At 58.9% G+C, this 56,297-nt stretch carries 57 protein-coding genes and 2 pseudogenes (2 of these 59 cut by a window edge); 23 read left to right on the forward strand and 36 right to left on the reverse strand.

From position 1 onward, the window contains the following. From BN77_RS26165 to BN77_RS26180, 4 genes are all read right to left on the reverse strand, one after another. Positions 1-949 carry the 5' portion of an alpha-mannosidase gene (locus tag BN77_RS26165; protein WP_007537831.1) on the reverse strand. 2,075 nt of this gene lie to the left of the window's left edge, so only the first 949 of its 3,024 coding nucleotides appear in the window; the start codon lies at positions 947-949; its stop codon lies off the left edge, out of view. 29 nt (positions 950-978) lie between these two features. Next, positions 979-1,821 (reverse strand): carbohydrate ABC transporter permease, encoded by an 843-nt coding sequence (locus BN77_RS26170; RefSeq protein ID WP_007537833.1) that lies wholly within the window; start codon positions 1,819-1,821, stop codon positions 979-981. Next, the gene (locus BN77_RS26175) at positions 1,818-2,696 is read right to left on the reverse strand and encodes a carbohydrate ABC transporter permease (RefSeq protein WP_007537836.1); all 879 of its coding nucleotides are present in this window, start codon (positions 2,694-2,696) and stop codon (positions 1,818-1,820) included. The genes BN77_RS26170 and BN77_RS26175 overlap by 4 nt, the downstream gene beginning before the upstream one ends. A gap of 125 nt (positions 2,697-2,821) precedes the next feature. After that, on the reverse strand, positions 2,822-4,123 hold the full coding sequence (locus BN77_RS26180; RefSeq protein ID WP_007537838.1) for an extracellular solute-binding protein: 1,302 nt from the start codon (positions 4,121-4,123) through the stop codon (positions 2,822-2,824). A gap of 347 nt (positions 4,124-4,470) precedes the next feature. On the opposite strand from BN77_RS26180, the gene BN77_RS26185 reads away from it, so the two are divergent. Continuing rightward, complete coding sequence (locus BN77_RS26185; protein WP_157224517.1) at positions 4,471-4,896, forward strand: GNAT family N-acetyltransferase; 426 nt, start codon at positions 4,471-4,473, stop codon at positions 4,894-4,896. Between the two features lie 44 nt (positions 4,897-4,940). On the opposite strand, the gene BN77_RS26190 is transcribed toward BN77_RS26185, so the two are convergent. The 6 genes from BN77_RS26190 to BN77_RS26215 form a co-directional block, all read right to left on the reverse strand. After that, positions 4,941-5,192 carry a hypothetical protein gene (locus tag BN77_RS26190; protein WP_007537843.1) on the reverse strand — a complete coding sequence of 84 codons (252 nt, stop codon included), beginning with the start codon at positions 5,190-5,192 and terminating at the stop codon, positions 4,941-4,943. A gap of 121 nt (positions 5,193-5,313) precedes the next feature. Then, complete coding sequence (locus tag BN77_RS26195) at positions 5,314-6,000, reverse strand: TfuA-like protein (RefSeq protein ID WP_007537845.1); 687 nt, start codon at positions 5,998-6,000, stop codon at positions 5,314-5,316. After that, entirely contained in the window at positions 5,997-7,145 is a 1,149-nt protein-coding gene (locus BN77_RS26200) for a YcaO-like family protein (protein WP_051177259.1), read from the reverse strand. The genes BN77_RS26195 and BN77_RS26200 overlap by 4 nt, the downstream gene beginning before the upstream one ends. Positions 7,146-7,180: 35 nt before the next feature. After that, positions 7,181-7,399, reverse strand: a complete 219-nt coding sequence (locus tag BN77_RS26205) for a hypothetical protein (RefSeq protein ID WP_007537849.1) — start codon at positions 7,397-7,399, stop codon at positions 7,181-7,183. A 20-nt stretch (positions 7,400-7,419) separates the two neighbouring features. Continuing rightward, positions 7,420-9,255, reverse strand: coding sequence for a hypothetical protein (locus tag BN77_RS26210; protein ID WP_007537851.1), 1,836 nt, complete (start codon positions 9,253-9,255; stop codon positions 7,420-7,422). 3 nt (positions 9,256-9,258) lie between these two features. Continuing rightward, positions 9,259-9,702: a helix-turn-helix domain-containing protein gene (locus BN77_RS26215; protein WP_007537853.1), complete on the reverse strand. Its 444-nt coding sequence runs from the start codon at positions 9,700-9,702 to the stop codon at positions 9,259-9,261. A gap of 479 nt (positions 9,703-10,181) precedes the next feature. On the opposite strand from BN77_RS26215, the gene BN77_RS26220 reads away from it, so the two are divergent. Continuing rightward, positions 10,182-10,379, forward strand: coding sequence for a hypothetical protein (locus BN77_RS26220; protein WP_007537856.1), 198 nt, complete (start codon positions 10,182-10,184; stop codon positions 10,377-10,379). Between the two features lie 14 nt (positions 10,380-10,393). Here the strand turns inward: BN77_RS26220 and BN77_RS26225 are convergent, their stop codons facing one another. From BN77_RS26225 to BN77_RS26240, 4 genes are all read right to left on the reverse strand, one after another. Continuing rightward, entirely contained in the window at positions 10,394-11,155 is a 762-nt protein-coding gene (locus BN77_RS26225; RefSeq protein ID WP_007537858.1) for a bestrophin-like domain, read from the reverse strand. Between the two features lie 228 nt (positions 11,156-11,383). Further along, positions 11,384-11,671 carry a hypothetical protein gene (locus tag BN77_RS26230; RefSeq protein WP_007537861.1) on the reverse strand — a complete coding sequence of 96 codons (288 nt, stop codon included), beginning with the start codon at positions 11,669-11,671 and terminating at the stop codon, positions 11,384-11,386. 130 nt (positions 11,672-11,801) lie between these two features. After that, positions 11,802-12,989 (reverse strand): mannonate dehydratase, encoded by a 1,188-nt coding sequence (uxuA, locus tag BN77_RS26235; RefSeq protein WP_007537863.1) that lies wholly within the window; start codon positions 12,987-12,989, stop codon positions 11,802-11,804. A 42-nt stretch (positions 12,990-13,031) separates the two neighbouring features. Beyond that, positions 13,032-13,754, reverse strand: a complete 723-nt coding sequence (locus BN77_RS26240; RefSeq protein ID WP_040678491.1) for a GntR family transcriptional regulator — start codon at positions 13,752-13,754, stop codon at positions 13,032-13,034. Positions 13,755-13,961: 207 nt separating this feature from the next. On the opposite strand from BN77_RS26240, the gene BN77_RS26245 reads away from it, so the two are divergent. The 4 genes from BN77_RS26245 to BN77_RS26260 are packed head-to-tail and all read left to right on the forward strand — an operon-like array spanning position 13,962 to position 18,015. After that, positions 13,962-15,137, forward strand: a complete 1,176-nt coding sequence (locus BN77_RS26245; protein ID WP_007537867.1) for an extracellular solute-binding protein — start codon at positions 13,962-13,964, stop codon at positions 15,135-15,137. A gap of 57 nt (positions 15,138-15,194) precedes the next feature. Beyond that, entirely contained in the window at positions 15,195-16,295 is a 1,101-nt protein-coding gene (locus BN77_RS26250; RefSeq protein WP_007537869.1) for an ABC transporter ATP-binding protein, read from the forward strand. Continuing rightward, complete coding sequence (locus BN77_RS26255; RefSeq protein WP_007537871.1) at positions 16,292-17,170, forward strand: ABC transporter permease; 879 nt, start codon at positions 16,292-16,294, stop codon at positions 17,168-17,170. Before BN77_RS26250 ends, BN77_RS26255 begins: the two co-directional genes overlap by 4 nt. A 2-nt stretch (positions 17,171-17,172) precedes the next feature. Then, the gene (locus BN77_RS26260) at positions 17,173-18,015 is read left to right on the forward strand and encodes an ABC transporter permease (protein ID WP_007537873.1); all 843 of its coding nucleotides are present in this window, start codon (positions 17,173-17,175) and stop codon (positions 18,013-18,015) included. A gap of 50 nt (positions 18,016-18,065) precedes the next feature. Here the strand turns inward: BN77_RS26260 and BN77_RS26265 are convergent, their stop codons facing one another. After that, positions 18,066-18,317 carry a YMGG-like glycine zipper-containing protein gene (locus tag BN77_RS26265; protein WP_007537875.1) on the reverse strand — a complete coding sequence of 84 codons (252 nt, stop codon included), beginning with the start codon at positions 18,315-18,317 and terminating at the stop codon, positions 18,066-18,068. A gap of 237 nt (positions 18,318-18,554) precedes the next feature. Here BN77_RS26265 and pepT point away from each other — a divergent pair, with 237 nt between their 5' ends. Further along, positions 18,555-19,787, forward strand: a complete 1,233-nt coding sequence (gene pepT / locus BN77_RS26270) for a peptidase T (RefSeq protein ID WP_007537877.1) — start codon at positions 18,555-18,557, stop codon at positions 19,785-19,787. Between the two features lie 64 nt (positions 19,788-19,851). Here pepT and BN77_RS26275 read toward each other — a convergent pair whose 3' ends face one another. Both BN77_RS26275 and BN77_RS26280 read right to left on the reverse strand, forming a co-directional pair. After that, positions 19,852-20,304, reverse strand: coding sequence for a helix-turn-helix domain-containing protein (locus tag BN77_RS26275; protein ID WP_040678816.1), 453 nt, complete (start codon positions 20,302-20,304; stop codon positions 19,852-19,854). Positions 20,305-20,453: 149 nt separating this feature from the next. Beyond that, positions 20,454-20,726 carry a hypothetical protein gene (locus tag BN77_RS26280; RefSeq protein ID WP_007537881.1) on the reverse strand — a complete coding sequence of 91 codons (273 nt, stop codon included), beginning with the start codon at positions 20,724-20,726 and terminating at the stop codon, positions 20,454-20,456. Positions 20,727-20,849: 123 nt separating this feature from the next. Here BN77_RS26280 and BN77_RS35730 point away from each other — a divergent pair. Further along, positions 20,850-21,236 (forward strand): annotated as a pseudogene (locus tag BN77_RS35730) (PIN domain-containing protein). A gap of 309 nt (positions 21,237-21,545) precedes the next feature. Here the strand turns inward: BN77_RS35730 and BN77_RS26290 are convergent. Both BN77_RS26290 and BN77_RS26295 read right to left on the reverse strand, forming a co-directional pair. Beyond that, a complete protein-coding gene (locus BN77_RS26290) occupies positions 21,546-22,706 on the reverse strand; it encodes a fumarylacetoacetate hydrolase family protein (protein WP_007537885.1) in 1,161 nt (386 codons plus the stop codon). A 242-nt stretch (positions 22,707-22,948) separates the two neighbouring features. Further along, positions 22,949-24,784, reverse strand: coding sequence for an IlvD/Edd family dehydratase (locus BN77_RS26295; protein WP_007537887.1), 1,836 nt, complete (start codon positions 24,782-24,784; stop codon positions 22,949-22,951). 117 nt (positions 24,785-24,901) lie between these two features. On the opposite strand from BN77_RS26295, the gene BN77_RS26300 reads away from it, so the two are divergent. Then, positions 24,902-25,810 carry a LysR family transcriptional regulator gene (locus BN77_RS26300; RefSeq protein ID WP_007537889.1) on the forward strand — a complete coding sequence of 303 codons (909 nt, stop codon included), beginning with the start codon at positions 24,902-24,904 and terminating at the stop codon, positions 25,808-25,810. An 18-nt stretch (positions 25,811-25,828) separates the two neighbouring features. Here BN77_RS26300 and BN77_RS26305 read toward each other — a convergent pair whose 3' ends face one another. Further along, positions 25,829-26,737, reverse strand: a complete 909-nt coding sequence (locus BN77_RS26305) for a helix-turn-helix domain-containing protein (RefSeq protein ID WP_040678494.1) — start codon at positions 26,735-26,737, stop codon at positions 25,829-25,831. 86 nt (positions 26,738-26,823) lie between these two features. Here BN77_RS26305 and BN77_RS26310 point away from each other — a divergent pair, with 86 nt between their 5' ends. The 6 genes from BN77_RS26310 (at position 26,824) to BN77_RS26335 (ending at position 33,525) form a co-directional block, all read left to right on the forward strand. Beyond that, positions 26,824-28,101, forward strand: coding sequence for an ABC transporter substrate-binding protein (locus tag BN77_RS26310; RefSeq protein ID WP_007537894.1), 1,278 nt, complete (start codon positions 26,824-26,826; stop codon positions 28,099-28,101). A 76-nt stretch (positions 28,102-28,177) separates the two neighbouring features. Continuing rightward, entirely contained in the window at positions 28,178-29,038 is an 861-nt protein-coding gene (locus BN77_RS26315; RefSeq protein ID WP_007537896.1) for a carbohydrate ABC transporter permease, read from the forward strand. Then, positions 29,035-29,871 carry a carbohydrate ABC transporter permease gene (locus tag BN77_RS26320; RefSeq protein ID WP_007537898.1) on the forward strand — a complete coding sequence of 279 codons (837 nt, stop codon included), beginning with the start codon at positions 29,035-29,037 and terminating at the stop codon, positions 29,869-29,871. Before BN77_RS26315 ends, BN77_RS26320 begins: the two co-directional genes overlap by 4 nt. Before the next feature lie 14 nt (positions 29,872-29,885). After that, the gene (locus BN77_RS26325; RefSeq protein ID WP_007537900.1) at positions 29,886-30,971 is read left to right on the forward strand and encodes an ABC transporter ATP-binding protein; all 1,086 of its coding nucleotides are present in this window, start codon (positions 29,886-29,888) and stop codon (positions 30,969-30,971) included. A gap of 47 nt (positions 30,972-31,018) precedes the next feature. Further along, positions 31,019-33,022: an aldo/keto reductase gene (locus tag BN77_RS26330; protein ID WP_007537903.1), complete on the forward strand. Its 2,004-nt coding sequence runs from the start codon at positions 31,019-31,021 to the stop codon at positions 33,020-33,022. A gap of 164 nt (positions 33,023-33,186) precedes the next feature. Next, entirely contained in the window at positions 33,187-33,525 is a 339-nt protein-coding gene (locus BN77_RS26335) for a DUF2147 domain-containing protein (RefSeq protein WP_007537905.1), read from the forward strand. Positions 33,526-33,558: 33 nt separating this feature from the next. Here BN77_RS26335 and BN77_RS26340 read toward each other — a convergent pair whose 3' ends face one another. The 5 genes from BN77_RS26340 to BN77_RS26360 all read right to left on the reverse strand — a co-directional run bounded on the left by BN77_RS26340 (position 33,559) and on the right by BN77_RS26360 (position 37,771). Then, entirely contained in the window at positions 33,559-33,870 is a 312-nt protein-coding gene (locus BN77_RS26340) for a hypothetical protein (RefSeq protein WP_007537908.1), read from the reverse strand. 994 nt (positions 33,871-34,864) lie between these two features. Next, complete coding sequence (locus BN77_RS26345) at positions 34,865-35,056, reverse strand: helix-turn-helix domain-containing protein (RefSeq protein ID WP_007537914.1); 192 nt, start codon at positions 35,054-35,056, stop codon at positions 34,865-34,867. 82 nt (positions 35,057-35,138) lie between these two features. Next, positions 35,139-36,344, reverse strand: coding sequence for a 3-oxoadipyl-CoA thiolase (pcaF, locus tag BN77_RS26350; protein ID WP_007537915.1), 1,206 nt, complete (start codon positions 36,342-36,344; stop codon positions 35,139-35,141). Between the two features lie 9 nt (positions 36,345-36,353). Then, positions 36,354-37,043, reverse strand: coding sequence for a CoA transferase subunit B (locus BN77_RS26355; RefSeq protein ID WP_007537918.1), 690 nt, complete (start codon positions 37,041-37,043; stop codon positions 36,354-36,356). Further along, positions 37,040-37,771 carry a 3-oxoacid CoA-transferase subunit A gene (locus BN77_RS26360; RefSeq protein ID WP_040678496.1) on the reverse strand — a complete coding sequence of 244 codons (732 nt, stop codon included), beginning with the start codon at positions 37,769-37,771 and terminating at the stop codon, positions 37,040-37,042. The genes BN77_RS26355 and BN77_RS26360 overlap by 4 nt, the downstream gene beginning before the upstream one ends. Positions 37,772-37,899: 128 nt before the next feature. Here BN77_RS26360 and BN77_RS26365 point away from each other — a divergent pair, with 128 nt between their 5' ends. From BN77_RS26365 to BN77_RS26380, 4 genes are all read left to right on the forward strand, one after another. Then, positions 37,900-38,661, forward strand: coding sequence for an IclR family transcriptional regulator domain-containing protein (locus BN77_RS26365; RefSeq protein ID WP_007537921.1), 762 nt, complete (start codon positions 37,900-37,902; stop codon positions 38,659-38,661). A gap of 429 nt (positions 38,662-39,090) precedes the next feature. After that, on the forward strand, positions 39,091-40,101 hold the full coding sequence (locus BN77_RS26370; RefSeq protein ID WP_007537923.1) for a Gfo/Idh/MocA family protein: 1,011 nt from the start codon (positions 39,091-39,093) through the stop codon (positions 40,099-40,101). A 10-nt stretch (positions 40,102-40,111) separates the two neighbouring features. Then, on the forward strand, positions 40,112-41,200 hold the full coding sequence (locus BN77_RS26375) for a Gfo/Idh/MocA family protein (protein WP_007537925.1): 1,089 nt from the start codon (positions 40,112-40,114) through the stop codon (positions 41,198-41,200). A gap of 171 nt (positions 41,201-41,371) precedes the next feature. Next, entirely contained in the window at positions 41,372-41,899 is a 528-nt protein-coding gene (locus BN77_RS26380; RefSeq protein ID WP_007537927.1) for a carboxymuconolactone decarboxylase family protein, read from the forward strand. Positions 41,900-41,969: 70 nt separating this feature from the next. Here BN77_RS26380 and BN77_RS26385 read toward each other — a convergent pair whose 3' ends face one another. Continuing rightward, positions 41,970-43,346, reverse strand: a complete 1,377-nt coding sequence (locus tag BN77_RS26385) for an FAD/NAD(P)-binding protein (RefSeq protein WP_425280259.1) — start codon at positions 43,344-43,346, stop codon at positions 41,970-41,972. A 333-nt stretch (positions 43,347-43,679) separates the two neighbouring features. On the opposite strand from BN77_RS26385, the gene BN77_RS26390 reads away from it, so the two are divergent. The 3 genes from BN77_RS26390 (at position 43,680) to BN77_RS26400 (ending at position 46,323) form a co-directional block, all read left to right on the forward strand. Further along, entirely contained in the window at positions 43,680-44,510 is an 831-nt protein-coding gene (locus tag BN77_RS26390; RefSeq protein WP_007537931.1) for a MetQ/NlpA family ABC transporter substrate-binding protein, read from the forward strand. Between the two features lie 93 nt (positions 44,511-44,603). After that, the gene (locus BN77_RS26395; RefSeq protein WP_007537934.1) at positions 44,604-45,689 is read left to right on the forward strand and encodes a methionine ABC transporter ATP-binding protein; all 1,086 of its coding nucleotides are present in this window, start codon (positions 44,604-44,606) and stop codon (positions 45,687-45,689) included. After that, a complete protein-coding gene (locus BN77_RS26400) occupies positions 45,670-46,323 on the forward strand; it encodes a methionine ABC transporter permease (protein ID WP_028745140.1) in 654 nt (217 codons plus the stop codon). The genes BN77_RS26395 and BN77_RS26400 overlap by 20 nt, the downstream gene beginning before the upstream one ends. 27 nt (positions 46,324-46,350) lie before the next feature. Here the strand turns inward: BN77_RS26400 and BN77_RS36140 are convergent. The 6 genes and pseudogenes from BN77_RS36140 to BN77_RS26425 form a co-directional block, all read right to left on the reverse strand. Continuing rightward, a pseudogene (locus BN77_RS36140) lies at positions 46,351-46,888 on the reverse strand (LLM class oxidoreductase); the annotation flags it as partial. Next, positions 46,813-47,052 carry a hypothetical protein gene (locus BN77_RS35975; RefSeq protein WP_007537941.1) on the reverse strand — a complete coding sequence of 80 codons (240 nt, stop codon included), beginning with the start codon at positions 47,050-47,052 and terminating at the stop codon, positions 46,813-46,815. The gene BN77_RS35975 and the pseudogene BN77_RS36140, both read right to left, overlap by 76 nt. 71 nt (positions 47,053-47,123) lie before the next feature. Then, the gene (locus BN77_RS26410; protein WP_244426264.1) at positions 47,124-47,909 is read right to left on the reverse strand and encodes an ABC transporter permease subunit; all 786 of its coding nucleotides are present in this window, start codon (positions 47,907-47,909) and stop codon (positions 47,124-47,126) included. 65 nt (positions 47,910-47,974) lie between these two features. Continuing rightward, positions 47,975-48,766, reverse strand: coding sequence for a taurine ABC transporter ATP-binding protein (locus tag BN77_RS26415; RefSeq protein WP_007537945.1), 792 nt, complete (start codon positions 48,764-48,766; stop codon positions 47,975-47,977). A 72-nt stretch (positions 48,767-48,838) separates the two neighbouring features. After that, positions 48,839-49,852: a taurine ABC transporter substrate-binding protein gene (tauA, locus tag BN77_RS26420; protein ID WP_007537947.1), complete on the reverse strand. Its 1,014-nt coding sequence runs from the start codon at positions 49,850-49,852 to the stop codon at positions 48,839-48,841. A gap of 215 nt (positions 49,853-50,067) precedes the next feature. Further along, the gene (locus tag BN77_RS26425) at positions 50,068-50,649 is read right to left on the reverse strand and encodes a HutD/Ves family protein (RefSeq protein ID WP_007537949.1); all 582 of its coding nucleotides are present in this window, start codon (positions 50,647-50,649) and stop codon (positions 50,068-50,070) included. A 158-nt stretch (positions 50,650-50,807) separates the two neighbouring features. On the opposite strand from BN77_RS26425, the gene BN77_RS35735 reads away from it, so the two are divergent. After that, on the forward strand, positions 50,808-50,963 hold the full coding sequence (locus tag BN77_RS35735) for a hypothetical protein (RefSeq protein ID WP_341872168.1): 156 nt from the start codon (positions 50,808-50,810) through the stop codon (positions 50,961-50,963). A 376-nt stretch (positions 50,964-51,339) separates the two neighbouring features. Here the strand turns inward: BN77_RS35735 and hutU are convergent, their stop codons facing one another. The 4 genes in view from hutU to hutI are tightly spaced (at most 25 nt apart) and all read right to left on the reverse strand, a layout consistent with a single transcriptional unit that may run on beyond the window. Continuing rightward, positions 51,340-53,028, reverse strand: a complete 1,689-nt coding sequence (gene hutU / locus BN77_RS26440; RefSeq protein WP_007537958.1) for a urocanate hydratase — start codon at positions 53,026-53,028, stop codon at positions 51,340-51,342. Positions 53,029-53,053: 25 nt separating this feature from the next. Further along, entirely contained in the window at positions 53,054-53,854 is an 801-nt protein-coding gene (gene hutG / locus BN77_RS26445) for an N-formylglutamate deformylase (RefSeq protein ID WP_007537960.1), read from the reverse strand. 1 nt (position 53,855) lies between these two features. Then, on the reverse strand, positions 53,856-55,391 hold the full coding sequence (hutH, locus tag BN77_RS26450; protein WP_007537962.1) for a histidine ammonia-lyase: 1,536 nt from the start codon (positions 55,389-55,391) through the stop codon (positions 53,856-53,858). Beyond that, a protein-coding gene (hutI, locus tag BN77_RS26455; RefSeq protein WP_007537963.1) for an imidazolonepropionase crosses the window boundary here: on the reverse strand, positions 55,388-56,297 show its 3' portion. Its footprint extends 353 nt past the window's final position; 910 of the gene's 1,263 nt are visible here — the last part of the coding sequence; the start codon falls outside the window, past its right edge — the gene reads right to left on this strand; it ends in the stop codon at positions 55,388-55,390. Before hutI ends, hutH begins: the two co-directional genes overlap by 4 nt.

Raw genomic sequence — 56,297 nt, forward strand, 5'->3', positions numbered from 1 at the left:
CGCGGGCGCGCTCGACGATCCGCTCGAGAAGCGGCGGGTCGTCCTCGGCGATTTGCGCATAGTAGTGAGCAGTCGACTGGTTGAAGCGAAAATCGGACGACTGTTCCATGAGGGACAGCGCCGTGTGGAACGTCCGGCGCATCTTCCGCCTCGTTTCGCCATAGGGCCAGAGCCAGGCCAGATCGATATGCGCATGACCGGTCAGGGCGATCTCGCCCTGCGGCGGGAAACGTTCCCTCAATGTCTTAAGTCGCGTAAGCAGCGTCTCGTAAGCGGAAACGACGCTCGCCCGCTCGGCCTGATTGAGCCCTTCCGGCGAGGCTTCCAGCGGCGGGAGGCGCCAGATTTTTTGCTGCATCGGCGATGAGGCTGTGCGCGCCACATAGGCTGCGCTTGCAGACGGCCACTCCAACCCGCGCATGGAATCCTCAGCGAGATCGAGGAGGTGCGCAACAACCTCATGCTGCTCAAGAATATCGACCGCCTCACAGATCTGACGCAGAAGTAGCCAAAGATCGTTGACTGCCGTATCCAGCCAGATCAGCGCTGCGCATTCCAGCTTCGGGCCGCGGACCGGCTCCCCGAACGGCAAGCGTGCCACCGTTTCCGATGCGATCTTGACCTTCCGCGAAGGCAGGAGGAATTCGCGGTGATAAGGATCGAGGCCAAGCCTCCTTTCGTTTCCCGCTTCGTCGGTGACGGTGATCAGACTTTCCCCGCCGAGATCGAGAAGAAGACGCGCATCCTCCAACGGCCAGCGATCGGGCACTTTAGCGGTCGCTGCAAAATGAACGGTTCCGTCGCTGCGCGACCAAGGCGCACCAATGGCAATCGGCTCGCCGTCGAACGTCCAGCTGTCGATTTGAACGGTTTCACGCGAGCGCCAGTATTCGAGTTCCGCGCTGCGGACACGGATGCGTTCAAGGCGTTGAGGCAGCGTAAGCGTCATTATGATATCCTGCGATTTTGAACCAAAACTCAGCCCTTGACGGCACCTGCCGTCATCGCGCCGAGGATGAACCGTTGAAGGCAAAGGAATGCCACGATCGCCGGTACGACCGATACGAGGCAGGCAGCGGCGAGGAGTTGAATAGAAGAATCGTTCTGTGTCCCCGCGTATTGAAAGATGCCGACACCGATCGGCATCAGAGATTCCTTGCTGATAAGCAAAAAGGGAATGAGGAACTGCGACCAACCCGCAATCACGGTAATGATGAAGGCAGACGCAATACCCGGTGTCGACAACGGCAGGATGATCCGCCAGAAGACCGCGAAATGGCTGCATCCGTCGATAAGTGCTGCCTCATCGAGGCTGCGCGGAATGCCATCGACGAAGCCCTTAAGGATCCAGGTCACCATCGGGGCGGCAAGCGCGATATAGACCATGGCGGCGCCGAAGCGGCTGTCGGTTAGTCCGATGGCCGCCATGTAGCGATAGAGCGGCACCATGATGACGAGCGGTGAGATCATCTGGAAGGCGAGGAGGACCATCATCCATGGACCTTTCCCACGAAACGGAAAACGCGAAAACGCGTAGGCTGCTGGCAGTGCCACTGCCAAGCAGCCGATCGCGCTTGAAGCGGACAGGACCAACGCATTCCAGAGGTACCCGGAAAACTTGTCGGAGGATAGGATTGCCATGAAGTTATCGAGCGTCGGTGCCTTTGGGATGAACCGGCTGACACCGAGAAACACTTCCTTGCGTGTCCTTAGCGCCAATGAAAGAAGCCAGAGCAATGGCCAAGCAAAGAACAGGAACGTGGCAGCCAGAAACATATAACTGAAGACGTCGCCTAGCCGATCTTCCCTTGACGTTCTCATGCCGGCTCCCCTCGCGGAAGGAAGCGCGCATATACTAGCGCTAGGCTGAGGCTGATGACGAGCATCAGGATTGATAACACAGCGCCGGCCGCAAGATCGTAGTTTCGGAACACCACGTTGAAGGTGTAGAGCGAAAGCACTTCCGTTGCCCGTCCAGGCCCGCCACCGGTCAGCGAGATGATGGCATCGAAGGTATTCAGCGTCTGGATCGTGATCAGGATCATGTTGACAAGGATCGCAGTGCGCAGTTGCGGCAGGGTGATGTAGAACATTCGTTGCCGCGCATTCGCGCCGTCCATCTCGGCCGCCTCGTAGAGTTCGGGATCGATCACCTTGATGGCGGCATACATGACGACCATCGAGAACGCGGTCCCGCGCCAGACGTTGGAGATCACAACCGACCACATCACCATGCCGGGATCGGAAAGCCACTGTACAGGCGCAGCCCCCACCATTCGCAACAGGCTGTTCAGGCCACCGAAAGGCGCCTCGTTAAACAACATCTTCCAGATAATGCCACCGGCAATGCCGGGAACGACCCAAGCGACGAGCGCTGTGGTGCGCACGATTGTTGATCCAAAAAGGCCACGGTTCTCGCTGCGCACGATGACCTGGGCGATGAAGAAGCCGAGAACCTGTTGCGCGACGACGCTGGACGCGGTGAACACGAAAGTGACCCAGACAATCTGGCCAAGCTCAGGTCTTGACAGTGTACGGACGATTGTTTGCAGCGTGTATTGCTCGTGCGTGCCGACGAGCGAAATATCGGTGAACGCAAAGCGAAACACCTCGATTAACGGATAGAGATAGAAGACGCCCAGCACCAGGATGAGGGGGACGAGCCAGGGCAGGGGCGATGGATTGCGCCGGTGCATGGTACTTATGCCAAGGCTTTGGAGATGCTCAGCCGCAATACTAGCATTCATCTTCGGTCAGTCCTGGTCCATTGTCCTTAGGGCCGGCAGCGCGGAGGAGGGACTGCGCGCCGCCGATCGATCGCTCAGCTCCGCTTGAAGGCGCTGAGCGACGCACTGAAGGCTTCGTCTACGGCTGCCTCGGTCGCCTGTGTGCCGGTCAAGACTTTGCCCATCATGATCTGAATCTGGTTGGAGATCTCGGGATAGACCGGCGCCCACGGCCTTGCCTGACCAACCTTGAGCGCGGCAGCGAATGTCTTGTTCGCATCGCTCGAAAACACCTCGTACTTATCATAGAGGTCAGCACGTGTGGGAAGCTGCTCCTGCAGCGCATTGGCCGGTCCCATGTAAACCTCGCGTGCGAGATCGGCGCAGACCTTGACCTTAGCGGCATCCTTGCTGAAGGCGGCAACGGTCCAGCCACCAGTGCCGGTAGAGCGCTGATCAGCCGTTGGTCCTGGGAGCGGCGAGAAGCTCCACTTCGCGAATTCGTCCGGATCAAGCGCCGTCCTCAGCTGGGCATACTGCCAGTTGCCGCCAACAAAGAGCGCTGTTGTGCCGGCTGCCGCAGCCGCATTGAAGTCATCGTAATTGCCGATTGTTGCCACACGCTTCGGTGCTGCCCCGGACTCCACAAGGTCGCGGTAGTAATTGACAGCCTTGATGAACTTCTCGCGGTTTTCGCCCTCGCCGAAGATTGGCTTACCTTCATCATCGACCAATTTCCCGCCCTGCGCCCAGAAATTCGCGAGCCAGTCGAAGGTCGTTCCCTCATAGCGGCTGCCGTTGAACAGGACACCTTCCATACCTTGTTCGACAGACGACAATGCCGCCTTCTTCAGGTCGTCCCATGTCTTGGGAGCGTCCGGAACGATATCCTTGTTGCGATAGAGGACACGCAGATCCGTCGACCACCACCACGCGTAAATGTTGCCATCGGCACCGGTTATTCCGTCGCGGATGAATGGAAAGAGTTGGGCGATCTCGTCCTTGCTGAAGTAGGGTGAGAAGGACTGCAGTACACCGGCTTTCTTAAACAGTGGCAGCACGAAGGAATCGACGGCTGCGCAATCGGGAGCCGAACCCGATTTCGCCTGCTCGAGCATGCGCGCCTGCTCCTGCCCGATGTCACCCGACATCATCTGCAGTTCGATTTGCCAATTGGGACGCTTGGCAATGAAGTCGTTGAATAACTTGGAATAGCCCTGGGCATAAGCCGGTTCGTTGTTGCGCGGGCCATCCGTGGTCATGCGGAAAACCATCTTGTTGGGCGCGTCCGGCCGACCGACGATATCTCCGGTGATGGTGTCTTGAGCGTTGCTGAGCTGCGGCAGCGTGAAAATCGTGCTGGCAGCAAGCGCAAGAGTAATTGCCTTCTTCCTCACCCTGTTTCCTCCCTGATCGGGATCGAAATCTCTCTGCCTCCAACATTGAGCATCTCGGATCCGACAATTAGATTAAGTCACTTTTCTTTGGTGTCAAGGTAGCGTGCAGTATCGCGGCGGGAATGGCACTATGATTTCAACCAACGAGCGTATGCGACATTATCAAAAACGAAAATGCTCGCAATTTCAGTGTCCACCTTCGCGCGTTGCGCGTGTCACGATGAAGTCACGACACGGCCCCTCAAGCCTGTGCTTTAACGTTGCGGGGTAGAGTGAACAGGAAGGCACCACGAAGCGTCTCATGCCTAGTTGTGGTGACAGTGATGTGAATGATCATTTATAGACGCATGACCCGCGACGAGGCGCTTCAGAGCGCTGACATCATCGTTCAGGCCTACGCCAAACCACCCTGGTACGAAGAGTGGTCCATCCAAAACGCCATCTCCCGCATAGACGAACTGACAACAACCCCTATGTGCCTTGCGGTGGCAGCGTTCGACAGAGAAAGGCCCATCGGCTTCGCCTTTGGCTTGCCGCACACGTCTGTGATGGGTCGCGGAATTCACGTAGCGGAGATAGCGATACGTCCACAGCACCAGCGCTCGCGAATTGGTTCTTGCCTATTGAATCGATTGGAGGAGGAGGCGCGCATTATGGGCTACGTGCACGTTTGGCTTGTCTCCCGCAGCGCCGGCGGCGTTGCTGAATACTATAAGAGCAACGACTATCAGCAGTCCGAAAAGCTCTGCGTCTATTCAAAGAAATTGAAATAGGCCGACGCATTGCGCCGGCCTATCCTCGCAGTCCCCTCAGTATATCAATTCAGGCAAGTCGCCCCTTTTGAGGCGAGTACGTCCGTCAAACCCTCATGCGGACCGTCCCCGATCTCACGCAGAACTTCATTCAGCGCCATCCCGAGGTAGTGCATCGCCCCTACGAGGTCGACGTCTTCGGCCGCGTATTTTGCGTAAGCGATCATGCGCGCCAGTGCGACGAGTTCGTCCAAATCGTCAGAAGATCGCTCACTGCTGCCCAAGCCGATCGGTCTGTTTTCCGATGCTGTACTCATTTCCGTTCTCCCTCGAACGGCCGAAAGAATATTCACATACGCGCAAAAGGCCCGTGAAAAACGCGTGACACACGTTATTGTTGCATTTGATATGGGCGCAGACGAAATACAGCTTGACCGATCAAATAAATAGCTTGTTGAAGTGCCATGTACCTTCAGCATGGCGAGAATGATCATTCGCCTTCCGAATGGCCTCGATAAGGGCGAGAGCGTCTGCCCGCTTCTGGTCGACCTCGTTCGATCGAAGCAGGGCGAGCAATTGCGGCTTATCTGCTGCGGGAACATCGACATTTGACACGATTGAGCGCCATGTCCGGGCCTTGAAGAACAAGCTTGCCGCGGCGGTCTCGATCGCAATCCGTAGCCTCCGGGCCAAGGCCTGACGAGCCTCAAGCTCGTCAAGTGTGGCCCTCACATTGACCAGCGGTACAGTCAGCGCCTTGTATCCAAGCTCTCCCGGTCCATGCAGTAATGCCACATCGGAATCGTCGATTGTCGCGCCCGACTCGTACTCGCTGTAGATACGACCAATTCCGACCATGCCGAAAGCCCTGCACTCAACCGCTCGCAACGCGCCCATGCTTGCGGCGCCAAATACGCGGACGCCCTGCGAAAGCGCGTAAAGGATTTCCTTGTGCCATACCGGTACGGTGTATTCGAAACCGCCATCGACGATGCCGATGGCAAGCGCCCCCCTCTCTACGGCAGCTCGAACGTCGCCTTGAATGGCAGGCGGGCAAATCGTCACCTCCTCCCGAAACAAGAGGCCAGCTTCAGGCAGGCTTGGACCAACAAACACGACCTTCATGAAAACAGCGCCTTTGCGATCGCACGTGCGCCAAAGCGCCGTGCGCGCGCGCCCTCGGGATTTTCGAGACTAGGAACGAAGACTTTGACAACATGAAAGGGCAGGTGCGGATCGCTCAGTCTTAAGGCGATCACGGGCGCAATCTCCGCGTCACGCAACGCATTGAGGACGGCCTCGATATGCGCCCTGACGCCGTGCCACTGTGAGGGTACGTTCCTTATTGGAGCGGTCGGTATGGCATCCAGAGCGCGCAGGGTCTCGAAAGGCGCAGGCTTCTGAAACGCCTCCAATGAGAGGTCGTCGCGTGCACCGCTGATATAGGTGATCCTGGATTGGACGGCCTCGGTGATCGCCCGAATGGCAGCCCGTACAGGTGAAAGATGCGCGCCGTTGCCCCCTGTCACTTCGACAAAGCGAATGCTCTCTTTAGGCTTCGCAGGCCCGAGGATTGCGGTAAAGCAGGGGACAGCGATGTCACTCGTCATATCGAACAGGCGCATCACCAGCCCCGCCGCCTCGATCTTTCGAACAAGGTCCTCCACGACCGGGTCGTCGAAGCCTAGCGGATCGAAGCACCGCGCGAACCGATCCTCTTCGCTGCCGATCTGCCAGAGACAATGGGCATCGCGTTCGATACGCTCAAGCACCCCATGCAGGATGGCCTCCTCCTCCGTATTGCCGGAGGCAAGACCATCCGAAGACATCCAGTAGCGGTTGTGTCGCGTCCTGTCCAAGAGCGCCGCCTCGTACGGGACATATATATCCTGGCCCGTCAGGAGTTCCTTGCCGCGCGCCCAGTCAAGCTGCTCGTCCGGCCGGATGTCCTCCTCCCGGTCGCCGATCAGGCAGGAAAGCGTATCGAAAGAAAAGCCTCCGTTCTGCAGAGCCTGAGCCGACGCGCGCAGGATCGGGACGACCGGATTGTTTGCAACGACCCGTTCCAATGCTTCCATGACGGCCGACGCCTTGGCGTCGTCGTCGGTTATCCCCTTGCCCTGGGCGATCGCGACCGATCGCCCATTTGGCACGTAAGCACACCACACCGGTATGCCGATGTTGTCCAAACCCGTATGGCGGGCCACGCGCGTTATGCCGAAATCCGCCAGCAAGGGCGCGGTTCGGGCAAGTGTTTCAGAGGGTGGGATCGTCCGATCGGAATAGGAAGCAAGCTTAACGGTAGTCAGGGGTGCGGCTCGAAGTGACCGGAGAACGCCGCCTTCGCCGTAGAAACCGCAACCGCGAAATCCACCTTCTTAACGACGGTGGCACCCGCTCTGCGCAGGTCCGCGATCTTTGCCAATTCACCGGCTGGCGGAAGTTCCTTGATCGTCCCCGTATCGAGGTCCGCAATCCAAAGCTTGGCGTCCCCTGCAATGCCAATTATAACTGCCCTTGACATGACGTTTCCTTTCGTTGGTGTCAAAATCCAGCTTTCAAAAGCCCCTCTCTGTAGAGATCCTTCTGCCATTGCTCCTTCATGGGAACGACGGCGAGCCATTTTTCCACATCGAAGACTGGGTTCAGCGCCTCCGCACGCTGTCGATAGAACTGGGCCCGCTTGCGGTCGCCGATCATTGCACAACTCGCAGCCGCAATGCGGTAAGCCGGCGCCTTGTCCTTCATGGCTTCCACATAGGCAATGGCGTCGTCGTACTGTTCGAGGAAGTAGCTTGCGCCTGCGGCACACCACAGATAGCTATCCGGTGATAAGGGATTAAGCGAGATCGCCTTCTGGATCTTTTCTAAAGCCTCCTTGGGCCGGGAGGCGTGCACCAATGTGTCGGCATGGCTATAAATCACGTCGGCGAAATGCGGGCTCAATTGCTCTGCATGGCTAAGAGCCGCCACGCTAACATCAACGTCGCCGAGATAGAGTTTTGTCACGCCGAGCTCCCTGTAGCCGCTGGCGAAAGCCTCATCCCGCTCAATTGCCTTCAATGAATTCTGCTCCGCAAGCCCCAACAGTTCCGCATTGCCTTGGGCCGTCAGCAGCCACTCGCTGGTATAGGTCCGTGCCAGGCCGGTAAATGCCGGGGAAAAGTCCTGATTGTATTTCAACGCCTCCTTGAACGCCGCTCTTGCCCTGCGAATGTGCGGCAGCGTCAGTTTGCTCAGCAGGCTCGCACCCACAAGGTAAGAATGATAGGCCTGTGGGTTCGCCTCCAGGCTCAGCCGGGCTTGCTCCTTCCTGGCAAGCTCATCCACGACCGATGACGAGAGGTTTAGAGCAATGAGCCGCCGCTGGGTCGGCAGTGTTGCCGCGGTCATGGGAAAACGCGTCGCCCAGATAATTTCATCGGTTGGAAAGTAGATCAGCTGAGCGTAGAGCCCCTCGACGGAGAGCCTCGTATCGAGCAGATAGGAGATCGAATGACGGGCAATCATCGCGGCTTTGTCGGAATCTCGGCGAATTTGCTCGGCAGTATGGGGTGCGACGATGGAAATATTCCTGAGAGCACATAGCTCGATCGTGACATCCTCAATCAGCGCACCGGCAAGCGAGAGTCCCACGACGTTGCCCTGGGATGTCGGAGGAAGCAAAACCAATCGGGGCAGGTTCGAAGCAAGTCGTTGTTCCGGCTCGCGCAGGTTTGCATTACGCGCCTCGGCCGGTGGGGCATGGCCCCTTGTCTGGCTCTCACCCGGAGACGGCAGATCCGGGTTGGCAATTCCGGGCAGCCCACGCAGGATCGCTCGGACCTGCTCATCGTTCGGATCCTGTTCAAGAAGCTGCAGGGCAGCCCCAGACACCGTTCGGTGATTATCGGCGGACTGGCCAGATGAGGCCGCCGCCAAGAGCAACTGACGCAACTTAGCCCGATGGCTGCGCTGCTCCCTTGCGATCCAGTTGTCAATCGCTTTGCTTGCTGAACGAAGATTGCCGACGAAATCACGCTGAAGCAGCTCGCTGCTCGCTTTCAGCCTTTCCATCGGTGAACCTTCTCGATCGAATGTCTGCACATCGATCGTCAGGACGTGCGCACGCAGCCCCACCGACGCGGACGTGATCCGAAGCGGCGCGCCGTCGCTGTCGTCGATCTGGCGAATGCGGGAGATCAATTTTCTGAGATTGAGGCCAGCCTGATCGGGCTCGGCATCGGACCACAAAAACGTTGCCACCTCTTGGCGAGTAAGGACATGGCCTTTACATGTGAAGAGATAGGCCATGGCCAATAGCGCCTTGGCGGGATACCCAACGGCGTTGCCCGCCTCATCGGTCAGACGCAGTTCGCCAAATGTCTGCAGATGGAGCACCGCCTATCCCCGCGTTTCGTTCGGCCGGTCCCAGCCATCGTGCTCATCCGTGACCGATTGTGTGGAGCCCAGGCTCCTCGCGAGTGCAAGTAGCTTTCGACGAATGTTCGGATCTTCGATCGCAATGAAGGCTCGCGTCAATGCCAAACCTTCCTTCGAGGCTATGAAATTTGCCACCTCGTCGGTGTCAGCACTCAAGCGCAAGCCGGCGGTCTGCGGTTTCTCGTCGTCGAAAAAGAAGCCAATCGGCACCCCGAGTACCTCTGCTATCCGCTGCAGCCGGCCCGCCCCGATGCGATTGACACCCTTTTCGTATTTCTGGAGTTGTTGGAACGTAATCCCCAAGGATTCCGAAAGGCTAACCTGGCTCAGGCCAAGCAGCTTTCGCCGCAACCTGACACGCTCGCCCACATAGGCATCAACAGCATTTGGAGTTTTGGCCTTCATGGCATTCCCCGTTTTTCTCGTGCCAGACTAGCATTGTGCTGATATTGGTAAAAAATACAACCGAGAGTAAATTATTTCAAGGAGCTAATTGCTGTCTCGTACAGATTTTGCCGCCGCTCGTGAATTTGACCGCATCCGGCAATACAGCCAAGGCCGATGGGTTGAGGCGGCAATATTGCCCCATGCTGTACTGCCGACCCTGAGCAGTATATATCGTGACCGCTCCATTTATGGTAGTGTCACGTCGATTTCACAAGCCGACCCGATTTTTTATGATTATGTTCGAGGCACGGTTAAGTTGAAGCTTTGGCCGCCAATAGCTCATTTAAAGACTAACGGCGGCAGGACCTTTTCGCTGGACTGAGCGATAAGCGGGGCTGTCATTCGACAGCGTCTCAGTTGTCCCGAATAGGTACGCTGCTTAACCAACATCAGCATTCAACGCACATCAAGTGTGCCAAATCGACCGGAGAAGGGCCATGGAATTACGTCCTATAATCATCAGCCACGCCGACAGGCTTTCCGCCTGCCGCGAAAAGATAGAAGAAGCCGTATATCTGATCATCCAGGGAGAAAAGCTCGTCGGCTTCTCGTCGACCGAAATCGCCATGGCGATTGCGGACGTTGCTGACGACTACATTCTCGCGGCCTCGAGGAAGCGCGTGGCAACACACTGAGCCATGCGCTGTGATCAAGCGCGCCCCATCTGTGATAGCGCAATCCGCAAAGGTTCGTCCGAGACGTAGATCAGGCCCCCGTATGGGTGCGCCATGTCGTTAATGATGAAGACCGCACCTCCGACAGACAGCGCGCAGACGATGATGATCGACAAGACAGTGCCATTGTGAGGTGACAAAAGGCCAAACGTGAGAAAGATCACGATCAGCCAGAATGTCAGCACAACCAGGAAGGCGCTCGGAAGTCCTTCGTTTCCAGTCTCGAGGACCAGCCAATGCGCCTCAGCGATGCCGCTGCTGACTTCCAACGCGCGCTCCTTGAGGAGGCGCTGTACATCGTCCCTGGGCGCTAGCGCCCTCAAAAGCTTCTGCACAGGTTCGATGCCGAGATCACCTGCCATCCTCGTGCCAATGGGCTCGCCAGACATGCCTCCCCAGGTCAAGTCGATCCGGGACTTCACAAGATTGGCAAGCTTGGCGCGCGCGTCCGTCGTTTCGGGGCCATACTGCGCCATGACACGGTCTAGGAGAATGAGCCGGGCAGCTGACGTTCTCAGTTCAGTTTCCGCATCATCGAAAGTCGTCTTGGCCGACGCAACGAGAAAGCCGAGCGCAAGGGCAGAAAGTGTACCGACGACAGCGGTGGCAAGCTTGATGGCCTCCTTAGAGTCTGCGGACAGGTGATGATCGGGCAGGCGTCGGCTAATCCGCGTGCCAAGCAGCGCCGAGCATGCCAAGAGCAGTGCGATGATGCATCCAGTTTCCAGAGCCGCCATGATGAAGTTGCCCCTCCGGCGCCATCGAACTGAAAGGATTTGATCTCGTCAAGCGCGTTTGTTGCTCCTGGCTCGCGCTATCCGCGATTGCGAGCTTCACCGCTCTCTCGTGTCGCAGCCTATTACGCGTGGCATGCTTTTTTTGTGGAAGTCCGAGGGGGGCGCCATCGAACAGGTAGAGATAGGGGCCTCTCCCTCGGAGAGGCGAGGCCCCTCTTCGCAATATACTTACTGCTGTGTCGTACCGCCAGTCGATGGATTGGCCGGGGCAGTCTTTGCGGGCGCCGTAGGTGGCGCGACGGGCTTCGTCGGCTGAGATCCAGTCGTCGAAGCGGTCGGGTTCAGGTCGGTGCTCGGTCGGTTGAACCACTCCGTAATCGCAAACGCCGCCACGAGGATGACGGCGATCGCGGCAACCCATCCGATCCAGGTTCTCGAGCTGCGGTGCACTGGCGTCGTGCGCAGGTCCGGCTCTGTGCTGGAATTTCGGATGGGGTCATTGGGGTCGTACGTCATGTCGTTTCTCCTCTCTGCAGAAAGAGAAATGTATTGTTCCGACGTTTGTTCCCGATCCGTCCCACTGCGTCTCAAGGCGGTCCAATTCGCCCCAGCTGTGATGAGAAAACCTTTCCGGCCCGCCGTCGGCTTACGTCGGCTGCGCGCCTAACGCGTAGAGGATGCCGCGAAGCTCTGCCAAACCGCGCAGCCGACCGATCGCCGGATAACCAGGCGTCACGTTCTTGTTGAGATCATCCAGCATCCGATGACCATGGTCGGAGCGGAAAACGATGGTCTCGTTCGACCGGCGTCGGCTGTCTTCAGCGACAAGCTCCCTCAGCACCGCAACCATGTCGACGTCGCCCTCAAGGTGCGCGCTTTCGTGGAAGGTGCGGCCATCGCCCTCGCGCTTGGTTGCGCGCAGATGGGCAAAATGGATACGCGATGCGAAGCGACGGGCGATTGCGGGCAAGTCATTGTCGGCGCGTACGCCGAGGCTACCGGTGCAGTAGCACATGCCGTTTGCCTCGGAGGGTACCGCTTCGAAAAGTGCCGCATAGTCGTTGGCCGTCGAAGCGATCCGCGGCAGACCAAAGAGCGAACGCGGTGGATCATCCGGGTGCAACGTCAGTTTGACACCGCGGGCTTCGGCGGCCGGGGTTACGGCCTTTAGAAATTCGATCAGATGCTGGCGCAACTTGCCTGCATCGATGCCGGCATAGGCAGCAAGCCTTTCACGAAACTGCGGGATCGTCAGCGGTTCTGTCGTTGAACCCGGCAGGGCCGACGTTATGATCCGCGTGATCTCGGCAATATCGGTTTCGCTCATTGCATCAAATACTTGGCGAGCACGCGTCAAGTCTTCACGGGAATATTGCTGCTCTGCGCCGACCCGGCGGAGCACAAAAAGATCAAAGGCGGCGAACTTCTCGTGATCGAAGCGCATTGCGGTGGCGCCCGTATCGATCACATGGTCAAGTTCCGTGCGCGTCCAGTCGACGACGGGCATAAAGTTGTAGCACACGATCGCAATCCCGCAGGCAGCAACAGCCTCAAGGCTGGCGATCCACGCCTCGATTTCTGCCTTCGCGCGTCCGCCATTGCGCTTGACCGCGTCGGGGATCGGGATGCTTTCGACGACCGACCAGGTGAGGCGCGAGCGCCCGGGCGGCGTCGTTTCGATCATCGCCTGACGTTCACGCACTTCAGCTTCAGTCCAGGCGCGACCAATCGGGACCTGGTGCAACGACGAAACAATATTCGTGGCACCGGTCTGGCGTACCTCGTCAAGCGTCACTGGCGCCTCTGGCCCAAACCATCTCCAACCTTGACGCATGTATTCCTCCTTGGCCTTCTTTGGCGTTGTCCGCTGTTCAACTCAGCAGAAATAATCGGGATATCGGGTGCGAAGTTCTGCCACATCGGGGATGACGGCACCGAGGTGGTGCATCATAGCCGCGCGCGCCGCCTCGACGTGATGACCCGCTATCGCGTCGCGAATGAGCTCATGTTCGTGCACAACATTGTCCATGCGGCCAAGAGCGGGCAGCGTCAGACGCCGGGCCCTGTCGATCTGCACCTTGACCGTCTTTAGAATTGTCCAGATGCCGGGATAGCCTGCAATGCCAGCGATGGCCTCGTGGAAGGCCTCGTCCTCCTCGTGAAATGCGAATGTGTCGCCAAGGGCGGCAAGCGATCTCTGTCGCGCAATGATGGATTCGAGGCGGGCAATATCGGCTGGCGTCGCGATCTCGGCAGCACGCTCCACCGTTGTGCCTTCCAGCGACTTGCGAACGACGACGGCCTCTGGGATTGCGGAGACCGGAACACGCGACACGACCGTGCCGGATTGTGGGTAGATGTCAACGAGACCGCCCTCGGACAGGCGAAGCAACGCTTCGCGAACCGGCGTGCGGCTGACGTTGAACTCTTCTGCGATCCGCTTTTCCTGCAGCTGCATTCCTGGTGGCATCCGAAGAGCGAGAATATCCGCGTAGAGCCGATCAAAGATCGCGTCGGCTGTTGTCACCCGGCGAAGCTTCGCCGGTCTCTCGGCTCCCAAAGCCGCGGCCGCCGGAACGGGAACAACTGCTGCCTGCATAAGATGCCCTGACATTGACTTGGTCCTGCATACTAGTATATCAATTTATTCCGACTGCCAAGGCACCCCCGAGGAGAAGCGGTGTTTTCGGCAATTATTTCAGGAGGTTTCAGTCATTTAGAGACAGGTTCCGGTCTCCGTAGCGACCGGCCGAGGACGCCTAGCACCGCAATTCCAGCGGCGGATAACAAGAGGAGGAGAAATAGTATGAAAGTTACCCGTAGAACATTTGTCGGGACCGCGACGGGCGCCGCCGTCGCCACCATGTTGCCGTTAAAGGTATTTGCTCAGGCGAAGAAACCGGCAAGCCCAGTCACAATCACGATCGCGGACGTCGCCGGCAACCTGGCGCTGACGCAGGGAATGTTTGAAGCCTACGCCGCGGAAAAGGCCGACTGGGTGTCCAGCTTTGCCTTCACCAAGGCACCTGCACCTGAGCTGCCCGGCAAGATCAAGGCGCAGCAGGCCGCCGGCAAAGTGGATATCGATCTCGTTCTGACAGGAACGGACGCCCTTTCGGCAGGCCTCGATCAAGCACTTTGGATTGATCTCGCGGCACACAAGGCGGAGCTTCCCAATCTCGAGCAGATCCTGCAGCCGCAGGCCTTCAAAATGCAGGCACTTGCCAAGGATCAGGGCGTCGTCATCACCTATTATCCCTCCGGTCCGCTGCTTGAATATATGCCTGACAAGGTACCTACGCCGCCGAAATCGGCACAGGAACTGCTTGACTGGGCCAAGGCCAATAAGAATCGCTTCATCTATGCGCGACCGGCTAATTCGGGTCCCGGCCGCACCTTCCTCATGGGGCTGCCCTATCTCCTTGGTGACAGTGACCCGCGCGATCCAGCCAAGGGCTGGGCAAAGACGTGGGACTACCTTGCCGCACTCGGCGAACACATCGAGTACTATCCGACCGGAACCGGCCAGGTGATGAAAGAGCTTGGCGAGGGGACGCGTGATATCGTCGTCTCCACGACAGGCTGGGACATCAATCCGCGCGCACTCGGGATCGTCCCGGCCGAGGCAAAGGTGCAGAAGCTCGATGGCTTCCATTGGGTGACCGATGCTCATTACGCCGTGATCCCGAAGGGAGTGTCGGACGAGAAGATCGGCGTGCTGATCGACGTCCTCAACTACATCCTGCAGCCCAAGCAGCAGGCAATCGCCTATGACGCCGGCTATTTCTACCCTGGTCCGGCTGTCAAGGACGTCACCCTCGAAATGGCGCCGCAGGAAAGCCAGGAGACGATCAAGGAATTCGGTCGGCCGGAATATGCCGATTGGATCGCCAATAATCCGCTGGAGGTTCCGCTGCAACCAAAGCAGCTGGTTGAAGCCTTCCGTCTGTGGGACGAAAAGATCGGCGCCAAGAAGGGCTGATCGAACGACATCAGCCGGCCCGCGATTTGCTCTCGGGCTGGCCACCTCATTCTGCAGATGGAGATTGGTTTGACCCCGGTTACGAATGCCGCCGCACCCGTGCGCAAGAGCGCACGCCTGGAACTCGATGGAATGCGTCGTGCTTTTGGAGCGTTTAACGCCTTGAACGGCATTGATCTTGCAATCGAACCGGGAGAGTTCGTTGCACTGCTTGGTCCGTCCGGCTGCGGCAAGTCGACCGCGCTGAACTGCATCGCCGGCCTGCTGGCGCTGACCGGCGGCGAAATTCGCCTTGGCGGCACACGCATCGACCAACTTGAACCTGAGCGTCGCGGCTTTGGCATGGTCTTCCAGAGCTACGCGCTGTTTCCACATATGAGCGTTCGCAAGAACGTCGGATTCGGCCTTGCAATGCAGGGTATCAAAGGTCCGGAGGCCGACCAGCGTATCCGAGATGCCCTGGCCATGGTCCGCCTCGAAAGCCAGGCCGACAAATTGCCGGGCCAGCTCTCTGGCGGGCAGCAGCAGCGCGTGGCGATCGCCCGCGCCATTGTCATTCGCCCGCCAATCGTGCTGATGGACGAACCGCTCTCGAACCTCGACGCAAAACTGCGGCTCGAGATGCGCGCCGAAATTCGCGGCATCCACGACCAGATCGGGTCCACCACAATTTATGTGACGCATGACCAGGACGAGGCGCTGTCACTTGCCGACCGCATCGTCGTCATGAGCCAAGGCAATATCGAACAGATCGGTTCGCCACAGGATCTCTACCAACGGCCCGTGAATGTCGAGGTTGCGGATTTTATGGGCTTCAGGACCCGTGTTTCAGGTCGCATTACGCGCGTGTCCGGCGACGAGGCCGAGATCGAGGCCGCCGGCGCCCGCCTCACGGGCACGATGCGGTCGCCGCTCAGGGTTGGCGACGCCGCAATCCTGTCCGTCCGCCCGGAAGATCTTGTCGCTTCAGGCGGCGAGGGGATTGCCGCCACAGTCAGCAGCATGGAATATCGCGGGCGCGCCTTCTTCGGCATGGCCCGGGCGTCCGACGGCTCGGAACTTTATTTTCGGGCTGACGAACCGTTGGCGCGGGGAGCATCAACCAGGCTGCAACCGGCTGCCGGCCGGGCACTGGTCTTTGCGGGAGCGGCTGCATGAGCGGACCGTCATTGCAAACACGTCTTGCCGCCCGAGGACTCGATGGCACGACACTGCTGCTGCTGCCTGGTCTGACATTCATGATGGCGCTGTTTGTCTACCCCTTTCTCTATGGGCTGGTCGATTCCCTCCTGCCGAAGGAGGGTTCGTGGTACGCCAACTATACGAAGTTCTTCAGCGATCCATTCCAGTACCAGACCATCACCGCAACGATGTGGCTAGCGCTGCCGGTTACGGTGATCAACCTTGCCTTCGCCGTCCCGGTCGCGCTGCGCGTACGCCTGATGCGCAGACAGCGGCTGCTGACCACCATTCTCGTCTTGCCAATCACTCTCGGCACGGTCTTCGTTGCCGACGGCCTGTTGACGTTTCTCGGGCCACGCGGTTGGTTCAACCATACACTGCTGATGCTTGGCTTACTCGAGGCGCCCGTCAAGCTGACCAACAATTACTGGGGCGTCTTTGCCTCGCTGTTGATCACTGGTTTTCCCTTCGCCTTCCTCTTGACGCTATCCTACGTGACCGGCATCGATCCGGCGATCGAGCAAGCGGCGGCGACCTTGGGTGCCGGCCCTCGCCAAAGGTTCTTCCGCGTCTTTCTGCCTCTACTCGTTCCGGGACTGGCCGTCACATTCTGTCTGGCCTTTGTGCAGGCCTTCGCAGTGTTCCCCTCTGCTGTCCTCCTCGGAGCACCTGCCGGCCCCACGCGCGTCATTTCGATCGCCGCCTATCAGGCAGCTTTCGAGCAATATGATCACTCGCTCGGTTCGGCCATCGCGCTCATTATGGGCGGCGTAGAGCTGGTAGTCGTGCTCGCCGTTCTGGCGACACGCTCACTCTTCTACCGCGGCCCGGCCGGCGGCACGAAAGGCTAGACATGATCCGAGATCAGGGCTTCACTTCGAAGATCTGGCGTTTCGCCATCTGGGCGCTCGCCACTCTCTTTGTCCTCAATCTGCTTGCCGTCATCGCCGCCGTCATCGTCAACTCGTTTGCGACGCGCTGGCTCGGCACATGGTTGCCGGCTGGGTGGACAACACGCTGGTATTTCAGTGCCTGGAAGGAATTCCAGCTATCCAGTGTCGTCCTCATCACGTTTGAGATCGTATTTACCGTCGTCATTATCTCGGGAATTCTCGGCGTCACGACAGCCTATGCGCTGGCACGCCGCAACTTTCCCGGCAAGCGCCTAGTTATCCTGCTGTTTCTGTTGCCGTTATTGATCCCGCCGTTGACCTACGGCATTCCGCTGGCAACCGTCCTTTACCAGCTCGGTCTCGGCGGGACGTTCTGGGGCGTCGTCCTGATCAACATCGTGCCGTCCCTACCATTTGTCGTGCTCGTAATGATCCCCTTCATCGAACAAATCGACCCGCGTATCGAAGCGGCCGCACGCGTGTTCGGCGCCGGAACGACGAACCTGTTTCTGCGTATCTTGCTGCCGCTGCTTCTACCGGGGATGCTGGCCGCACTGCTCCTCGTGCTGGTGCGCACCATCGCAATGTTTGAACTGACCTTCCTGATTGCCGGCCCCACCACACAAACGTTGGTCGTGTCCCTCTATTACGCCGTCTTTGCGTCAGGCGTGCGTGCGGGTCAGTCGATCGATGCGATGGCCGTGGTCTATATGGTCACGACCTTGTTCTGGCTGGTTCTCGCTTTGCAGTTCGTAAACCCGACCCAGATCGTCGCAAGGGCAAAACAGCAAAGCACTCACTAGTTCTCGTCGGGAAGAGACCGCCTCTGAAAAGAGGCGGCCATTTCGCGCTGTCAGCAGCGCGCCTCATACCTGCGGCCATATCGATCGCGGTAGACACAATAGCCACGACGTTCCGTCGAGCGTCCAATCAGGGCGCCTGCGACGCCGCCTGCCACAGCCCCAACGGCTGCTCCTCCCCAGCTGTGGCTGACCGCACCACCAATGACGGCACCGGTACCCGCACCTATCGCCGTTCCCTGTTCGGTGGCTGTGCAGGACGCCAATGCACCCACAAATGCGCCGACTAGAATGATTTTTCTCATCTGGCACTCCTATCATTATGTCTTTGGTTTACAAGCCTAAAACTAAGTCCGCCGTTGTAAGGTTCCACCGGACTTAAGTCCGACATGCCCGCTCCCCAGCCTCTTCAGTTTGGTCGGACACGACGGCACAAGACAATCATTTGTTGTCCAGAGATTTCCTCAGCGCTTGAATCACTCTGTTCATGACGCATGCTCGAGGGCTATATCGGACGACGCCAAAACTGGAATGGACCCGCCATGACCGATACCGTCCTAGATCGTTTTCTTCGCTATGTCGTCATTGACACCCAATCGGATCCGGTATCGTCGACGCAGCCGTCGACCATGAAACAGAAGGAATTGGGTCGTTTGCTGGTCGAGGAATTGCGGACAATCGGCCTCTCCGATGCCCACCTTGACGAACATGGCTATGTATATGCGACCATTCCCTCCAACACCAACAAGGCGGTTCCGGTCATTTGCTTCTGCTCGCATATGGACACCGCACCCGACTTCACCGGGGCGAACGTGAAGCCGCAGATCCTAAGCGACTATCAGGGTGGAGACATCCAGCTTGCCGGCGACAAGAAGCAGGTCATTCGGGTCCGCGACAATCCGGCCCTCAAAGACCAGATTGGCAACGACATCGTGACCACCGATGGCACGACGCTGCTCGGCGCCGATGACAAGGCGGGCCTTGCCGAGATCATGACGGCGGCGCAAATCCTTGTAGACAATCCCGGCATCAAACATGGGCCAATCAAGTTGCTTTTTACGCCCGACGAGGAGATCGGTCGGGGCGTCGACAAGGTCGATCTGGCCAAGCTTGGTGCGCAATTTGCCTATACGATGGACGGCGAAACCGCCGGGCACATCGAGGACGAGACGTTTTCGGCCGATGGCGTCGAGATCACCATTGAGGGCGTCGCCATCCATCCGGGCTTTGCCAAGGGAAAGATGGAGAATGCCATCAAGATCGCGGGCGCCATCATCAACCGGTTACCGAGGAATGCCGCACCAGAGACGACCGAGGGACGAGAAGGCTTCATTCATCCGACCGGCGTGACCGGTTCGATGGAAAAGGCTGCTATCAGCCTCATTGTCCGGGATTTCGAGGAAGCCGGCCTCATCGACAAGGAGAAACGTCTCGAGGCATTGGTGCAGGAGGTCATGTCTGACTATCCGGGTTCGTCCTACACCTTTGTCGTCAAGCAGCAGTATCGCAATATGAAGGTCGTCCTCGATCGCCACCCTCAGATTGTTGAGAACGCTGTTGAGGCCATCCGGCGCGCCGGTATGTCGCCCATCCGCGGCAGCATCCGGGGAGGAACGGATGGTTCGCGCCTCTCCTTCATGGGATTGCCATGCCCGAACATCTTCGCCGGCGGCCATGCCTTCCACTCACCGCGGGAATGGATCAGCAGGCAGGACATGGAGAAGGCTGTCGCGACCATTGTGGAACTCGTAAAGGTATGGGAAGAGCGGGCGTAGCCTTTTCAGAACGCCGCACACTGAGGATGACCCGGCACGCGCACTCGCGTCGTTCCCGTCGGGCTCAGGCGAAGGTCTCGCCTTGTTTCGATCGGTCGTTTGCAACGCCACGTCCTTCCTGCGCCTGGGCCATCGCCTTGACCAAGGCGACAATCTTCTCGCGCAGTTGCGTGTCGGTGATTTGCAGGAAAGCGCGGTTTAGCGCGAGGCCTTCCTTCGAATGCAGGAATTCGGCAACAGGGTCGGCTGCGACACTCACCTCAGATCCGGCGAAGCTCTGCGGCTCAGAGTCATCCTGTTGGAAGAAGAAGCTCGGAGACGTGCTCAGCACCTCGGCAATCCGTTGGAGTCGGCTGGCACCAATTCGGTTCAGGCCTTTCTCGTATTTCTGCACCTGTTGGAATGTGACACCTATTTGATCAGCGAGTCTTTCCTGGCTTAAACCGAGGAGCTGCCTGCGCATCCTCACGCGAGAACCAACATAGATATCGATGGCATTCGGCGTCTTTGCATTCATCATCAATGTTTCCATGTGCCGGGCTGGCGTCGCGATCATCGCTCGACCTCCGGTATATAGCACCTCCATGAAATGTGTATTAGCCGTCGACTAAATTCAATTGTTAGTTCCTACTCCTCGGTAATATCAGCTGACAAAAATCCCAGCGGTCAGCGGTTGAAGCGAATTGGCCGGATTTCCCTGTGAACGATCTTCAGTGACCTGTCGGGTTGTACCATATAGGTCTCGTCGACCTGCTGACCCCACTGGTCAATGAAATTATGCGGAAAGGTCGACCCGGGCGGCGATTTCATCAGTTTGGTGCGCGGCTGACCGCCGTAGGTCACACTGCCTGGGATTGGATCGAGACCAGGCGAGGAAAAGTCCTTCGTAGTGCACCCGACAAGCGCGAGAATGCCAATCAATGCAAGGACCTTCTTCATAGCACCCTCAGCGGTTTCATTCATTCTTGCAAGAATATATACGTTGCATTGCGCAGGAACAGAGCGTGCGCTTTTTGCTTCGCGTATGGATGACGCGGGGGGCCTCATCAGGGCATTCTCGATATGAACGTCCTCTCGGAGACATTGCGAAAGGATCCTAACGAAGCCGTCATGGCTTGGCTGGCTCGGTTCCACGCTGAATTGCACTGCTCACTGTGAGAATTGCCGAGATTGCTATCGGCATTCAAAACATCAGGCCGCACCAGCCGAGTGTTTGGAACAGGGCCTGATGGAACGGATCGTCGGTTTACAGATCGAATGTTCGGTCTCACAGCCGCGCTCGCCTATGGTGAAATCATGGGGCAAGCGGCTCGTCAGGGGCACGCGATGACCGCACCCGATGCGATGCTCGCTGCAATAGCGCGCGTGAACGGCGCACGCCTGGCCACACGCAATCTCGATGATCTCGAAATGACAGGTCCCGGCCTCCTCAATCCGCGGGATTTCTAACCCGTTCGCGAGGTCGTCAATCGAAGCCGACCACCGGCGGCGAAGATGAGAAACTGTATGAACACAACCTTATCCTAAGCAAAGATTGTGATGCGGTGGCGCGCCAGTTCGGCTTTCAGCCGGAGCGGACGTTTTTTCCTTGAGACCGGCCACGCCACATGTGTGCTCGACCGATGCAGGCATGGCATTGCTGAAAGGGGCGTGCAAGCAGCACGCCAATTAGGTCTTGAGGAAAGATCATGGTTGCAGGGCGTGCGTCTTATGCCATCCGGCGCAAGATTTGAGGACGATCGCCGCAATATTACCCGCCTAGAGCAGCCCGCGCGCTGCGAGATTTGACATCAGGGCGGCGATACCGAAAGTCCATGGAGAGCACTCGCTCGAGAGCCGCACCGTATTGACAAGCGAGCCGAGACCCGTCGAGGAAATTTCAACGACATCACCCACCTTGTGGGTAAAACCCTGGTTTGGTGCGTCACGATCCTGTGTCGGGGCAAATAGCGTCCCCAAAAACAGCATGAAACCATCCGGGTATTGATGGTGAGGCCCGCAGGTCTGCTTGACGAGGTCTACGGGATCACGGCTGATCTTCGACATCGAACTCTTTCCGTGAAGGATAAATCCGTCTGCCCCTGTAACCTTGAGGTCGAGTTCGGCCTTGCGCACCTCATCGATACTGTAAGTCTCGTCAAACACCCGGATGAAAGGGCCTATCGAGCAGGACGCATTGTTGTCCTTCGCCTTGCCAAGTAGCAGCGCCGAACGGCCTTCCACGTCGCGCAGGTTGACGTCATTGCCAAGACTGGCACCCTTGATCTCGCCACGGCTGTTGACGGCAAGCACGATCTCGGGTTCCGGATTGTTCCAGGTTGAAATTGGATGCAGGCCGACATCTGCCCCCCAACCAACAGACGACAGGACCGGCGACTTGGTGAAAACCTCGGCGTCCGGCCCAATGCCGACCTCGAGGTATTGAGACCACATGCCTTCCTCAATCAGCGCCTGCTTGACCTTCGAGGCTTCGGGCGAACCTGCTTTCAGATTGTTGAGGCTACCGCCAATGAGGGTCATGACGCGCTCGCGGATCGTGGCGGCGCGGTCCGGATTTCCGGCAGCCTTTTCTTCGATCACACGTTCGATCATCGACTGGGCGAACGTCACACCACAGGCCTTGATCGCCTGGAGATCGGCGGGAGCAAGCAGATGGAGGCGGGACGGGTCAGGCGTTCCGATACCAACGGCGCCGACCTCCTGCAGCGTACCGAGCACTGGGCCGGGCGCAACGCGCAAGAAGGCGGCTGGATCGGCGTGTTCGAGGAGCGCACTCACCGTCGGCACGGCTTTGGAGGTGATGTCAACCAGCTGACCATCCCTGAGGGCCACGACGCTCGGTCCGTGGGCAGCAGGGTTCCAGACACGACCGACAAACAAGCCGCCCGCGGCGGCGGAATCTAAAAGTGTGTAGGACATCGACATGTTCCGTCACGCGAGCGATGGAGGCGCTCAAGATGAAAACGAACCCACCGCCCTCCAATCCCGGCGGCGGGCCAAAATCGACCACAACAGGTGTCGGTCGGCAAGGTCAAAACCGGGGAAACCTGACCTCGTCGCCGAAATGAGAATGGGCGCGCTGCCCAAGATGGCATCGCGCGCCCATTGTACTTCAGCGGCCGTATTCGTACTACGCGCGCCACGACCGGCGCGCCCAGAACTTAGTGGTTGTCGCGCGGAATGCCCTTGGTCTGGGCGATGCGCTGGTACTTGACAGCGGGCTCGAGCACGGCACCGGTTTCCATCTGACCGACATAGGTACGCTGAATCTCCTGCCAGGGCGTCTGGCTCTCCGGATAAACGTAACCGCCGGCAGCCTCGAGCGCCTTGCGTCGTTCGGCAAGCTCGTCGTCGCTGATCAGGATATCAGCCGTACCCTTCTTGAGGTCAATGCGAACCTGGTCGCCAGTCTTGAGAAGTGCAAGACCGCCGCCTGCGGCCGCTTCCGGCGAGGCATTGAGGATAGAGGGCGAGCCCGATGTACCGGACTGACGGCCGTCACCAATGCAGGGCAGGGAGCTGATGCCCTGCTTCAGGAGGTAATCCGGCGCACGCATGTTGACGACCTCAGCGGCACCCGGATAGCCAATCGGGCCAGCACCACGCATGAACAGGATCGTCGAGGCGTCAATCGCCAGCGCCGGATCATCGATGCGATGGTGGTAATCTTCCGGACCGTCGAAGACCACCGCACGACCGACGAATGCTTCCGGATCGTTCGGGTTGGAGAGGTAACGCTGACGGAATTCAGGCGAAATCACGCTCGTCTTCATGATGGCGGACGAGAAGAGATTGCCGCGCAGGACGCGGAAGCCGGCACGCTCCCTCAGCGGACGCTCGAACGGACGAATGACCTTGTCATCCTCAATGGTCGCCGTCGTGTAGTTTTCGCCGACGGTCTTGCCATTGACGGTCATAGCACTCGTGTTGAGAAGGTCGTGCTTGATCAGCTCGCCCATGACGGCGGGAACGCCACCGGCATGATAATAGTCTTCGCCAAGATATTCGCCGGCTGGCTGCAGGTTGACGAGTAGCGGGATTTCCTCACCGTAGGTCTGCCAGTCGTCGACCGTCAGCTCAACGCCGACATGACGGGCAAGCGCGTTAAGGTGGATCGGAGCGTTCGTGGAGCCGCCAATTGCCGAGTTTACACGGATGGCATTGATGAAGGCGTCCTTGGTCAGGATGTCGGAGGGCTTCAGGTCCTCGCGGACCATTTCCACGATACGCAGGCCGGTTTCATAGGACACTTCTTGACGATCGCGGTAGGGTGCTGGAATTGCGGCGCCGCCCGGAAGCTGCATGCCAAGTGCTTCGGCAAGCGAGTTCATCGTCGTCGCTGTACCCATGGTATTGCAGTAACCGGTCGAAGGCGCGGACGACGCGACGAGCTTGACGAAGCCCTGATAGTCGATCTCCCCGCGCGCCATCATTTCACGAGCCTTCCAGACGATCGTGCCGGAGCCCGTACGTTCGCCACGGAACCATCCGTTCAACATCGGGCCGACCGAGAGCGCGATCGCCGGGATGTTGACGGTCGCCGCGGCCATGAGACAGGCGGGCGTCGTTTTGTCACAACCGATCGTCAGGACGACGCCGTCCAGCGGATAGCCATAGAGAACCTCGACGAGGCCCAGATAGGAAAGGTTGCGGTCGAGACCCGCAGTCGGACGCTTGCCGGTTTCCTGGATCGGGTGCACAGGGAATTCGATGGCAATACCGCCAGCGTCGCGAATGCCTTCGCGCACGCGCTTGGCCAGCTCAAGATGGTGACGATTGCACGGCGACAGGTCGGAGCCAGTCTGTGCGATACCGATGATCGGCCTTCCCGACTGCAGCTCTTCCTGGCTTAGACCGAAGTTCATGTAGCGCTCCAGATAGAGCGCGGTCATGTCAGGGTTTGCGAGATTGTCGAACCAGGCCTTGGAGCGAAGCTGGCGCGACCCATCCTGCTCTTGAACTGCGTTCTGATTCGGGGAAGGTGTTTTCTCAACCACGATGAATTTCCTTGCGTTGACGCCGTTGTTGTCATGCACTTAGCTGATCGATACAGGAATGTATAATCAGTCTTTCGCATTTTGATATGCAAATATCTTATATCGAGTGAGGCAATCATGGGATTGGACGGTTTCAGGCTGCGCCACTTGAAGATGCTCGTGGCGCTCAGCGAACATGGAAAACTCGGCGTGGTCGCGGAAATGTTTGGCGTCTCGCAGCCGGCATTATCCAGGACCTTGAATGAGCTGGAGCAAATGTCCGGCCACCAGCTGTTCGAGCGGCACAATCGTGGCCTCGTACCGACGCCCCAGGGCGAGGTGATCGTTCGACACGCCAAGATGCTGATCTCCGAAGCTCAACGCGCAGAATACGAGATGGTGGTAGCTGCAGCTGGACAGGGCGGCAGCGTCGCGTTCGGTACAATCATGACGCCGGCAGCCGATTACGTTGCTCCCGCATTGAAACGGATCTTTGAGACCCACCCGACGATCGACATCAGCATTGCCGTCGGCAGCAGCGACGTCCTGCTCGAGGATGTGCTGAGCAGAAGGCTGGACTTTGCCGTATGCCGCATTCCAAGTGGCATGAATCCACTCTGGTTCGACTATCTGCCTGTTGGTCAAGAGACCCTGCGCGTCATCGTGGCAGTTGATCATCCCCTGTCCTCCAAACCACTCGTCACCGAGGAAGACCTCAGGCACCAAAGCTGGGTGCTCCAGCCACATGGCTCGTTCCTTCGACACGTTGTCGACGACTTCATACGCCGCCATGGCATCGTCCCGGCAAGCGTCGTGTCGACAGCCGATGCGCTGCTGACAATGTTGCTGATTCTCCAGAGCCAGCGGCTCGGAATCTTCGCCGAGCCTGTCGCGGCCCTGCTGCAACGCCACGGTCTCGTCAAGGCATTGCGCATCGAGGGGGACATATCGGTCCCCGGATTCGGGCTCATCAAACTCAAGGATCGCGAGCTCTCAGCCTCAGCCGAGCTCGTCTACAATGTGTTTGCGACGACGCGAAGCCCGTGAGGAAATACGGTCGGTAGCTTAGGGCGCGTACTGCGCGACCATGCGGACATCACGGCGGAAATCGGAAGGCGACATCCCGGCGACATGGCGGAAGGACTTGTTAAAGGCGCTGATCGAGCCGAAACCGCTGTCCATCGCGACCTGCAAGACATTTGCCTCCTCGTTCATAAGCATCGCCTGCGCGCGCGAAAGCCGCAGCAGATTGACATATTTGTTGAGCGTCATCCCGGTCGTCTTCTTGAATAGGTTCATCGCATATTTCGGATGAAGATCAGCGGCCCGAGCGATATCGACCGAATCAATTTCCTGCAGAAAGTTGGCCGCAATGAAGTCGCACATGCGCGCCACGCTGCGTGACGATTGCGGATAGCACTGCTCGATGTCATCAGCGTCGGTCGGCCCAACTGTCGGAAGCATCGAATAGGGTTCGAGTGCGATTCGCTCGATCCGCAACAGCATCTCGTCGACAGCATGCTGCGCCTTTGCAGGATCACCGGACTTTGCGTAGCGCACCCAGCGCGGAAAGTTCTCAAGGTCGGCAGCGTCGGTTGCCGAGGTGAACAGGATCTCGCCCTTCATCAGACGGCTGGAGATCGTGATCGGCAGGCGCATCCGAAAAAAGTACACAAGCGGAAGGTGCCCGCCGGAATAGATCGAGTCCTCGGAACAATCGTCCATCTGGTGCGGCTGCCCGCCCCAGAACAGGCACATGTCACCTGCATTCATTGAGATCCTCTCGCCGTTGATGCGGTAGTGCACGCTGCCCTGCATGATGTAGTTGACTTCAACCTGGACATGCCAATGCGGCATCAGCATCACAGGTGGATGGTTGTGAAACATCTGAAGGGCCGTCGGCAATCCTTCGATACTGCTCGCACCCGGCTGGTAAACAGCCCGCTTTACGATCTTACTTTCCGCCAAATCCATGTTCCCTTTTTAGGAGACAGCGGCTCCCTTCCGGATAGTCTAGCCGCGTTCGCTAAGGGACGGCAATTGAAAAGGGAGGATTTTCAATGCGCTTCAAACTCATCGGTGCGACCGCTGCAGTCGCACTGCTTGCATCCGGTTCTGCATTTGCACAGCAGTCGGGCAATCTGACGATCTGGAGCTGGAACATCGCCGCATCGGCGCTGAAGTCCACGCTCGAGGGTTTCAACAAACAGCACCCGGACATCAAGGTTACGGTCGAGGACCTCGGCAACCAGCAGGTCTTCGACAAGATGCTTGCCGCCTGCGCGGCCGGCGGAGAAGGATTACCCGACATCGTCAGCGTCGAGAATTTCGAGGCGGAAATCTTCTGGAGCCGCTTTCCCGACTGCTTCGCCAACCTGAAAGAACTCGGCTACACGCCAGAAATTCAGGCAAAGTTCCCGGATTTCAAGCGCACCGAGCTTGAGGTCGGCGACGTCGCCTACGCCATGCCCTGGGATTCGGGCCCGGTCGCTGTCTTCTATCGCCGTGATTTTTATGAAAAGGCAGGCGTTGATCCGTCGACCATCAAGACCTGGGACGACTTCATCGCGGCTGGCAAGAAGATCTCGGCGGCCAATCCGGGCGTTGTCATGGCGCAAGCCGACTTCAACGGCGACAGCGAATGGTTCCGCATGATTTCCAACGAGCAGGGCTGCGGTTACTTCTCGACCGATGGCCAGATGATCACCATCAATCAGCCGGCCTGTGTTGCGACACTCGAAAAGGTCAAGCAGATGAAGGATGCCGGCACCCTGACGGCAGCCATCTGGGACGAGAAGATCCAGGCCAATACCGCAGGCAAGGTGGCAAGCCAGATGTATGGCGGCTGGTACGAAGGTACGATCCGCTCTGGATCCCCCGATCTTGCCGGGAAGTGGGGCGTCTACATGATGCCGAGCTTGACGAAAGACGGGCCGCATGCGGCAAATCTCGGCGGTTCATCGCTCGCAATCGCTGCCAACTCTCAGAACAAGGAAGCAGCTTGGACCTACATCAACTATGCACTTGGCACCAATGAGGGGCAGGTGACGATGCTGAAGTCCTTTGGCCTCGTACCGTCGCTGTTGACCGCCGTCCAGGACCCCTTCGTCAACCAGCCGCAGCCCTACTGGCATGACCAGAAGGTGTGGGCCGATATTCTTTCGACCCTACCGAAGATCGTCCCAAGCCGTGGCACCCCATTCCAGACGGATGCCGACTCGATCTACAAAGCGGCGCAGACCAAATACTTCGCCGGTGGCTATCCCGACGCGAAAGCTGCGCTGGATGACGCTGCAAACCAGATCGCCACGGCGACAGGCCTTCCCATCGCGAAATGAGTAGTTCCGCTGGGCGCTGAATGGCGCCCAGCCTCCATCCTTCGGGATGGCTCGTTTCGACTGTGAGGAGAATAGAATGCCGATCCGGAACCGGAACGCTTACGCTTTTCTTGCGCCTTATCTTTTGGTCTTTGCCACCTTCTGGGTCTGGCCGATCATCAGTTCGTTTCTGATCTCGTTTCAGAACACGCGCGTCAATCCATGGAAGTTCAGTCTCACCGTCAACTGGGGCCGCCTCTTCAGCGACCCAGCCTTCTACAACGCCCTTTACAATACCCTGATCATCCTGGTGATCCAGGTGCCGGTCATGATCGCGATCGCTACGGTGATGGCGGTTCTTCTGAACTCACCTCTCCTAAAGGCGCGACCTCTTTTCCGTTTTGCCTTCTTCGCGCCCGTCGTCGTCGGGGAGGTCGCTTATGCCGCGGTCTTTCGCCTGATGTTCAGTTTCGACTTCGGCATCGTCAATAAGCTGATTACGCTTATCGGACTTACGGCCGTTTCCTGGTTCGATAATGCCCATGCTGCGATGGCGCTTGTTATCATCGCCGTCACCTGGCGCTGGGCGGGCTATAACGCGATCATCATCCTTGCCGGGCTCCAATCCATTCCTGACGATGTCTACGAGGCGGCAACGCTCGATCGGGTCAGCAAATCCCAGCAATTTTTTCATATTACGCTGCCACTGCTGAAGCCGATTATCCTCTTCTGCGTCATTCTGTCAGTTATCGGCACGATGCAGCTCTTTACCGAACCGTTCCTCATCACCAATCGCGGCGGTCCCGGTGGCGGAACCGAAACACTCGGCCTTCTCCTTTATCGCCAGGGCTTCCTGTCGCTGAATTTCGGATACGCCTCCGCCATCGCCTACACCATGGCAGCGCTCGCGGTCGCGATCTCACTGCTCAACCTCTGGATCGGAAGGGAGCCCAAATGAGATCGAAATCTCAATCCCTGCTGCTACGGCAGATCGCCCTTCACGCCGTGCTGACACCACTGGCGATCATCTGGCTGTTTCCGCTGTGGATGATGTTTGTCTTCTCGACAATGTCCGACTTCGGGATATTCAGCCCTCAGATCGTCCTCTGGCCGTCCACGAACTTCATCGAAAACGTCAAGAACCTCCAAGCCGACACCGATTTCATCCGCGCGATATCCATTTCCATCGGTGTTGCCGTAATCTACACGATTTTGTCGGTGCTTTTGACTTCGATGGCCGGTTGGGCACTTGCGCGCTACCGGTTTGTCGGGCGGTCGATTGTGATCGCCATCATCCTAGGCACGATTACGCTGCCCTTCGCCGTAGTGGTCATTCCGCAATTCATCATGGTGGCTCGTCAATTCAAGCTGGCCAACACCTGGATGGCATTGATTGTCCCGCCGCTCTTCAATTCACTCGGCGTGCTGTTCATGCGTCAGGCATTCACCATGATGCCGGGAGAGCTCTTCGACGCCGCGCGCGTCGAGGGCGTCAAGGAATGGCAGATCTTCCTGCGGATCGCACTACCCCTTGCGAGACCAACGATGGCGGCGCTGGCTATCATCCTCTTCCTCCACTCCTGGAACAACTACCTCTGGCCACTGCTGATCAACTCTAAGCCCGGGATGATGACGGCACCGGTGGCGCTCGGCACGCTGATCGGTCTCACCAAGGTATCCTGGGGAGGGATCATGGCTGGAGCAATCATGCTGACGGCGCCGATCCTGGTCGTCTTCGTGTTCCTGCAGCGCCACTTCATCGCCGGCATCGCGGCCGGCGCAGTCAAATAATCGGGGAATGCCTGATGTCCGAACTTTCGTTGAAAAATGTCGTCAAGCGCTTTGGCGCGCTGGAAATCATCCATGGCGCCAATCTTGAGGTCAAGGACGGCGAGTTTGTCGTCTTTGTTGGCCCATCTGGCTGTGGCAAGTCGACCTTGCTTCGCATGATCGCTGGCCTTGAAGATATCTCGGGTGGCGAGATCAATATAGGCGGCAGGGTCGTCAATGACGTGGAGCCAGCCGACCGCGGTATTGCGATGGTCTTCCAATCCTACGCACTTTACCCGCACATGACGGTCGAGGAAAACCTGAGCTTCGGTCTGCGCATGAACGGCAACCCGAAGGCGGATACGGAAAAGCGCGTCAAGCATGCGGCCAACATCCTTCAAATAAACGAGCTGATGCAGCGCAGGCCGAAACAACTTTCGGGCGGCCAGCGTCAACGCGTCGCAATCGGCCGCGCTATCGTGCGCGAGCCTGACGTGTTCCTCTTCGACGAGCCGTTGTCGAACCTCGACGCGGAATTGCGCGTTCAGATGCGCGTCGAGATTTCGCGGCTGCATAAGCAGCTTGGCACGACGATGATCTACGTTACCCACGACCAAACCGAGGCGATGACACTTGCCGACAAGATCGTCGTCCTGCGTGCCGGAAACATCGAGCAGGTAGGCGCGCCCCTCGACCTCTACGATGATCCTGCCAACCAGTTCGTCGCCGGCTTCGTCGGCTCGCCGAAGATGAACTTCCTCAAGGCGGAAATTATTGAAAAGAATGGCACAACCGCGACCGTTGCGCTTGCCGGCGACAAGAATGTCCGCCTGAGCATGCCGGCCACTTGCCCGGTCATGCCCGGCGCGCCGGTGACCCTCGGTATCCGGCCGGAGCATTTTGTCGACGCCGGGCAGGGCGAGGCCGATCTCACCGTCACCATCGACGTCGCTGAGCACCTTGGCAACACGAGCTACATCTATGCAACAACGGCAGGCGGCGAGCCGCTCATTATCGAGCGCCCGGAGTCGCGCGCTGCCGGTAATCACGACACGCTGACCGTCGGTCTGAGTGTCAACCGCGTCTTTCTGTTCGACAACGACGGCAAGCGCCTACGCTAACCGCACCTTCATCCCAACACCTATGCAATGAAGAGGAACAATTCCCTATGAGCACAGTCCAACCGATCCGTTGGGGCATTATCGGCCCTGGCACGATCGCCCGCACCTTTGCGGACGGTATCGCGCATTCGCGCACCGGAAAGCTCGTCGCCATTGCCACGCGCAACCCCGAAAAGCCGGGCCTTGGCGAAAACTTCCCCGGCGCGCGCATCGTCAACGGATATGATGCGCTGCTGACGGACAAAGAGGTCGACGCGATCTATATCGCAACCCCGCACACCGGCCATGCCGAATGGGCGATCAAGGCTATCCGCGCGGGCAAGCACGTTCTTGTCGAAAAGCCCATTGCCCTTTCCGCTTTCGACGCCGATGCGATCTATTATGAAGCGAAGAAGGCCGGCGTCTTTGCCGGCGAGGCCTTCATGTATCGGGTTCACCCGCAGACGGCCAAGATCGTCGAACTCGTCAAAACGGGTGTCATTGGCAGCGTGCGCATCATCCGCTCGAGCTTCGGCTTCAACATGGGCTCGTTCAAACCCGAGCACCGGCTCTTTGCCAACGAGACGGCCGGCGGCGGTATCCTCGACGTCGGCGGCTATCCGGTCTCAATGGCGCGGTTGATCGCCGGGGCTGTAGAGGGCAAACCGTTCCTTGAGCCAGAGAAGGTCTGTGGCGTCGGTCATCTCGGTCAATCCGGTGTCGATGAATGGTCTTCCGCCGTCCTGAAGTTTCCGAACGGCATCATCGCCGAAGTGTCGTGCTCGATCATGGCGCAGCAGGACAATACGCTTCGCATCATCGGTTCGGAAGGACGCATCGAGGTCAAGGACTTCTGGTTCGCCTCAGGCCACAAGGGCGGGGTTGGCCGGATCGAGGTCTTCAAAGGGAATGAGCAGCAGACGATCGAGGTCAAGGAAGATCGCTGGCTCTATTCCTTCGAGGTCGATGCGGCCGGCGATGCAATCCGCGCTGGAGAGAAGGAATTCCGCTCACCGGGAATGAACTGGGCCGATTCGGTTGGCAACCTGCGCGTCCTCGATCAGTGGCGTACCTCAATCGGGCTCGAATATGTCGTGGAAAAGGCTGATAAGCGAACCACGAACCTCGCAGGCGGTGCCGTGCAGCGCGGCAACACCATTCCGCAGCGCCTGATCCCCGGCATTTCAAAGCCCGCCTCGGTTGTCACACTCGGTTTTGAATTCTTCCCAAGCTTTGCGGCCGCGTCTTTGACCCTCGACGCGTTCTACGAAGCGGGCGGCAATGTCTTCGACACAGCCTTCGTCTATGGCGGCGGCAGGACTGAGAGCATCTTTGGCGACTGGCACACCAGCCGCAAGCCGGCTCGTGAGGAGATCGTACTGATCGGCAAGGGTGTTCACTCACCGCTTTGCTACCCCGATGTCATTGCCAAGCAGCTCGATCAGTCACTGAACCGTATGAAGACCGATTACGTCGACATATACTTCATGCATCGCGACAACACCGATGTTCCGGTCGGTGAGTTCGTCGACGCCATGGACGCGGAGGTTAAGCGTGGTCGCATCCGCGGCATCTTCGGCGGCTCGAACTGGACGCGGGAACGCATGGATGAAGCCGCAACCTATGCTGCCAAGAACGGCAAGACGGCACCGGCTGCCCTTTCCAATAACTTTTCGCTTGCCGAAATGCTCGATCCGATCTGGGCAGGCTGCGTGGCGGCTTCCGATGACGCCTGGAAGAAGTGGCTGAACGCCAAGCAGATTCCGAATTTTGCGTGGTCGAGCCAGGGACGCGGCTTCTTTACAGACCGTGCCGGACGCGACAAGCGTGACGACGAGGAAATCGTCCGTTGCTGGTATTCGGATCGCAATTTCGAACGTCGGGACCGGGCAATCGAGCTGGCAAACAAGCTCGGTCGCAGCCCAATCCATATAGCGCTCGCCTACGTGATCGCACAACCGTTCCCGGTTATCCCGCTGATCGGGCCGCGCACCATCGCAGAGCTTGAAGACAGCCTCTCGGCGCTCGATATCAAGCTGACCCCAGAACAGGTGAAGTGGCTGGAAGCGTGAAGCCATAGCGCGGATGACCCGGGGCTGCGTGGGCCGGTCCCGGGCGCAAGCCGAGTGCGAGCAAGCACTGACCACTGGAGCAGGACGCCTTCGGAGCGTATAGTGGAACGCTTTAGGCCGGACCAGCGGCCATACCCTGATTGTCAATGAGGGGAGCGAAAGCGATGAAACGGCTGGTATCAACCACGGCGTCTATGACGCTCGTGGCCTTCAGTGTTTTGGCTCAAGACCCTGTCGTCGGCACCTGGAAAACACAAGTTGGCACCACCGCGGCCATCGATGAATGCGCGCAGGGCTACTGCATTACAATGAAGACGGGCAATAGTGCGGGCAAGCGCATTGGCTCCTTCCAGGGCCGCAACGGGAACTTCACCGGAACCATCGTAGAGCCGGAGAGCAAGAAGACTTTCACGGGCGTGCTCACCCTCAGTGGCGACACGGTGCATATGCGCGGTTGCACCATGAAGGTGATCTGCGTTTCGCTGATCTGGACACGGTTGTAGCGCCTAAGCGGAATTAGCTCCCTGTTTTGCGCTCTAGTTCCTGCTCTTCAGCTCGTCGATAACCTGCCGATATTCTTCGGCGATGGAGATTGCCGCTTTTGCGACCACCGGATTGACCGATTTACGATCAATGGCGTGAGAGCAGGTTTCAAACACGCCACGCAGCTCCGTTTCAATCCAGGAGAGCTCCGGGTAGTGCTCTACCAATACCTGCGGAAGCAATTTTGCCTTTGCCTTCATTGACTTGGAGCAAACGAGGACGCTGGAATTTGCAGCTGTGACGTCGAGAATGGCCGCTTCGAGCTGTCCAGTGGCGTTGACGATGTCAGTGACCAAAGCCGTCATTTTTCCCTCCTAAGGAAAGAGCCCTGGGAAGTACCATGCATTCTTCGTGCCAAACCGGTCACTAGCAGGTGTTGCGACGGCCAAAGCTGGGCTGGCACCAAAAAGATTGCCATTTGCAGAACTCGATGACGAAGTATTGATGGCGCACGCTATTTTCCCTTTCCGCCAGGGGACTAGTTTCTATCGGAATTCGTGGGCAGGCAGTGTAGAGAGAATAAAATGAAACCGCTTCGAAAGATGATGCGCCTCGGGATCATTGTTGCAGTCGCCAGCGCCGCAGCGGCGTGTTCGACAAGCTCGGATGCTCCCCAAACAACGGGGTCGGTTGGTTATGGCGCTCATCACGCCGACTTTGCGTTGCGGCCAGCGTGCGCTGGTGGATTCGGCAACGATCGTCCCTGTAGTTACTAATATGTTCGAGTGCGGTTCTAAGCTAAGTACCTTAGCCCCGGAGAACCTCGATTATTTGGTATCGCCGCACTTCATCGTCCTCGACGCTCACACCGGTCTGGACCAAGGGCGTTAAAATCTGATCACTTTGCCCATCGAGCCGACCCAAACTGCCGTCTCCGATCAGCGAAGGCGTCGGGTGAAGTGCAGCTTTTCATGATCTCAAGGAGGTGTCCGTGATCCGAACCATACGAGCGAGAGAGCGGCCATCCTTCGTATTCGCGTGAAGAGGGAGCTCAAGAGGCTACTCACGCCCTACGCCACCAACTTCGAGCAACGCACCAAGTTTTCTGAAGAACTGGTGGCATGCCTACCACTGAACTCATCAGGCATGCGACCTCTTTCCTAGCCTCAAGAGCCAGCGCGAAAGCTTCATCGTGTTCTTTCGGACAGCAGGTTCGGCGATCCACGTTGACAAAATCCAAACGAAGACCTGAACACGGCCATCTATCTGGGAGAGCGGTTGCTAACCCTTTTGAGCAAGACTCAGGCGGAAGGCCAAACCGGGTAGGTAGAAGGCCATCGCGCCCGTCCAGAACTGATCTCAGTCTAAGCCTAATACGTTTTCGATCCGCGCGACGTGGCGCTTCTGCACGGATCCCTTCGGTTCCTCGGCCGCCGTTATTTCAGCCACCGTCAGTCCGGTCGCGACCGCGAGGTCCTCGAGGGTGTAGCCTTTTGTGATGCGCACTTCCCGGCGACGCGCCGCAGCGCTGTGATCATCAGAATTGCTCATAGGTCCCTCATTCTTGTCTGGTGAAGGGTAGCTTAATTCTGATGCGCAGGCAGCGGTCGGTCCGTCGCCTGCGCATCCCGACTTACACTCGTTCGAGCGCGATCGAGATTCCTTGGCCGACGCCGATGCACATCGTTGCGAGCGCGTATCTCCCGCCGCCCAGCGACAGCTCAAGCGCGGCCGTACCAGCGATACGCGCGCCCGACATGCCGAGGGGGTGACCGAGAGCGATAGCACCACCGTTCCGGTTCACATGCTCCGCGTCGTCGGAAATACCGAGATCGCGGAGCACGGCGATGCCCTGGGAGGCGAATGCTTCATTGAGCTCGACCACGTCGAATTGCGAGGGCGCAAGTCCCAGACGAGCGCAGAGCTTCTTCGTGGCCGGAGCAGGCCCGAACCCCATGATCCGCGGTTCGACGCCGGCTGTCGCTCCCCCGAGGATGCGTGAGATCGGCGTGAGACCGTATTTCTTGGCGGCTTCCTCCGAGGCGATGATGAGGGCGGCCGCGCCATCGTTCACGCCCGACGCGTTACCCGCTGTGACGGTCGCGCCTTCGCGCTTGTTCACCGTGTTCAGCTTTGCTAGGGCCTCTATGCTGGTGGCCCGTGGGTGCTCGTCCCTCGAAACCACGACCGGATCGCCCTTGCGCTGCTTGATCGTCACTGAGACGATCTCTTTTTCAAGCCTGCCATTCGCCTGGGCGGCGGCCGCCTTCGCTTGCGAACGTACGGCAAACGCGTCCTGATCTTCGCGGGATACGTTGAAGTCGATCGCGACATTGTCGCCGGTCTCGGGCATCGAGTCGACGCCATACTGCTGTTTCATGAGAGGATTGACGAATCGCCAGCCGATCGTCGTGTCGTAGATTTCCGCGCTGCGGGAAAAGGCCGACTCCGCCTTGGGCATGATAAAGGGAGCTCGGCTCATGCTTTCTACGCCGCCGGCGATCAGGATATCCGCTTCGCCCGACTTGATGGCGCGAGCGGCGGTTATCACGGCGTCCATGCCCGAGCCGCAAAGCCGGTTGATGGTGGTGCCGGTGACGCTCGATGGGAGACCGGACAGCAGCGACGACATCCGCGCGACATTCCGGTTGTCTTCCCCGGCCTGGTTGGCACAGCCATAAATGACGTCGGCGATCGCTTCCCAGTCAACGTTCGGGTTGCGTTCCATGAGCGCCCTCAATGGGACCGCGCCGAGGTCGTCCGCGCGGACGGCGGAAAGCGCGCCGCCATAGCGGCCGATCGGCGTTCGGATGTAGTCGCAGATAAATGCGTCAGCCATTTCATTTCCTCAGAGTTCGGGTACGACGAGGTCCTTGACGGGACCGTCCACGACCAGCGGCGCGCCGGTCATCGCCTGCAGTTCTTCAACCGTCATTCCGGCGAGCTTCTCGCGCAGCACGAAGCGGCCATCCACGATGTCGATGACCGCGTGGCTGGTATAGACGCGCGTTATGCAGCCGACGCCGGTCAGCGGAAAGGTGCACTTCTCGACCAGCTTTGGTTCGCCGTTCTTCGTCACGTGCTCGGTTATCACCGATACCTGCTTTGCACCGTGGACTAGATCCATGGCACCGCCGACTGCCGGCACACCTTTTGTGCCGACCCGCCAGTTGGCGAGATCCCCGTTCTGGGCGACCTGCAGCGCACCGAGGATCGCGACGTCGAGATGGCCGCCGCGCACCATGGCGAAACTATCGGCGTGATGGAAGAAGGCTGCACCCGGCTTCAATGTCACGGCCTTCTTGCCGGCGTTGATGAGATCCCAGTCTTCCTCACCCTCCTTTGGTGCCTCACCGAAATTCAGGATGCCGTTCTCGGTATGGAAGATTGCCTGCCGGCCAGGCGGCTGGTAACGGGCCACCATTTCGGGAAAGCCAATACCTAGGTTCACATAGGCGCCGTCGACGATGTCCTGCGCCGCCCGCCAGGCGATTTGCGCGTTGGAAAGCTTGATTTCTTCTCGTGTGTTCACGGTCATGCCTTAACTCCCTCATATGCCCGAGCATAAACTGCGCCTGCCCGGATGAGTTCTTCTTCCTGCTGCGGGTTTGACACCTGAACCACGCGGTCGACGAAGATGCCGGGCGTCACAACCTCCTCCGGATCAATCTCGCCGGCCTGCACGATCTTGGAGACCTGCACGATCGTTTGGGCTGCCGCCATGCACATCAGTGGGTTAAAGTTGCGGGCCGCCTTGTTGTAAGTGAGGTTGCCGTAGGTATCGCCGATTTGCGCTTTGACGATCGCGAAGTCCGCCTTGAGCCACCGCTCCTGCACGTACTTGCGTCCGTCGAACTCGGCGATTGGCTTTCCCTCGGCCAACTCCGTTCCAAAGCTCGTCGGGGTGAAGAAGGCAGGGATGCCGGCGCCGCCGGCGCGGATGCGTTCTGCCAGCGTTCCCTGTGGCACAAGTTCCAGCTCGATCTCGCCTGCCAGGTATCTATCTGTAAATGCGCGCGGATCCGAAGAGCGTGGGAAGGAGCAGATCATCTTCTTCACCATGCCCGCGTCGATCATAGCGGCGATGCCGATGCGACCGTTGCCGGCATTGTTGTTGATGACCGTGAGGTTCTTCGGGCCGCTGTCGATCAACGCGTGGATCAGCTCGATCGGTGCCCCCGATCCGCCAAAGCCGCCGATCATGACGGTTGAACCGTCACGGATCTCCGCGACCGCCTCCTTTAAACTTGCGGCAGTTTTGTCCATCGCGTTTTGCCTCCCACCAAGGATCAGGTGTCTGTTGGTCATCTTGTAAATCAAGATACCCATGGACGGCAATCATTATGTGCGGTATATGATATTTGTACGATTATCGCACAACAAAGGGCCGCCATATGGAAATCAAGGAACGCGACCTTATGGGTGGGCTCGCAAAGGGACTAAAAGTCATCGAGGCATTTAGTCTCGAGAAACCGCGCCTATCCATTTCAGATGCCTCGGCGGTGACGGGCCTTGACAGAGCAACAGCGAGGCGCTGCCTGCTCACCCTGTCTGCGGCCGGTTATGCAGCTTACGACGGCAAGTTCTTCAGCTTGACGCCGCGCGTGTTGCGTCTCGGAACCGGATGCCTTGCGACAATGCCGCTGCCCCGGATCGTCCAACCCTTTCTGGACCAGTTATCGGAGAGCATTGATCAGAGCTCTTCGGTCTCGATACTCGACGAGACTGAGATCGTTTATGTGGCTCGAGCGGCGCAACGCCGCGTGATGTCCATTTCCCTGATGCCGGGCTCCCGTTTGCCAGCCTACTGCACATCGATGGGGCGCGTACTGCTGGCCGCGCTACCTGATAATGAAACGCGCCGGCTGCTCGAAGCTTCACCGCGGACACAGCGAACTGAAAGGACAATCACCGACATTTCGGCGCTCATGGCGGAGATCGTGGCGACGCGGGAGCGCGGCTATGCTTCGATCGACCAGGAGGTCGAGTTAGGATTGAGATCCGTAGCGGTCCCTTTGCTAAACTCGCGCGGGCGCACTGTCGCAGCTTTGAACGTCGGGCTCGCGGCAACTGCCGAGGGAATGGAGACCGTGATCAGTCGATACATTCCGTCACTCTTGTCGGCCCGAGAGGAACTGAAAGGTATGCTTCCGTGAAGTGCGTTTGGACGTTCTAATATTGGGTGCGCAGTCTTACGATTAGCTACGACAGGCGGAAGTCTCGCTCGCCAAAAAAAACACAGCGCGTGGCCAGTCGAGGCACACCCGGTTGCGCGCCAATGTGCGTGCCGGGGATCGATGGCGCCCTCAATCAAGATGAGGCCGGCTTTGCTAGCGCGCCACTAGGCTGACCATAGATAGACGGCCATTCGAGGCCAGACTGCCTGAGGTTGCCCTTGCATAAATAACTATTTAGATACACGATTGTTATCGTTTAATTTCAGCAGCTTAATAGATTCTCACCAGGCTTTCGTCAATTTTCCAGCCTTGACAGCGTGTGGGTTTCGCTATCTGTTTCGGCCTGAGGGGATCGCCTGGGACTCAAACGCCGAGCGTCAGGAATTTCCCCAGGAGGTCATTGCAGTTATGTTGAGATTTGCCGTCATCGGGATCGATCATGGGCACACGTTCGATCACGTAAAAGGGCTGCTAGCTGCGGGTGCGGAGTTCGTCGGATATTGCCCGCAAACCTCGGTGCCGGCGCTTTTGGAAACTTTCAAAACGACCTATCCGGATGCGCCGCAGATCGACCGCGACACGATCTTCGCCGATCCATCGATAGACGTCATCTGCATCGCAGCGATCCCCCGCGACCGGGCGGGACTGGCCGTCCGCGCCATGAAGGCTGGTAAGGACGTTATGACCGACAAGCCGGGTGTAACGACATTCGCCCAACTCGAAGAGGTCAAACGCACAGTTGCCGAAACTGGCCGCATCTTTTCGATCTGCTTTTCGGAGCGACATTGCGTCCGGTCCGCCGTCAGGGCTGGCAAGCTTGTCGAGGAAGGCGCGATCGGAACGGTGATCCAGACGCTCGGCATGGGACCGCACAGACTGCAGCTGCCGACACGGCCTTACTGGTTCTTCGACCCGGAGCAGTTCGGCGGCATCATCGTCGATATCGCCTCGCACCAGATCGACCAGTTCCTCTTCTATACCGGATCAACCCGTGGCGAGGTCGTGGCGAGTTCGGTCGGCAATTTCGGCATGCCTGATAAGCCGGCCTTCCAGGACTTCGGCGAGGTTCTCCTGCGCTCGGAGAAGGCGTCGGGCTATGTGCGTGTCGACTGGTTTACGCCGGAAGCCCTGCCGACCTGGGGCGATGGCCGTCTCACCATCCTTGGCACCGAGGGCTATATCGAGTTGCGCAAATACATCGATATTGCCGGACGCTCCGGCAAGGACCACCTGTTCCTCGTCAACGGCAAGGAGATGACGCACATCGATTGCAGCAGCGAGAAGCTCGACTATTTCGAAGCCTTCGCTGCCGACGTCCGCGACCGTACCGAGACGGCGATGCCCCAGGCACATGTCTACGAGGTCTGCCGCCTTTCGCTCGAAGCACAATCGAAGGCCGCGCGCCTGGGTCATCGCTGAGGAATTCGCCATGTCCAAGAAGTTTCGCGTCGGTATCATCGGGGCAGGGATCGCCCAGCGCCACCTCACAGGCTTTGCGTGGAACAAGGAGCTGTTTGACGTTACCGTCCTCTGTTCGCTCGATGAGGACCGCGGCCAAGCGCTCTGTGAGGAGTTCGGCATTCCCGAATATACCCAGGATGCCGAGACCATGATCGCTCGCTCCGATCTCGACATCATCGATATCTGTACCCCGCCAAGCTCGCATTTCGAGCTGTGCCGCAAAGCGATCGAGGCCGGAAAGCATGTCATCTGCGAGAAGCCGCTGTTTGGCTCAATCGCAGAAATTGACGAGATGGCCCGCATTATCGCTCGGGCCGAAGGTCCGCAACTGATGCCAATATTTCAGTATCGCTACGGCTCGGGACTTCAGAAACTCAAGATGCTGATCGATCTCGGCCTGACCGGCACGCCGTTCCTGACCACGATCGAAACCCATTGGTGGCGCGGCCCGGACTACTATTCTGTTCCGTGGCGGGGAAAATGGGTGACCGAGCTGGGTGGCGGCCTGCTTGGCCATGCAATTCACGCGCACGACATGCTGAACTATGTGCATGGAGCATGTGCCGAGATTTTTTCCTATGGGGCGACGCTGGTCAATCCGATCCAAGTCGAGGACACGGCGGCACTGTCGGTAAAGATGAAGAACGGTTCGCTGGCAACACTGTCGATGACGCTTGGCTCCCGCAAGGAGATCTCTCGTCTGCGCTTCTGCTTCTCCGATCTCGTCGTCGAGAGCATTCTCGAGCCCTACACGATGGGTCGTGATCCCTGGAGCTTCATTGCGGGGACGCAAGAGCACCAAAAGCGCGTAGATCAGGCGCTTGCCAGCTATGTCGTCAAGGAAGACGGCTATACCAGACAATTCGAACTCTTCCATCGTGCACTGACCACCGGGGGAGAGCCGCCCGTGACATTGGAGGATGCCCGCAACTCGCTGGAGCTCGTTACCGCGGCCTATCATTCGCAGCGCACCGGCAAGCCGACGCCGCTGCCGATCCTTTCCGATCATCCGCTTTATCATTCCTGGTTGCCCGAAGAAGCCGCGAGACCGATGTAGTAGTCGAGGTCGTTCGTGGTGATATAGATCGTGGTCGGATGGACGCGCTATGGAAGCGCGGGACCCGGTTTAAGATCAGGGCGAACCGGCCGAGGACGAGCCAAGATCAGAGCCGCCGGCCAATCATCCATCGGACCCAGATAGTTTTGCCCACATCGAACGAGCATTGCCATGAGCCACATCCCGCAGATTGACTACGCCACATCTAACGAAGCTATTCGGGCAGCACATGACGAGGAGGTGAGGATACGCGGGCGCATGACAAACATGAAGCGCACGTTGTTGCATTCGCCGGTCGCCCACCGCATCTATGCCGAATGGTTTACGCTGCGCTCCGAGCTCTCGGCAATCGCGGATCGACCAATCTGGATTTTCTCGCATTCGATTTCGAAGGCAGCGAACTCGACGATCGCCCTCACCTTCTTTCGTCGCGCCCTAATCAATGCAGGCTTCAACCCAGACGCGTTGCTGCTCTCCGAGGAAGAAGCGTTGCTCGCTGCATTCGGCAAGGCGATTGTTGTTAATTCCAACGCGATCCCGCCCGAGATCTGGACGCAATTAAAAGCCCGCTACGAAACCAAGACCCTGGTTGATCTCGTGGCATTTGCTGGCATCATGCTCGCGACAGCCGTCTTCAACAACGTAGTACAGGTCGACTTCGATCCTGAACTCGAGGCCTTCGCCGAAGGCGCAAATTGATCGGCATCCCGCCGCACCAATTCGGACCCCACAATAGTGGTCGCAGGCGTACCGAGCTGGAGAGTGCGCACTAGCCGTGATCGCAGGAGGCCCGTACCTTTGCCGCCAATTCGGTTGCCACAAAGACGGCATGCTCGGTGATCTGCGGTAGCCCCATCAACTCTCCGAACGTTCCACGCGCCAACGGGCCGGAAATGAGCAACGTGGGGTCCGGCCTGCCATCGGCGCCGATTGCCTCCGAGAACTCGGTGCAGGCAATACCAAGTCCCGTTGGATCAAGCCGCAGGTACGAATGATCGCGAAGACTACCAAGCCAACTCTGGCTATCAAGAACACCGCCATGCGCCGGACCTGTCGATACGACCACCGCATCATAGTGGCGCCGAATCGGTGGGGCGTGCCGCCGTCTCAACTCTACATGGATTAAGTCGTTCTCTCGCTCCACCTGACCGACGGATGCCGCAAGCACTTCCATCCTGGATTCCGCGATTGCGCGGTCGAGCACGTCCTCGACCTGCGGGGCGATACGGAACCGATGGACGTCCCAAAAGGGTCTAATGTGACGAACGATCCGGCAGCGCTCGGCAATTGGAAGATTCCGCCAGATCGAATGACCGTGGCTGCGCACCTGATCGATGACACAATGCCACGTCAACCCCGCCGCATTGGCTCGCGCTATGGTCTGCCGGATGGTCCGTACGAGTGCGGTGGCACTCTCGGCTGGGGCCGCCTCGAACTCCCCGAAGGGATCCTGTGGGTAAGGCGCATGTCCCCTGGATCTCAACCCACGGCGCGAAATCGATGTAATCGGTCCGCGATGACCAGTGCGAGCGAGCGAAGCGACAATGTCGGCCGCCGTCAGGCCGTTGCCGACAATCAGCAACCGGTCATCCCGACGGATGACGTCGAGGGCTCCGGCAACGGTCGAATCGGCCACAAACCGGGGATGTCCTTCGAGGGCTTGCAGAGCACCGGGCGCCGAGGGCGAGGGATGGCTCGTGGCGATCACCAGGAAATCGGCAACTGTCTGCCCGCCCTGACTGTCGGAGATCTCCCACAATAGACCGTGACGGCGCACATCAGTAACGACCGCCCGACGGTGCTGCACGGCGCCATTTAGAACCAGGGGAGTGAGGGCTGAGGCGACATAGGCGCCGAAGACGTGACGTCGGGGAAAGAGGTTGCCATCAGGCCGGTGTGCTTCCGGATCGTCGGCGACAGCACCATCGCGTTCGATCCATTCGAGAAAATCCCCGGGCTGGTCCGGCAACAGGCTCATGCGGGCGGCGGGGACATTGATGCGATGCGCCGGATCGGTGGTATCGTAGGCAAGCCCCCGGCCGAGTTCGCGCCGCGGCTCGAAGACAATGATTGCCGGCGGTCGGTCAGTCATGAAGTGCGCCAGGTGGTAGGCAACGCCAGCTCCCGAAACACCTCCACCGATTATCGCGACAACGGGGGGGCGCTTCCAGTTGACGAGATTATGTTGCGATTTCGCGCTGTCCTGCTTCAATGCACGCGGTCCAGATCACCTTGGTTGCAAGAGCACGTTTGTTCTTCGCGCTCGGATGGCTTAACTTACGGTCAGGCCAGGAACCCGGCAACAGCAATATTCTACAAAATCAGTAGAATTTTTATCCCGCTATTTCGCCTAGCCGCCGAAGAGTTTTTCCGTGCTGCAGCGCAATAGAGATCGGCTTGCTTGGTTTGCCATCAGCAGTTTTGAAATTATCTGGCCGTTCGAGGCTCGCCTCACCAATTCAAGACGGGAAACACCACAATGAACAAGAAGACGTCCAAATCAAGCCTGACACGTCGTGCAAGCCTTGCCGCGATCGCCTCAACGGTTGCCCTGATTGCCTTTGTAGCCCCGGCAGCTTCGTTTGCCGAAGACAAGTCGATCAAGGTCGGCATCATGAGCGGCGAGGATGAAGACGTTTGGCGCGTCGTGACCGCGGAAGCAGCCAAGAAGGGCCTGACGATAGAAACGGTCGTCTTCAACGACTACACGCAACCGAACGAAGCTCTGGAGCGCGGCGAAATCGACGCCAACGCCTTCCAGCACAAGCCTTATCTCGACAATCAGGTCGCGCAGCATGGCTATCATATCGTGCCGGTCGGATACACGGGTGTCTGGCCGATCGGCCTTTATTCCAAGAAGCACAAGGCTGTCGCCGAGATCTCCGATGGTGCGAGCATCGGTGTGCCGAATGACCCATCCAACGAGGGGCGGGCACTGCGCGTGCTGCAGAACGAAGGCATTATCAAGCTCAAGGACGGAACCGGCATCCTCGCAACCGTCACCGACATTACCGAGAACCCGAAGAACGTTGAGATCAAGGAGCTTGATGCCGGCGTCGTCGGTCGCGCCATCGACGATCTCGATGCTGCAGTCGTTAACACGGACTGGGCTTTGAAGGCTGGCCTGTCTGCGTCTGACCGCATCGCGCAGGAGCCGATCGCCGACAATCCGTATCGCAACTTCATCGCAGTCAAGCAGGGCAGCGAGAACGAGGCCTGGGTGAAGACACTGGTGTCATCCTATCAGAACGATGCCGTTAAGGCGGAGTTCGACAAGGTGTATAAGGGAACCGGCCTCAGCGCCTACTGATTTACATTCGCGCCGAGGGGTTAGGCGCGTTGAACAAGGCGGCCCGGGCGTTCCTTGCCCAGGCCGCCTTGGGCATTTCCGAAGGGAAACAACATGAATTCAATCGTCTCGGCCTCCACAATCGGAGCAACGTCGAAGGCGGCGTCAAACGAAGTGGTTCGCCTCGTCGATGTGCATCGCCATTTTGGTGCCACTCCTGCGCTCGACGGCATATCACTCACCGTCCACGGGGGCGAAATCCTCGGTATTATCGGGCGCAGCGGCGCCGGGAAGTCCACGTTGATCCGCTGCCTTAACGGGCTGGAGCGTCCTGACAGCGGCGAGATCGAGATCGAGGGCCGCAGCATCGTCGGCCTCGACGAAAAGGATCTGCAGCCTCTTCGCCGCCGCGTCGGCATGATCTTTCAGCACTTTAATCTGCTGTCTTCGAGGACTGTGGAGGAGAATGTCGCGTTGCCGATGAAAATCGCCGGCATCGCGAAGGCCGAGCGCTTGACCCGCGCGCATGAATTGCTGGAGCTTGTCGGCCTCGCCGACAAGGCGAAGACCTATCCATCGTCTCTTTCAGGCGGGCAGAAGCAACGCGTCGGCATTGCCAGGGCGCTCGCCGCGCGTCCCGCTTTGCTGCTCTCGGACGAGGCGACATCGGCACTTGATCCGGAAACGACCCGTTCGATCCTCACCCTTTTGAAGGACATCAACCGCAAGCTTGGCCTGACGATCGTCCTCATCACACATGAGATGGAAGTCGTGCGCAATATTGCCGATCGCGTCGCCGTCATCGATGCCGGCCGCATTGTCGAGGAAGGTCAGGTCTGGTCCGTCTTTGCCGATCCAAAGGCGCCGATCACCCAGAGCTTGCTGTCCGGCAGCCGCCCGCAATTGCCAGAACACATTGCCGCCCGATTGTCACTGACGACCGGTGGCGAAGCAATCCTCAGCATCGACATGGCTGGCCCGGCAGCACAGGGTGCGGTATTTGCCGATCTTTCGGCAGCACTCCCGCAATCTTTCCGGCTCGTTCATGGCGGTATCGATCATATCCAGAACCAGCCGGTGGCGCGGTTCTTCATTGCTGTGCCGACACGCGACCCAGCCTTGAAGGACAAGGTTCTACAGTTTTTAACGGCCCGCTCGGCACGGGTGGAGGTTCTCGGCTATGACACCGATCATGTTTAATCTCCTGCTTCGCTCCCTCTGGGAAACAATCCTGATGACGGGTGCATCCGGGCTAATCTCGCTTGTCTTTGGCCTGCCGCTTGGTTTGGCACTGGTTCTCACTAATAAGGGCGGGATTGCCGAGAATGCCTGGGTGAACGGCATTCTCGGAGCCATCATCAACGGCTTCCGCTCAGTCCCCTTCATCATTCTGTTGGTCGCGTTGATCCCGCTGACGCGCCTCATCGTCGGCACTGCGCTTGGCACATGGGCGGCCATCGTGCCGCTCGCCATTGCAGCGACGCCTTATTACGCCCGCATAGCCGAGGTCTCGCTGCGCGAGGTGGACCGCGGTTTGATCGATGCTGTGCGCGCCATGGGCGGAAACCGCTGGACGATCATTCGCGAAGTGCTCGTTCCCGAAGCGCTGCCCGGCATCGTCGCCGGCTTCACGGTCACGCTGGTGACCCTAATCGGCGCCTCCGCGATGGCCGGTGCGATCGGCGCTGGAGGCCTCGGTGACCTCGCCATCCGCTATGGCTACCAACGCTTCGAAACCGCCGTCATGGTCGCGGTCGTTGCCGTTCTGATCGTGCTTGTCTGCGGGATACAGTGGCTCGGCGATCGACTGGTCGCCAGGCTTGACCATAAGTAGTTAGCGACGAAACGCAGCGGCAGGGTGCTAGGGTGGCAACCTGCCGCTGCCACCGAACAGTTTGTGCCTGAGCGGGCCTTCGGCGTCGTCTGCCACGAAGAGGCCGCGCTCCCGCAGCGCCGGTACGAGGTCAACAAAAACACACAAGCGTTCCGGCGCCACGGTGCGTGCAAGATTGAAGCCATCGACACCGCCATCAGAAACTTAAGCTTTCAGGCGATCCGCCAGTTGATCGGCCCGAACCGACGATGGCTCTCATGCGGCAGCCGAGCACCGTTTGATCAATGATCTGGCGTAACGTTACCGGCTTCGCACGCTGATTGCCATTGGTTGACGCCCGCTCGATCGACTCGTCCAGGCCGTACATTGAAAAATCAACGCCTGTCGAAGCCGAGTAGTGCGTGAGAGACGCCTCCACGCTCGCATGTCGATGGTCGTTCTCACGCTTGTCCAGTGCTTCCCTCGCGGTGCCGCCAACGACCACGCCGGCTAAGAACGCGCAACGCGCCCATCCGCGACCGACTGCTTCGACCTTCCGCCGTAGGAACGACGCCGACGATGTCGGCCAGGAAATAATCCCGCCGCGCTTTCCCCGCTCGCGGTGCAGGCAAAGTCCACCCAATAGTCGAGATCGAGATCGGTAAAGTGAAGGGACGTATCGCGTGGATGCGTCCACATGCCGTGATTGATATGGCTGAGGCAGTTCATATCGAATGCGTAGATCTGCATCTGCCTCAAATGGTCGCTGCCTTTGCCGGTAGAACCGGCCGGTCGTGAGCCAAGACAGGTACCACCTGCCGTTAGCTCTTACCCTTCCACGGAACCAGGGTGGCTTCCAAGAGCCGAACGGCGGCGCTGAAGGCAAATGCACAGGCGGCGATAATGCCGATGCCTACGAAAACGACATCGGTTGCCAGAAACTGGGAAGCCGACATGATCATGTAGCCAATGCCGCGGTTCGAGGCGATCAGTTCAGCGGCAACCAGCGTGCCCCAGCCGACCCCGAGCGCAATGCGGATGCCCGTCAGGATCTCTGGCAGGGCCGACGGCAAAACGATGCTGACAAGAAGCTGCCAGGGACGGGCGCCAAGAGAGCGCGCCGCATTGACGCGTTCGATCGGTAGTGAGCGAACTCCGGCCTGTGCCGAAAGGCAAATGGGTGCGAACATCGCGAGCACGAGAAGCGTCACCTTCGAAGTCTCACCGATGCCAAGCCAAATGATCATCAGCGGCAGATAGGCGAGAGGTGGCAGTGGCCAGTAGAATTCGATCGGCGTATCGAAGATACCCTTTGCCCAGCGATTGAGCCCCATCAAAAGGCCGATCGGAATGCCAGCCGCGATGGCGATAGCTGCCGCGGTTCCTATTCTGAAGAGGCTTGCCGAAACATGTTCACCAAGCGAGGCTCCGGCATAGCCGTCGCGATAGACAGCGCCAATCTGCGTGACAACCTCCTGCGGTGTCGGCAGGAAGAGGCGCGGCACCAAGCCGAGCTTTGCCACGACCCACCAAGTGCTGATCAAAACTGCTGCGGTCGCAAGGCTGATCAAAAGTGTGCTGCTGTCGCCGGCGCCGAACCCTTTCATGTGAACAGGGTTTGGCTGATCGGGCCCGGCCCCCACGACAACGCCTGTCGTTTCGATGACATTGCTCATTCCGCCGCACTCCTGATCTCCTCGGAGCCATGAAGAATGGTCCGAATTTCTTCTCGCAAACTGGCAAACTCGGGCGCAGTCTTGATCGAGCGGGCGTCGCCCGTCCGGACGAACTCCTGGACGAAGTCAAGATCAAAGCGCGCAACGATACGGCCTGGACGCGGCGACATAACGACGACCTGCGTACCGAGGAAGAGCGCCTCCTCGATCGAATGCGTAATGAAGAAGATGCGCTTTCCCGTAGCTTTCCAAACCGATACGAGCAGTTCCTGCATCTGTTCTCGAGTGAGACTGTCGAGCGCACCGAACGGCTCGTCCATCAGGAGGACTTCGGGATCGGTGGCAAGAGCGCGGGCGATACCGACGCGCTGGCGCATGCCACCGGACAATTCGTAGGGAAACGCCTTTGCAAAGTCTTTCAAACCGACCAGAGACAGAAGCTCTTCCGCGCGGACCCGCCGCGCGGCCCTTTGAACGCCCGCAAACTGCAGGCCAAGCGCGACATTGTCGACGACGGATTTCCAGGGCAGCAACGTGTCCTTCTGGAACACGACGCCGCGCTCCGCGCCGGGATGCGTGACCGGTCGTCCATCAAGAGTGATGGTACCTGACGAAAGCGGCATAAAGCCCGCAATCGCGTTCAGCAATGTGGACTTGCCGCAACCCGAGGCACCGAGTGCCACGACGAAGCTGTTGTCCGAAATATCGAGGGAAACGCGATCAAGGGCATGGACCATGTTGCCATCCCGCGTCCGGAAATAGACGCTCGCGTGATCGACTTTGAGCATGTGCGGTCTCTTCGTATTGTGACGCCGGCGCGCTATCGCGCCAGCGTACTGCAGGATTGTTTGCTTATGTCTTCAGTTGCTTGCGTTGACGAGTGCATCCGGCGTGACAAAAGCCGCGTAGCTCGGCAGCACTTCGCTCACCTTGCCCTGATCCTTCAGGAAAGCTGCCGTATCCTTGAGGATCTTGGCAGCGCCCGACTTTTCGCCGCCACCGAGCCACGCTTGGGATGCTTGCACCTCAGGCGTCAGAAGGGTCAGGTTCTTGAGGGCGGCAGCCTGCTGCTCCGCCGTTCCACCAAGTGTCTTGGAAAGCAGCTTGGCGTTCTCGCTGTCAGCATCCCAGGCCTTCTTATCGGCTGCGAAGGATGCGTAGTACTTGTTGATGACGCCGGCGAAGCTCTTCAGGAATGCCGGGTTCTCATTCGCAAACTTCGATGCAGCGACCCAGGCGGAGAAGGTCGGAGCGCCTTTGTCGGCGACGTCCTTGGAGGTGACCAGCACCTTGCCACTCTTTTTTAGCTCAGTCAGCGCCGGATCCCAGACAAAGCCGCCATCGATGTCGCCCCTGTTGTAGCTGGCGACGATTTCCGGCTGCGGAATCGCAAAGACCTGCACGTCCTTTTCCGTCAGCCCTAACGACTTGATCAGCGCCAGGAGTTGATAATGGTCGGTGGAGACCGGCGCCGCAGCGAGCTTCTTGCCCTTAAGGTCAGACAGAGAGGATATGCCTGAGCCGTTGCGAACGACGAGCGCCTCGTCGATGCCGGAGATAGAGGCGAGATAGAAGGCCTTGACCTCCAACCCACGGGATGTCGCAGCTGCAAACGGGCTCGAGCCGACATAGCCCACCTGCACATCACCAGAGGCAATCGCCGCAAAGATTTCGGCCCCTGAGTTGAACTTGCGGAAATCGATGTCATAGCCGGTTGCCTTTACGAGGTCACCATTGGCAATCGCGACTGAAGACGGCAGTGCATCGGTCTGATAGGCAACGACTACCTTCTTGTCGGCTGCCTGGGCAACAAATGCCGCCATCAAGCTGGCGGAACCGAGAGTAATCGCCGCCAATAATGTCTTGAGATTCATGTTTCGCCCCCTTGCGGCTGAGCACCAGCTTCAACCGCTTGAACTTGTTTCGACGCTAAAACCCTAGGGCGGATGCTTCGGCGTAAATAGATAAAACTATCTATTTTATAGAGTATAGGAACAATAATCTTTTCTGATTGATTTGAGCGGCAGACATTCGAGCCTTGGCCAACCTATTGCCCGCCAAAGCCCGTCGCTCATCTCAAGGATGCCTGTCAGATCAGATCGATGGAAATCAGATAACAGCGCCCTTTACCGCTGACCACCACATCCTTGCCTTTGGCTTGCTCAAGCAGAAGTGCGTCCTTGGGACCAAGATCGTGTTGGCCGCCGCAATCGACGGTTAGAATTCCCGCATGACACAGGAGAAACCATGTCGGCGCCGTCGCATGCACCGTGATCGTAGAATCGACATCAACCCTGTCGACCCGATGGTGGAAGCCTTTGCGCCGGGTCATGACGTTCAGGTCCATGATTGGTCCATCGGGAAGCGATGCCGAAACTGAGACATCGGCGGGAAAGGAGAGGGGCGCACTGTCCCGTGTCAGCAAAACGGGGTTCTCACCGTCTATCGACAGCGACATGCCATTCCCATCCAAAATGGAAAGCGTGCGGTCGACGCCGGCAAAGATCGAAAAGGGCCCATCCGTCGCCACCGTTGCCATGCTGAGGCGCCAACCGAAATCCGACAGAGTCGCGCCCTCAGGCGAGACCGCAATTTCGACAGTTTCCCCGCCACCGTTTTTCCACGGCATGCGGCGATGGGCACTGGATTTGAGGACTGTGGCGCGGATCATTTTGGCTCCATGTTGCAAGGAGAAGGAGTAAACTAAGTTTCGTGGACTAGGTCGATCGAGTTTGCCATGCAGACAGTGAAAGCGAAAACACATGTGCCGCGGCTTTGAGAAAGGCTGCGGAACGTGAGGCATTTATCATGGCAAATGCCGGCGAACCCATGGCGAAAGTCGTCCCATTGGAGGAAGCCGATGCCTCGAAAAAGCAGCGGATTGGCTTCATAAGGGGCATGATCTCGGTCCCCGACGATTTCGATACCATCATTACGGATGAGATCGAGGAGATGTTCAGCGACGGAAAACAGTTTTCCGAATGAGGCCGCTCCTTGATACAGACATCTGGGAGGCCGGCGGAAGCGGGCGGCTTCCTGATCGTTTAGGCGTGCTGATCTTCAATGAGCGGAACGAGCTCCTATTCAGTCCCGCCAGCCTATGGGAGATCGTCATCAAGGCCCGCCCGAATTTTCGCGCAGATCCCACGAGCTGAGGAAACAGCTTCTCCAATACGGCTGCGAGCTGCCAATCAACGGCAAACATACGTTGCAATCGCGGAACTCGCGCCGGTCCACAAGGCCCCCTTCGACCGTATCCTTGTTGTCCAATCAAAGATCGAAGGCATTCCTTTGGTTACGGTCGATCGGGCCGTGCTGCAGTTCCCGGGCCTCATGGGATATTGAGGCCCGGCGCAACAGATCAATTTCCAAGGATTGCCGGCAGGCGCAGGCCCTGCTTCTTGGCCCAATCCAGGGCGATCTCGTATCCTGCATCGGCATGACGCATGACACCGGTCGCCGGGTCGTTCCAAAGCACGCGCTCCAGGCGCCGCGCCGCGTCGTCCGTTCCGTCGGCGCAGATGACCATGCCGGAATGCTGTGAGAAGCCCATGCCTACACCGCCACCATGATGGAGCGACACCCACGTCGCGCCGGACGCCGTATTGAGGAGCGCGTTGAGCAGCGGCCAATCAGAGACCGCATCCGAACCGTCCTTCATCGCTTCCGTCTCGCGGTTCGGCGAGGCGACCGAGCCGGAGTCCAGGTGGTCGCGGCCGATCACGATCGGCGCCTTCAGTTCGCCATTCCTGACCATCTCGTTGAAGGCAAGACCGAGCCGATGACGGTCGCCGAGACCAACCCAGCAGATGCGCGCCGGAAGCCCCTGGAACGAAATCCGCTCCTTGGCCATATCCAGCCAGTTGTGCAGGTGCTTGTTGTCCGGAAAAAGCTCCTTCACCTTGGCGTCAGTCTTGTAGATATCTTCCGGATCGCCTGAAAGGGCGGCCCAGCGGAACGGACCGATACCGCGGCAAAAAAGCGGGCGAATATAGGCCGGCACGAAGCCGGGGAAGGCGAAGGCGTTCTCAAGACCTTCATCCTTGGCGACCTGCCGGATATTGTTGCCATAGTCGAGGGTCGGCACACCGGCATCCCAGAAAGCAACCATGGCTTCGACGTGCTGCTTCATGGAGGCGCGCGCTGCAGCTTCCACGGCCTTGGGATCGCTCTCGCGCTTGGCCTTGGCCTCCTCGACTGTCCAGCCGGCCGGCAGGTAGCCGTTGCGCGGATCGTGCGCGGAGGTCTGGTCGGTCACGATGTCGGGACGGGGGCCGCCAGCCTTCATGCGGGAAACGAGCTCCGGGAAGATCTCGGCTGCGTTGCCAAGCAAGCCGACGGATTTTGCCTCACCGGCCTTCGTCCACTTGTCGATCAATGCCAGCGCCTCGTCGAGCGTCTTTGCCTTTTCATCAACGTAACGAGTGCGGAGGCGGAAATCGATGCGGGTCTCGTCGCTCTCGACCGCCAGGCAGCAGGCACCTGCCATGACAGCTGCGAGCGGTTGTGCCCCACCCATGCCGCCGAGACCGCCAGTCAGGATCCACTTGCCCTTGAGGTTGCCATTGTAATGCTGGCGACCGGCTTCGACGAAGGTCTCGTAAGTGCCCTGCACGATACCCTGCGTGCCGATATAGATCCACGAGCCGGCGGTCATCTGGCCGTACATGGCAAGGCCCTTCTTATCGAGCTCGTTGAAGTGATCCCAGGTCGCCCAGTGCGGCACAAGATTGGAGTTGGCGATCAGGACCCGCGGAGCATCCTTGTGCGTACGGAAGACGGCGACGGGCTTGCCGGACTGCACCAGGAGAGTTTCATCCTCGTTCAACGTCTTCAGGGTCGCTGCGATACGATCGAAGTCGTCCCAGGTGCGGGCCGCACGGCCGATGCCGCCATAAACGACGAGCTCGTTCGGATTTTCTGCCACGTCGGGGTCGAGGTTGTTCATCAGCATGCGCAGCGGCGCTTCGGTCATCCAGCTCTTGGCATTGAGCTCGTTGCCGCGCGGTGCGCGGATCTCGCGAATGTTGTGGCGTGGGTTTGAGGTCATGCGGGTTCCCCCTGTCGAGTGATCGTTATCGTTTCAAGTCCGGTGCGATCTGTTCAATGCGCACCAGGATATCTTTGAGATGAATGCGAAGGCGCTCCGCCTTGACGGTGTCATAGGCAAATGGCGGCGCTTCAGTTTCCAGATGCGTCGATTGCGCGAGCTCCATCTGGATGGCGTGGACGCCAGTTTCGGGTCGGCCGTAATGGCGTGTCGTCCAACCACCCTTGAAGCGGCCGTTGAGTACGCTGTCGTAGCCTTCGGCGGCCTCGACAACAGTGAGCGTTGCTTGCTCGATGGCGCCATCGCAGGTCTTGCCCATATCCGTGCCGATATTGAAATCCGGCAGCTTGCCCTCAAAGAGGAAGGGAATATGGGAGCGAATCGAATGGCAATCGTGGAGGATCGCCACACCATGAATTGATCTGACGCGCTCGATCTCGGCGGCAAGTGCCGCATGGTAGGGAACATGAAAGTCCCGCAGCCGCGCAGCGATATCGGCAGCGCCGGGCGCCTGCCCATCTTTCCAGATCGCTTTGCCGTCGAAGTCCGTTTCAGGAACCAGACCCGTGGTGTTCTGGCCAGGATAGAGGCTGACACCAGCCGGGTCACGGTTCGCGTCGATGACGTAGCGATGGAACGTTGCACGTACCACGGTCGCGCCTGACAACAGGCCGTCATAGAGGTGATGAATGTGCCAGTCGGTATCGGCGAGAACCTTGCCGTTGTCGTTCAGGCGCTCCCAGATCTCGGCGGGAACCTCGGTGCCGGTGTGGGGGAAGCCGAGGATAACGGGAGACGAGCCCTGTTTCACTTCGAAAACAGCCATGTCAGCTCTCCAGAACAGGTAGGATGCCAGGCGAGACCGATCCGTTCAGCGTGCCCGTTGCAACGAGGTTGCCTGCCGCCTGGAGGTCGTCTGCCATATAGCGGTCGAGCTCGAGCGTCGGCACGGCGCGGCGGATTGTCGAAATCGCCTTCTGCAGTTCAGGGCCGGTTGTCAGGGGGGCGCGAAATTCCACGCCCTGTGCGGCGGCCAGTGCTTCGATACCGACGATATTGAAGAGGTTGTCGGTCATCTGCAACAGACGACGGGCGCCGTGGCAGGCCATCGACACGTGGTCTTCCTGATTGGCAGAGGTCGGGGTCGAATCGACGGAGGCCGGGTGCGACATCTGCTTGTTTTCGGACATCAATGCCGCGGACGTGACTTCCGCAATCATCAGGCCGGAGTTAAGACCCGGCTTCTTTGCCAGGAAGGCCGGCAGGCCGTAGGAGAGCGCAGGGTCGACCAACAGGGCGATCCGCCGCTGTGCAATCGCGCCGATCTCGCAAATAGCGAGCGCGATCTGGTCAGCTGCGAAGGCAACCGGCTCGGCATGGAAGTTCCCCCCGGAGACCACCTGGTTATCGGAAAGCACGAGTGGGTTGTCGGTAACGGCGTTCGCTTCTATTTCCAACGTCCGCGCCACCGAGCGAAGCAGATCCAGGCAAGCGCCATCAACCTGCGGCTGGCAACGTATGCAATAGGGATCCTGCACACGCTCGTCGCCTTCGATGTGGCTCTGGCGAATAACTGAGCCTTCAAGTAGCGCCCGAAGCGCCGAAGCGGTATCGATCTGGCCTTTATGGCCGCGCAGTGTGTGAATGTCCGGATGGAAGGGAGCCGACGAGCCCATGGCTGCGTCCGTCGACATGGCTCCGGTAATCAAGGCCGCTTGTGCCGCCCGATGAGCCCGGAAAAGACCCGCCAGTGCCAGCGCCGTCGAGGTCTGCGTACCGTTGATCAGTGCGAGGCCCTCCTTCGCAGCGAGCACGACGGACTTCAGTCCGGCCCTTTCAAGCGCTACACGGCCGGAAAGACGTTCGCCGGCAAAGAAGGCTTCTGCTTCGCCCATCATCACGGCGGCCAGGTGGGCGAGCGGGGCCAGGTCGCCCGAGGCGCCAACCGAACCCTTTTCCGGAATGACCGGGATGACGCCCTTATCCAACATGCCTTCGATAAGCCGCACCAGTTCCAACCGCACGCCAGACGCTCCACGACCAAGTGAAACCAGCTTCAGGGCCATGATCAGACGAACGACGTTTTCAGGCAGCGGCGCGCCCACGCCGCAGCAATGCGACAGGATCAAATTGCGCTGAAGCGTCGCCACATCGGCGCTGTCGATCTTGATAGACGCAAGTTTGCCGAAGCCAGTGTTGATGCCGTAAACGGGCGCATTGCCCGCCGCAATCTCGGCAATTCGTGCGGCCGCCTTGGCAATGCCAGCGTCGAAGGATGCGTCGAGCTTTGCCGGCTCACCGGTCCAGTAGATCGTCTCCAGATTCTTGAGCGAAACGGAGCCGGGATGAAGGGTAATGGTCAACGGTCGATCCTTTCGCCCTTGAAGACATGTGCATGAAGCGGGTTGAAGCCGATGCGGTAGACGAGCTCGGCGAGGCTCTCAACGTCCCAGATGGCGAAGTCCGCGGACTTACCGGGCTCGAGCGTTCCGGTTTCCTCCAGCAGCCCGAGGGCGCGCGCGCCTTCGCGCGTCGCCCCTGCAATGCATTCCTCGACAGTGAGCTTGAAGAGCGTCGCGGACATATTCATCGTCAGCAGCAGCGAGGTCAGCGGCGAGGTGCCGGGATTGCAATCGGTCGCAACGGCTATATGGGTGCGCGCATCGCGCAACGCCTGAACGGGTGGTGCCTTTTTTTCATTTATTGCGTAAAAGGCGCCAGGCAGCAGGACCGCAACCGTACCGGCCGCGGCCATGGCAGCGGCACCTTCTGCATCCAGATATTCGAGATGATCGGCAGAGAGCGCACCATAGGAGGCAGCGAGCTTGGCTCCGCCAAGGTTGGACAGCTGCTCTGCATGCAGCTTCACGGGCAGGCCGAGCGCTTCGGCCTTGTCGAAAACGCGCGCGATCTCCGCTGGCGAAAAGGCAATCCCTTCGCAGAAGCCATCGACGGCATCCACCAAGCCCTCGGCATGGGCGTATTCGAGGGCCGGGATCACAACGTCGGTAATGTAGTCGCCGTTGCGGCCCTTGTATTCGACCGGCGTTGCATGGGCGCCGAGGTAGGATGTGACAACCCGGACCGGACGGAGGCGCTCAAGCTTTCGGGCAGCGCGCAGCATCTTCAGTTCGCCCTCGACGTTCAGACCGTAGCCCGACTTTACCTCGATCGTGGTCAGACCTTCGGAAATAAGGCTATCCAGGCGCGGAAGAGCCGCCTGGACGAGACCTTCGACAGAAAGTGCGTTTGTTGCCTTAACTGAAGAG

Origin of the sequence: Rhizobium mesoamericanum STM3625, assembly GCF_000312665.1 — a bacterium.
GTDB lineage: Bacteria > Pseudomonadota > Alphaproteobacteria > Rhizobiales > Rhizobiaceae > Rhizobium > Rhizobium mesoamericanum.

Bases quoted from the DNA above. Each gene is read 5' to 3' on its own strand.
- BN77_RS26250 (WP_007537869.1), top strand. From the start codon at position 15,195: ATGGAGATTGGTTTGACCCCGGTTACGAATGCCGCCGCACCCGTGCGC.
- BN77_RS26275 (WP_040678816.1), bottom strand. From the start codon at position 20,304: ATGAATGCAAAGACGCCGAATGCCATCGATATCTATGTTGGTTCTCGC.
- hutG (WP_007537960.1), bottom strand. From the start codon at position 53,854: ATGGCTGTTTTCGAAGTGAAACAGGGCTCGTCTCCCGTTATCCTCGGC.
- BN77_RS26290 (WP_007537885.1), bottom strand. From the start codon at position 22,706: ATGTCCTACACACTTTTAGATTCCGCCGCCGCGGGCGGCTTGTTTGTC.
- BN77_RS26300 (WP_007537889.1), top strand. From the start codon at position 24,902: ATGGGATTGGACGGTTTCAGGCTGCGCCACTTGAAGATGCTCGTGGCG.
- BN77_RS26395 (WP_007537934.1), top strand. From the start codon at position 44,604: ATGAATTCAATCGTCTCGGCCTCCACAATCGGAGCAACGTCGAAGGCG.
- BN77_RS26365 (WP_007537921.1), top strand. From the start codon at position 37,900: ATGGAAATCAAGGAACGCGACCTTATGGGTGGGCTCGCAAAGGGACTA.
- BN77_RS26190 (WP_007537843.1), bottom strand. From the start codon at position 5,192: ATGAGTACAGCATCGGAAAACAGACCGATCGGCTTGGGCAGCAGTGAG.
- BN77_RS35975 (WP_007537941.1), bottom strand. From the start codon at position 47,052: ATGCAGATCTACGCATTCGATATGAACTGCCTCAGCCATATCAATCAC.
- BN77_RS26185 (WP_157224517.1), top strand. From the start codon at position 4,471: ATGACCCGCGACGAGGCGCTTCAGAGCGCTGACATCATCGTTCAGGCC.
- BN77_RS26315 (WP_007537896.1), top strand. From the start codon at position 28,178: ATGCCGATCCGGAACCGGAACGCTTACGCTTTTCTTGCGCCTTATCTT.
- BN77_RS26305 (WP_040678494.1), bottom strand. From the start codon at position 26,737: ATGGATTTGGCGGAAAGTAAGATCGTAAAGCGGGCTGTTTACCAGCCG.
- BN77_RS26175 (WP_007537836.1), bottom strand. From the start codon at position 2,696: ATGCACCGGCGCAATCCATCGCCCCTGCCCTGGCTCGTCCCCCTCATC.
- BN77_RS26410 (WP_244426264.1), bottom strand. From the start codon at position 47,909: ATGAAAGGGTTCGGCGCCGGCGACAGCAGCACACTTTTGATCAGCCTT.
- tauA (WP_007537947.1), bottom strand. From the start codon at position 49,852: ATGAATCTCAAGACATTATTGGCGGCGATTACTCTCGGTTCCGCCAGC.
- BN77_RS26215 (WP_007537853.1), bottom strand. From the start codon at position 9,702: ATGAAGGCCAAAACTCCAAATGCTGTTGATGCCTATGTGGGCGAGCGT.
- BN77_RS26415 (WP_007537945.1), bottom strand. From the start codon at position 48,766: ATGCTCAAAGTCGATCACGCGAGCGTCTATTTCCGGACGCGGGATGGC.
- BN77_RS26310 (WP_007537894.1), top strand. From the start codon at position 26,824: ATGCGCTTCAAACTCATCGGTGCGACCGCTGCAGTCGCACTGCTTGCA.
- BN77_RS26340 (WP_007537908.1), bottom strand. From the start codon at position 33,870: ATGACGGCTTTGGTCACTGACATCGTCAACGCCACTGGACAGCTCGAA.
- BN77_RS26330 (WP_007537903.1), top strand. From the start codon at position 31,019: ATGAGCACAGTCCAACCGATCCGTTGGGGCATTATCGGCCCTGGCACG.
- BN77_RS26320 (WP_007537898.1), top strand. From the start codon at position 29,035: ATGAGATCGAAATCTCAATCCCTGCTGCTACGGCAGATCGCCCTTCAC.
- BN77_RS26345 (WP_007537914.1), bottom strand. From the start codon at position 35,056: ATGAGCAATTCTGATGATCACAGCGCTGCGGCGCGTCGCCGGGAAGTG.
- BN77_RS26240 (WP_040678491.1), bottom strand. From the start codon at position 13,754: ATGCAGGCAGCAGTTGTTCCCGTTCCGGCGGCCGCGGCTTTGGGAGCC.
- BN77_RS26260 (WP_007537873.1), top strand. From the start codon at position 17,173: ATGATCCGAGATCAGGGCTTCACTTCGAAGATCTGGCGTTTCGCCATC.
- BN77_RS26390 (WP_007537931.1), top strand. From the start codon at position 43,680: ATGAACAAGAAGACGTCCAAATCAAGCCTGACACGTCGTGCAAGCCTT.
- hutU (WP_007537958.1), bottom strand. From the start codon at position 53,028: ATGACCTCAAACCCACGCCACAACATTCGCGAGATCCGCGCACCGCGC.
- BN77_RS26195 (WP_007537845.1), bottom strand. From the start codon at position 6,000: ATGAAGGTCGTGTTTGTTGGTCCAAGCCTGCCTGAAGCTGGCCTCTTG.
- BN77_RS26380 (WP_007537927.1), top strand. From the start codon at position 41,372: ATGAGCCACATCCCGCAGATTGACTACGCCACATCTAACGAAGCTATT.
- BN77_RS26220 (WP_007537856.1), top strand. From the start codon at position 10,182: ATGGAATTACGTCCTATAATCATCAGCCACGCCGACAGGCTTTCCGCC.
- pepT (WP_007537877.1), top strand. From the start codon at position 18,555: ATGACCGATACCGTCCTAGATCGTTTTCTTCGCTATGTCGTCATTGAC.
- BN77_RS26225 (WP_007537858.1), bottom strand. From the start codon at position 11,155: ATGGCGGCTCTGGAAACTGGATGCATCATCGCACTGCTCTTGGCATGC.
- BN77_RS26265 (WP_007537875.1), bottom strand. From the start codon at position 18,317: ATGAGAAAAATCATTCTAGTCGGCGCATTTGTGGGTGCATTGGCGTCC.
- BN77_RS26375 (WP_007537925.1), top strand. From the start codon at position 40,112: ATGTCCAAGAAGTTTCGCGTCGGTATCATCGGGGCAGGGATCGCCCAG.
- BN77_RS26255 (WP_007537871.1), top strand. From the start codon at position 16,292: ATGAGCGGACCGTCATTGCAAACACGTCTTGCCGCCCGAGGACTCGAT.
- BN77_RS26370 (WP_007537923.1), top strand. From the start codon at position 39,091: ATGTTGAGATTTGCCGTCATCGGGATCGATCATGGGCACACGTTCGAT.
- uxuA (WP_007537863.1), bottom strand. From the start codon at position 12,989: ATGCGTCAAGGTTGGAGATGGTTTGGGCCAGAGGCGCCAGTGACGCTT.
- BN77_RS26360 (WP_040678496.1), bottom strand. From the start codon at position 37,771: ATGGACAAAACTGCCGCAAGTTTAAAGGAGGCGGTCGCGGAGATCCGT.
- BN77_RS26280 (WP_007537881.1), bottom strand. From the start codon at position 20,726: ATGAAGAAGGTCCTTGCATTGATTGGCATTCTCGCGCTTGTCGGGTGC.
- BN77_RS26245 (WP_007537867.1), top strand. From the start codon at position 13,962: ATGAAAGTTACCCGTAGAACATTTGTCGGGACCGCGACGGGCGCCGCC.
- BN77_RS35735 (WP_341872168.1), top strand. From the start codon at position 50,808: ATGGCGAAAGTCGTCCCATTGGAGGAAGCCGATGCCTCGAAAAAGCAG.
- BN77_RS26205 (WP_007537849.1), bottom strand. From the start codon at position 7,399: ATGTCAAGGGCAGTTATAATTGGCATTGCAGGGGACGCCAAGCTTTGG.
- BN77_RS26170 (WP_007537833.1), bottom strand. From the start codon at position 1,821: ATGAGAACGTCAAGGGAAGATCGGCTAGGCGACGTCTTCAGTTATATG.
- BN77_RS26325 (WP_007537900.1), top strand. From the start codon at position 29,886: ATGTCCGAACTTTCGTTGAAAAATGTCGTCAAGCGCTTTGGCGCGCTG.
- pcaF (WP_007537915.1), bottom strand. From the start codon at position 36,344: ATGGCTGACGCATTTATCTGCGACTACATCCGAACGCCGATCGGCCGC.
- BN77_RS26335 (WP_007537905.1), top strand. From the start codon at position 33,187: ATGAAACGGCTGGTATCAACCACGGCGTCTATGACGCTCGTGGCCTTC.
- BN77_RS26400 (WP_028745140.1), top strand. From the start codon at position 45,670: ATGACACCGATCATGTTTAATCTCCTGCTTCGCTCCCTCTGGGAAACA.
- BN77_RS26230 (WP_007537861.1), bottom strand. From the start codon at position 11,671: ATGACGTACGACCCCAATGACCCCATCCGAAATTCCAGCACAGAGCCG.
- BN77_RS26355 (WP_007537918.1), bottom strand. From the start codon at position 37,043: ATGACCGTGAACACACGAGAAGAAATCAAGCTTTCCAACGCGCAAATC.
- BN77_RS26425 (WP_007537949.1), bottom strand. From the start codon at position 50,649: ATGATCCGCGCCACAGTCCTCAAATCCAGTGCCCATCGCCGCATGCCG.